36 protein-coding genes and 1 pseudogene are annotated in these 44,385 nt (G+C 65.3%); 13 read left to right on the top strand and 24 right to left on the bottom strand.

Features of this window, described 5'->3' with window-relative positions; translation table 11 throughout:
- Nucleotides 1-134: 134 nt before the first annotated feature.
- Together IRZ77_RS21965 and IRZ77_RS21970 are read right to left on the bottom strand one after the other, a co-directional pair.
- Nucleotides 135-551, bottom strand: a complete 417-nt coding sequence (locus tag IRZ77_RS21965) for a RidA family protein (protein WP_085599032.1) — start codon at nucleotides 549-551, stop codon at nucleotides 135-137.
- Nucleotides 551-1,870 carry a flavin-containing monooxygenase gene (locus IRZ77_RS21970; protein WP_046615415.1) on the bottom strand — a complete coding sequence of 440 codons (1,320 nt, stop codon included), beginning with the start codon at nucleotides 1,868-1,870 and terminating at the stop codon, nucleotides 551-553. The genes IRZ77_RS21965 and IRZ77_RS21970 overlap by 1 nt, the downstream gene beginning before the upstream one ends.
- Before the next feature lie 370 nt (nucleotides 1,871-2,240).
- Between IRZ77_RS21970 and IRZ77_RS21975 the strand changes: the two genes are divergently transcribed.
- Both IRZ77_RS21975 and argE read left to right on the top strand, forming a co-directional pair.
- Complete coding sequence (locus IRZ77_RS21975; RefSeq protein WP_135003072.1) at nucleotides 2,241-2,918, top strand: DUF1028 domain-containing protein; 678 nt, start codon at nucleotides 2,241-2,243, stop codon at nucleotides 2,916-2,918.
- Entirely contained in the window at nucleotides 2,911-4,071 is a 1,161-nt protein-coding gene (gene argE / locus IRZ77_RS21980) for an acetylornithine deacetylase (protein WP_196174424.1), read from the top strand. Before IRZ77_RS21975 ends, argE begins: the two co-directional genes overlap by 8 nt.
- 123 nt (nucleotides 4,072-4,194) lie before the next feature.
- On the opposite strand, the gene IRZ77_RS21985 is transcribed toward argE, so the two are convergent.
- From IRZ77_RS21985 to IRZ77_RS21995, 3 genes are all read right to left on the bottom strand, one after another.
- On the bottom strand, nucleotides 4,195-5,463 hold the full coding sequence (locus IRZ77_RS21985; RefSeq protein WP_196174425.1) for a carbohydrate porin: 1,269 nt from the start codon (nucleotides 5,461-5,463) through the stop codon (nucleotides 4,195-4,197).
- Between the two features lie 128 nt (nucleotides 5,464-5,591).
- Complete coding sequence (locus IRZ77_RS21990; RefSeq protein WP_196174426.1) at nucleotides 5,592-8,009, bottom strand: glucose/quinate/shikimate family membrane-bound PQQ-dependent dehydrogenase; 2,418 nt, start codon at nucleotides 8,007-8,009, stop codon at nucleotides 5,592-5,594.
- A 206-nt stretch (nucleotides 8,010-8,215) separates the two neighbouring features.
- The gene (locus IRZ77_RS21995; protein WP_046615410.1) at nucleotides 8,216-8,566 is read right to left on the bottom strand and encodes a cupin domain-containing protein; all 351 of its coding nucleotides are present in this window, start codon (nucleotides 8,564-8,566) and stop codon (nucleotides 8,216-8,218) included.
- A 117-nt stretch (nucleotides 8,567-8,683) separates the two neighbouring features.
- Between IRZ77_RS21995 and IRZ77_RS22000 the strand changes: the two genes are divergently transcribed.
- Entirely contained in the window at nucleotides 8,684-9,589 is a 906-nt protein-coding gene (locus IRZ77_RS22000) for a LysR family transcriptional regulator (RefSeq protein ID WP_196174427.1), read from the top strand.
- A 105-nt stretch (nucleotides 9,590-9,694) separates the two neighbouring features.
- The gene (locus IRZ77_RS22005; protein WP_108480118.1) at nucleotides 9,695-10,894 is read left to right on the top strand and encodes an MFS transporter; all 1,200 of its coding nucleotides are present in this window, start codon (nucleotides 9,695-9,697) and stop codon (nucleotides 10,892-10,894) included.
- Between the two features lie 164 nt (nucleotides 10,895-11,058).
- Here IRZ77_RS22005 and IRZ77_RS22010 read toward each other — a convergent pair whose 3' ends face one another.
- Nucleotides 11,059-11,670, bottom strand: a complete 612-nt coding sequence (locus IRZ77_RS22010; protein ID WP_085602190.1) for a LysE family translocator — start codon at nucleotides 11,668-11,670, stop codon at nucleotides 11,059-11,061.
- A 104-nt stretch (nucleotides 11,671-11,774) separates the two neighbouring features.
- Here IRZ77_RS22010 and IRZ77_RS22015 point away from each other — a divergent pair, with 104 nt between their 5' ends.
- Nucleotides 11,775-12,746, top strand: a complete 972-nt coding sequence (locus IRZ77_RS22015) for a GlxA family transcriptional regulator (protein ID WP_196174438.1) — start codon at nucleotides 11,775-11,777, stop codon at nucleotides 12,744-12,746.
- 145 nt (nucleotides 12,747-12,891) lie between these two features.
- Here IRZ77_RS22015 and IRZ77_RS22020 read toward each other — a convergent pair whose 3' ends face one another.
- The 8 genes and pseudogenes from IRZ77_RS22020 to IRZ77_RS27400 form a co-directional block, all read right to left on the bottom strand.
- The gene (locus IRZ77_RS22020; protein ID WP_025338862.1) at nucleotides 12,892-13,743 is read right to left on the bottom strand and encodes a CAP domain-containing protein; all 852 of its coding nucleotides are present in this window, start codon (nucleotides 13,741-13,743) and stop codon (nucleotides 12,892-12,894) included.
- Between the two features lie 220 nt (nucleotides 13,744-13,963).
- On the bottom strand, nucleotides 13,964-14,575 hold the full coding sequence (locus tag IRZ77_RS22025; protein WP_046615405.1) for a cell wall hydrolase: 612 nt from the start codon (nucleotides 14,573-14,575) through the stop codon (nucleotides 13,964-13,966).
- A gap of 35 nt (nucleotides 14,576-14,610) precedes the next feature.
- Nucleotides 14,611-15,528 (bottom strand): AEC family transporter, encoded by a 918-nt coding sequence (locus IRZ77_RS22030; RefSeq protein ID WP_153670833.1) that lies wholly within the window; start codon nucleotides 15,526-15,528, stop codon nucleotides 14,611-14,613.
- A 237-nt stretch (nucleotides 15,529-15,765) separates the two neighbouring features.
- The gene (locus IRZ77_RS22035) at nucleotides 15,766-16,629 is read right to left on the bottom strand and encodes a LysR family transcriptional regulator (RefSeq protein WP_196174428.1); all 864 of its coding nucleotides are present in this window, start codon (nucleotides 16,627-16,629) and stop codon (nucleotides 15,766-15,768) included.
- Nucleotides 16,630-16,787: 158 nt separating this feature from the next.
- Entirely contained in the window at nucleotides 16,788-17,636 is an 849-nt protein-coding gene (locus IRZ77_RS22040) for an ABC transporter permease (RefSeq protein WP_046615402.1), read from the bottom strand.
- Entirely contained in the window at nucleotides 17,633-18,649 is a 1,017-nt protein-coding gene (locus tag IRZ77_RS22045) for an ABC transporter substrate-binding protein (protein ID WP_085602186.1), read from the bottom strand. Before IRZ77_RS22045 ends, IRZ77_RS22040 begins: the two co-directional genes overlap by 4 nt.
- Nucleotides 18,650-18,754: 105 nt before the next feature.
- Nucleotides 18,755-19,510, bottom strand: a complete 756-nt coding sequence (locus tag IRZ77_RS27395) for a methyl-accepting chemotaxis protein (RefSeq protein WP_370464244.1) — start codon at nucleotides 19,508-19,510, stop codon at nucleotides 18,755-18,757.
- Between the two features lie 102 nt (nucleotides 19,511-19,612).
- A pseudogene (locus tag IRZ77_RS27400) lies at nucleotides 19,613-20,992 on the bottom strand (PDC sensor domain-containing protein); the annotation flags it as partial.
- Between the two features lie 167 nt (nucleotides 20,993-21,159).
- Here IRZ77_RS27400 and IRZ77_RS22055 point away from each other — a divergent pair.
- A complete protein-coding gene (locus tag IRZ77_RS22055) occupies nucleotides 21,160-22,479 on the top strand; it encodes a Na+/H+ antiporter family protein (protein WP_046615399.1) in 1,320 nt (439 codons plus the stop codon).
- Nucleotides 22,480-22,489: 10 nt separating this feature from the next.
- On the opposite strand, the gene IRZ77_RS22060 is transcribed toward IRZ77_RS22055, so the two are convergent.
- From IRZ77_RS22060 to IRZ77_RS22070, 3 genes are all read right to left on the bottom strand, one after another.
- Nucleotides 22,490-23,497 (bottom strand): FecR family protein, encoded by a 1,008-nt coding sequence (locus IRZ77_RS22060; RefSeq protein WP_046615398.1) that lies wholly within the window; start codon nucleotides 23,495-23,497, stop codon nucleotides 22,490-22,492.
- Between the two features lie 289 nt (nucleotides 23,498-23,786).
- Nucleotides 23,787-25,556, bottom strand: a complete 1,770-nt coding sequence (locus IRZ77_RS22065) for an acyl-CoA dehydrogenase C-terminal domain-containing protein (RefSeq protein ID WP_196174429.1) — start codon at nucleotides 25,554-25,556, stop codon at nucleotides 23,787-23,789.
- Nucleotides 25,557-25,691: 135 nt separating this feature from the next.
- Entirely contained in the window at nucleotides 25,692-27,314 is a 1,623-nt protein-coding gene (locus tag IRZ77_RS22070; protein ID WP_085602181.1) for an acyl-CoA synthetase, read from the bottom strand.
- A 193-nt stretch (nucleotides 27,315-27,507) separates the two neighbouring features.
- Between IRZ77_RS22070 and IRZ77_RS22075 the strand changes: the two genes are divergently transcribed.
- The 5 genes from IRZ77_RS22075 to IRZ77_RS22095 all read left to right on the top strand — a co-directional run bounded on the left by IRZ77_RS22075 (nucleotide 27,508) and on the right by IRZ77_RS22095 (nucleotide 33,015).
- A complete protein-coding gene (locus tag IRZ77_RS22075; protein WP_046615395.1) occupies nucleotides 27,508-28,914 on the top strand; it encodes a sensor histidine kinase in 1,407 nt (468 codons plus the stop codon).
- Between the two features lie 6 nt (nucleotides 28,915-28,920).
- A complete protein-coding gene (locus tag IRZ77_RS22080) occupies nucleotides 28,921-29,559 on the top strand; it encodes a response regulator transcription factor (protein WP_196174430.1) in 639 nt (212 codons plus the stop codon).
- A 226-nt stretch (nucleotides 29,560-29,785) separates the two neighbouring features.
- A complete protein-coding gene (locus tag IRZ77_RS22085) occupies nucleotides 29,786-30,259 on the top strand; it encodes a MarR family winged helix-turn-helix transcriptional regulator (protein ID WP_046615393.1) in 474 nt (157 codons plus the stop codon).
- Between the two features lie 30 nt (nucleotides 30,260-30,289).
- Nucleotides 30,290-31,483, top strand: coding sequence for an HlyD family secretion protein (locus IRZ77_RS22090; RefSeq protein WP_046615392.1), 1,194 nt, complete (start codon nucleotides 30,290-30,292; stop codon nucleotides 31,481-31,483).
- A complete protein-coding gene (locus tag IRZ77_RS22095) occupies nucleotides 31,480-33,015 on the top strand; it encodes a DHA2 family efflux MFS transporter permease subunit (RefSeq protein WP_135002330.1) in 1,536 nt (511 codons plus the stop codon). Before IRZ77_RS22090 ends, IRZ77_RS22095 begins: the two co-directional genes overlap by 4 nt.
- 47 nt (nucleotides 33,016-33,062) lie before the next feature.
- On the opposite strand, the gene IRZ77_RS22100 is transcribed toward IRZ77_RS22095, so the two are convergent.
- Both IRZ77_RS22100 and rsxC read right to left on the bottom strand, forming a co-directional pair.
- Nucleotides 33,063-34,013 (bottom strand): RnfABCDGE type electron transport complex subunit D, encoded by a 951-nt coding sequence (locus tag IRZ77_RS22100; RefSeq protein ID WP_135002329.1) that lies wholly within the window; start codon nucleotides 34,011-34,013, stop codon nucleotides 33,063-33,065.
- Nucleotides 34,010-35,410: an electron transport complex subunit RsxC gene (gene rsxC / locus IRZ77_RS22105; protein WP_196174431.1), complete on the bottom strand. Its 1,401-nt coding sequence runs from the start codon at nucleotides 35,408-35,410 to the stop codon at nucleotides 34,010-34,012. The genes IRZ77_RS22100 and rsxC overlap by 4 nt, the downstream gene beginning before the upstream one ends.
- Before the next feature lie 251 nt (nucleotides 35,411-35,661).
- Between rsxC and IRZ77_RS22110 the strand changes: the two genes are divergently transcribed.
- Nucleotides 35,662-36,678: an FAD:protein FMN transferase gene (locus IRZ77_RS22110; protein ID WP_196174432.1), complete on the top strand. Its 1,017-nt coding sequence runs from the start codon at nucleotides 35,662-35,664 to the stop codon at nucleotides 36,676-36,678.
- A gap of 73 nt (nucleotides 36,679-36,751) precedes the next feature.
- Nucleotides 36,752-37,498, top strand: coding sequence for an SDR family oxidoreductase (locus IRZ77_RS22115; RefSeq protein ID WP_196174433.1), 747 nt, complete (start codon nucleotides 36,752-36,754; stop codon nucleotides 37,496-37,498).
- A gap of 9 nt (nucleotides 37,499-37,507) precedes the next feature.
- Here IRZ77_RS22115 and IRZ77_RS22120 read toward each other — a convergent pair whose 3' ends face one another.
- From IRZ77_RS22120 to IRZ77_RS22140, 5 genes are all read right to left on the bottom strand, one after another.
- A complete protein-coding gene (locus IRZ77_RS22120) occupies nucleotides 37,508-39,202 on the bottom strand; it encodes a response regulator (protein WP_196174434.1) in 1,695 nt (564 codons plus the stop codon).
- 63 nt (nucleotides 39,203-39,265) lie between these two features.
- Nucleotides 39,266-40,921 (bottom strand): PAS domain-containing sensor histidine kinase, encoded by a 1,656-nt coding sequence (locus IRZ77_RS22125; RefSeq protein WP_196174435.1) that lies wholly within the window; start codon nucleotides 40,919-40,921, stop codon nucleotides 39,266-39,268.
- Nucleotides 40,922-40,978: 57 nt separating this feature from the next.
- Nucleotides 40,979-42,388, bottom strand: a complete 1,410-nt coding sequence (mapR, locus tag IRZ77_RS22130) for a GntR family transcriptional regulator MpaR (protein WP_196174436.1) — start codon at nucleotides 42,386-42,388, stop codon at nucleotides 40,979-40,981.
- Nucleotides 42,389-42,438: 50 nt separating this feature from the next.
- Entirely contained in the window at nucleotides 42,439-43,842 is a 1,404-nt protein-coding gene (gene ccoG, locus IRZ77_RS22135) for a cytochrome c oxidase accessory protein CcoG (protein WP_196174437.1), read from the bottom strand.
- 121 nt (nucleotides 43,843-43,963) lie between these two features.
- On the bottom strand, nucleotides 43,964-44,203 hold the full coding sequence (locus IRZ77_RS22140; protein ID WP_046615383.1) for a DUF3203 family protein: 240 nt from the start codon (nucleotides 44,201-44,203) through the stop codon (nucleotides 43,964-43,966).
- Nucleotides 44,204-44,385 lie beyond the last annotated feature (182 nt).

Here is a 44,385-nt window from a genome sequence, read left to right on the forward strand (position 1 = left end):
CCCACAGGGATTTCGCAAACCTTGAGGTCTGGCGCCGTACCTGTGGGAGCCCGGCTTGCCGGCGATGGGCTGCGCAGCAGCCCCAATAACACTGACTGTCAAATATCAGGGCAAGCCCGCTCCTGGTGATCCCGCTAGGCTTGGTCAGGCACCACGGCGATCACGTCGATCTCCATCAGCCACTCGGCCTGGGCCAACCCGGCCACCACCAGCCCGGTGGAAATCGGGAACACCCCCTTGAGCCACTTGCCCACCTCCTTGTACACCGGCTCGCGGAAGCGCGGGTCGGTGATGTAGGTGGTGGTCTTGACGATGTGCGACAGGTCCGACCCGGCCTCTTCGAGCAGCTGCTTGACGTTCTTCATCGCCTGCTCGGCCTGGGCCCTTGGGTCACCCAGGCCCACCAGGTTGCCTTCGAAGTCGGTGCCGACCTGGCCGCGCACATAGATGGTGTTGCCGGCGCGCACCGCCTGGCACAGGTCGTTGTCCAGGGTCTGGTTGGGGTAGGTGGCCTTGGTGTTGAACATGCGGATGCGAGTATGGGTAGGCATCAGTGGGCTCCGAGGGTGCTGACGTTGCTGATCTTGGATTGTTGCTGCTCATCCGCCGCGCGTTGTTCGCGGTCGCGGTAGGCGGTATAGGTGCGTTGCGTGGCGATGTGACCGGCGACGTGCTTGGCGTCGTGCCACACGCCCCAGATGAACGACGAGCCACGGCGCGACAGCCACGGCAGGCCAAGGAAGTACACGCCCGGCTCGCGGGCTACGCCGCGTTGGTGCTGGGGCTTGCCGTTGGCGTCGAAGGTGTCTACCTGCAGCCAGCTGAAGTCGACACCGTAACCGGTAGCCCAGATGATGCTGGTGACGCCGGCCTTGGCCAGGTCCAGCTGCTGCAGCGGGTTGCGCATGCATTCAGGGTCGGCCAGGCGCTTGCGGGCTTCGGGCTCTTCCGGCAGGTCCAGGCCGTTGCGCTCGATGTAGGCATCGGCGGCATCCAGCAGGGCCAGGTAGTTTTCGTCGCCGCGGTTGATGTTCTCGACCAGGTTGTCCTGGAAGCGCGCCACGCCGTTCTCGAACGACTGGGTCAGGCCGACCAGGGTCATGCCCTGGTGGGCGAGGGCGCGGAAGTCAACGGTGTGGCCGCCACGTGCGCCACTGACGGCAATGGTCACGTGCTCGCGGCCAGGCTTGGCGATTTCCGCATCCCACTCACCCAGCACGCCCAGCCACCAGCAGAAGTCGCGGTTGCGGTAAGCACGTGGCGGGCGATCGTGGGCGCCGACCGAGAGGTACACCTGGCGCCCGGCACGCATCAGTTCTTCGGCGATCTGCACGCCGGAGGAACCGGCGCCGACCACCAGCACAGCGCCTTCTGGCAACTGCTCGGGGTTGTAATAGGCCGCGGAATGGATCTGGTGCAGGTTGCCGTCTTTCGGCGCGATGGCCGGGATCACCGGCTTCTGGAACGGGCCGGTGGCGGCGACCACGCGGTTGGCGCGAATCACGCCTTCACTGGTTTCGATGGTAAAACCGGGACGGTCGCTGTTGCGCAGCACTTTCTTCACTTCGATGCCGGTGCGTACGGGCAGGTTGTACTTGCGTACGTACTGCTCGAAGTAGTCGGCCACCTGGTCCTTGCCGGCGAAGGCGTCGGCGTCGAGGTTGAATTCCAGCCCCGGGAAGCGGTCGTGCCAGACCGGGCCGTTGGCCACCAGCGAGTCCCAGCGGCCGGTGCGCCAGGCCTCGGCGATACGCTTGCGCTCCAGCACCAGGTGCGGCACGCCAAGCTTGCTCAGGTGTTCGCTCATGGCCACGCCGGCCTGGCCGGCGCCGACGACGAGGGTGTCGATTTCGAGGTTGTTCAGTGTCATGTCCGAGCCCTTGTTCAGGCGGTTTTTGTCAGGTCGGTTTGGAGGACCGCCGTTGCCTGGGGCCAGACTAGGGATGCCGTGGAATTGGCGAAAATAGTATTTAGCTGGGGTTTGCCGATAAAACGGCGAAGACCCTGGATTCTGTGGCTTGCGAGTTGGACGCAAAGGGGCCGCGCGCTGTGCCGACAGGAATGATTGGCCCGAAACAGATGTAGGAGCAGCCTTGGCTGCGAAGCGCCGCGCGGGCGGCGCTCGATCTCAGCCACAACAAAGCTTTTTCCTGCCTAACCCCTCGGAAAAAGGTCGTTTCGCCGGCCGAAAGGTTCAACCCAGAATGCCGTGTATCGCACAGCACAACAGGAACCATGACATGACTTTTTCCATCATCGGTCGTTGCCAGGAAACCGGCCAGGTCGGTATCGCCATCAGCTCTTCAAGCATCGCAGTGGGCGCCCGCTGCCCGTGGGTGCGTGCCGGTGTGGGTGCGGTCGCCACCCAGAACATCACCTTGCCGGCGCTGGGCCCGCAGATTCTCGATGCCCTGGAACAGGGCCAGTTGCCGCCTGCCGCTGCGCTGGACCGGGTGCTGAGCGCCAATGGCTGGAGCGAGTACCGCCAGCTCACGGTGATCGACAGCCATGGCCAGGTGGCGCTGTTCACTGGCAAGGAAGCCTTGGGCACGCACTACGCCCTCGCCGGTGAGCAATGTGCGGCGGCAGGCAACCTGTTGGCCTCGACCCGGGTGATCGAGGCGATGGTGCAGGCCTTTGAACAGGCTGGCGGGCATCTGGCCGACCGCCTGCTGGCGGCCATGCACGCGGCGATGGCCGCAGGCGGCGAGGCGGGGCCGGTGCACTCGGCGGCGTTGAAGATTGCCGGCGAGCTGACCTGGCCGCTGGTGGACCTGCGCGTGGACTGGGCCGAGGCCGACCCGATCGCTGTACTCGATGGCCTGTGGCAGGCGTACCGGCCGCAGATGCAGGACTACGTCACCCGCGCCCTCAACCCGACTGCCGCGCCAAGCTACGGGGTGCCGGGCGATGAGTGAATTTGCCAGTCGCGCGCTGCTGGCCAGGCTGATCGGCTTTGCCACGGTCAGCCGGGATTCCAACATCGAACTGATCGGCTTCATCCGCGACTACCTGGCCGAGTTGGGGGTGGAAAGCGAACTGTTCCATAACCCGGAAGGCACCAAGGCCAACCTGTTTGCCACCATCGGCCCCCGGGACGTAGGCGGCGTGGTGCTGTCCGGGCATACCGATGTGGTGCCGGTGGACGGCCAGGCCTGGACAGTCGAGCCGTTTGCCCTGAGTGAGCGCGACGGGCGTCTGTATGGCCGGGGCACGGCCGACATGAAGGGCTTCATCGCTTCGGTGCTGGCGGCTGTACCGGCGTTTCTCGCCCAGCCGTTGCGCATGCCGGTGCACCTGGCGTTCTCCTACGACGAGGAAGTCGGCTGCCTGGGGGTGCGCTCGATGCTGGCCGCGCTGGAGCAGCGCCCGCACAAGCCACGGCTGTGCCTGATTGGCGAGCCCACCGAACTCAAGCCGGTGCTGGGGCACAAGGGCAAGCTGGCGATGCGTTGCCAGGTGCATGGCGCGGCCTGCCACTCGGCGTATGCGCCGTATGGGGTGAATGCCATCGAGTATGCGGCGAAGCTGATCGGCAAGCTGGGTGATATCGGTGATGCCCTGGCGTTGCCGGAGCATCACGACAAGCGCTTCGACCCACCGTTCTCCACTGTGCAGACTGGTGTGATCAAAGGGGGCAGGGCGCTGAACATCGTGCCGGCGGAATGCGAATTCGATTTCGAAGTGCGGGCCTTGCCGGGGTTCGAGGCGCAAGCAGTGGCCGACCAGTTGCAAACCTATGCCGAGGCCGAATTGCTGCCGCGCATGCGCAAGGTCAATGCCGCCAGCGCCATTCGCCTGCAGCCGTTGAGTGCGTATCCAGGGCTGGCCACGCCAGCGGATAGCGAGGCGGCTCGCCTGGTGGCGCTGCTCAGTGGTTCGGATGAGTTCGGTACGGTGGCGTTTGGTACCGAAGGTGGGCTGTTCGAACAGGCAGGCATCCCGACTGTGGTGTGTGGGCCTGGGAGCATGGACCAGGGGCACAAGCCGGATGAGTTCGTCAGTGTCGAGCAGTTGCGGGGTTGTGATGCCATGTTGCTGAGGCTGGTGGATTACCTCAGGCAGGGTTGATTGCGCTGGCCTCTTCGCGGGCACGCCCGCTCCCACAGGTACAGCACCGCCAGGACAGCCGGCGATATACCTGTGGGAGCGGGCGTGCCCGCGAAGGGCTGCAGAGCAGCCCCAATCAAGATTTCAGAAGGTAGCCTTGACCTGCAGGCCAACCACCAGCGCGTTGTCGATATCCTTCCCGGAGAACGCACCCGGTTCGATGATGTACTGCACATCCGGGCGCAGGTTCAGCCACGGCGTGGCCTGGTAGCCGTAGCTCAGCTCCACCAACTGCTCGGCGCTGTCGATATCGGGGAACTGCTCCCCGGCATTGAACGCGGCATCTTCCAGCACGTCGCGGCTACGCGGGTTGGGCACGGCACGGCCATAGCCCAGCGCCACGGTATCCTTCGGGCGGCCTGCGAACGGCTTGTACAGCACCACGCCAGCGCCATACCACCTGGTGAACGGCGAGGCGGCCTTGCTCGACGCCGAGTACTGGCCGAAGGCATGCAGGCTGCGGCCCGGCAAGCCCTGGTCGTTCCACACGGCCTGGTCGACCAGCAGGTAGTGGCCGCCGCGGCCGGACACTTCCTCGTCGCTGCCGATGCGCTTCACATCGGAGCTGTCGTAGTAGTAGCCCAGTTTGTACTCGCCGGGCAGCTCGCCCTGCAGCTTGTACACCAGCTCTACCGGTACCACGGTGCCGGTGGTGTGCTTGGGGCCCAGGTGCCAGGCGCGGCTGGAATTGCCGTTGCTTTCCGGGTCGACGTTGAACGCCGCCACACGCAGCTGCCAGGACGGCGACAGGTCGTACTTCACCCGCACGCCCAGGTGGGCATTGGGGTAATTGGTCCAGCCACTGCCGCCAGACATGTTCAGCGGGTGGCCGCAGAAGCCGGCGTTCATGAAGTTGCACAGGATGCCACTGTCCAGGCCGCCGAGGTCGTTGCCCATGGCCATGTAGCCGAGCTTGACGTTGAGTGCCGGGGTGAACAGGGTGCGCTCGTAGCTCAGCTCGGTCAGGCGGGTGTACAGGCCGCCGAAGTTTTCCTGGATCGGCAGCCGGTTGCCCACCAGGTCTTCCGAGGCGCTGTTGCCGCGGCGGTCGTTGATGGTCAGCTGGACCTTGCCACCGTTGTCCAGGCCGTACAGTTTCGACAGGTCGAACTGCACACCCAGTTTCAGGTTTTGCGAGTAGCGCGCCGAGCGGTGCAGGCCACCGTGGGCGTTGTAGGCGGTTTCGCCGCTGTAGTCGCCGGTGAACTTGACGCCGTCTTCTTCCAGCTGGTGACGCAGGCCGCCCCAGTCACCGGTCAGGGTGCTGCGGGTCATCAGGTCGCCGTCGGCCAGGGCGGTGCTGCTGGCCAGGGCCAGCAGCAGGGTGGGGGTGATGCGAATTGCGGATGGCATTGCTGAATCTCGGGTTGTCTTCTAAGGCCTCTTCGCGGGTGAGCCCGCTCCCACAGGATTTTCACTGCCCTTGCAAACGGTGCAGTTCCTGTAGGAGCGGGTTTACCCGCGAAGGGGGCGACGCGGTGTTACGGCAAGGCGTAAGAAATCACGTAGTCGCCACGGTCAGTCGACTGGCGCGCGCCGCCAGCCGTGATCACCACGTACTGCTTGCCGGTCTTCGGCGAGACGTAGGTCATCGGGCCGCCCTGGCTGCCAACTGGCAGGCGGGCCTTCCAGATTTCGTTGCCGTTGCTGCTGTCGTAGGCGCGCAGGTAGAAGTCCTGGGTGCCGGCGATGAACACCAGGCCACCCTGGGTCGACAGGGTGCCGCCAAGGGTCGGCAGGCCGATCTTGATCGGCAGGTGCATGCGGATGCCCAGCGGGCCGGTGTCCTCGACGGTACCCACCGGTACCTGCCACGCCACCTGGCGGGTCTTCATGTCGATGGCGGTCAGGGTGCCGAATGGCGGCGCCTGGCACGGAATGCCGGCCACCGACAGGAAGCGGTTCTTGTTCACCGCATACGGGGTGCCCTTGAGCGGTACTGCGCCCATGCCGGTGTTCAGCGCTTCGCCTCCGGAAGCGGCACTGCCTTTGTTCTGCGACGGGATCATCTGGATCCACAGGCCCAGGCGCATGTCGTTGACGAAGATGAAACCATGTACCGGGTCGGTGGAGATGCTGCCCCAGTTCATGCCACCCAGCGAACCCGGGAAGCTCAGCGACAGGTCGGTGCCCGGCGCGGTGTACAGGCCGTCGTAGCGCATTTTCTTGAAGTCGATGCGGCACAGCAGCTGGTCGTACGGGGTTGCGCCCCACATGTCCGATTCGGTCAGGGTCTGCGCGCCGATCTGCGGCATGCCCACCGACTTCGGCTGGGTTGGCGAGTATGGCTCGTTGGGGATGTTGCCTGGCTTGACCGGTACTTCGTCGACCTGGGTCAGCGGCTTGCCGGTGGCGCGGTCGAGCACGTAGATCTGCCCGGCCTTGGTGCCGATTACCACTGCAGGTACCGACTGGCCGTCGTCCTTGGTGAAATCGATCAGGCTCGGCTGCATCGGCAGGTCGAAGTCCCACAGGTCGTTGTGCACGGTCTGGAACACCCACTTCTGGTTGCCGGTGGTGGCGTCCAGGGCCAGTATCGAAGCGCCATAGGTGTGGTCCAGCTTGCTGCGTTCGACACCGTAGATGTCGGTGGACGACGAGCCCATCGGCAGGAACACGGTATTCATCGCCGGGTCGTAGGACATCGGGGCCCAGCTGTTGGGGGTGCTGCGCACATAGGTGCTGTCACCCTGCGGCGCCTGGCGATCTTCCGGGTTGCCGGGGTCGAAGGCCCAGCGCATTTCACCCGTGATCACGTCGAAACCACGGATCACGCCGCCTGGCATGTCGGTCTGGACGTTGTCGGCGATGCGGCCGCCGACCACCACGGTGGTACCGGCCATCAGAGGTGCCGAGGACAGCTGGTAGTAGGAGTCCGGCACATCCCCCAGGCCGGCCTTGAGGTCGACCTGGCCGTTGTTGCCGAAGCCCTGGCAGAACTCGCCGTTATCGGCGTCGACGGCAATCAGGCGGCCATCGATGGTGTTGGTCAGCAGGCGACGCTGGCAGTTGGCACCGGCCGGTACGCTGACCGCGGTGATTGGCGAGCTGTTCGGCTGGGTCGGCTGGGCGATGGCGGCAGTGGCGTCGAAGTAGGCCATGCCACGGCAACGCTGCCAGACCTTGGACTGGGCGTTGATCGCGTTCTTCCAAAGCTCCTTGCCGGTGTCGGCATCGAGGGCGATCAGGTTGTTGTGCGGGGTGCAGATGAACACCTTGTTGCCGACCTGCAGCGGGGTCAGCTGGTCTTCGGCACCGTTGCCGTCGCTGAGCGCCACGTCACCGGTGTGGTAGGTCCAGGCTACCTTCAGCTTGTTGACGTTGTCGCGGTTGATCTGGTCCAGCGCGGCGAAGCGGCTGCCACCTTCGGTGTTGCCGTAGTGGGCCCAGTCCTTCTGCGCCTTGTCGGCTTCGACCGGAGTCATGCCCGGGCCTTTGCCGGTGGGGGCGACACTTGGGTGGGCGACGAACATGTTGCCGGCGGCGATCACCAGCAGCACGGCCATCACCCCGGCAACGCCATAGGCACCGCGGCCGGCGCTGGCGCCATTGGCACGGGCCAGCAGCGGGTAGACCAGCGCCACCACCATGCCGATTGCGCCGAACATGAACAGGCGCGAGAACAGCGGCCAGAACACCAGGCCAGCATCGATCAGCGCCCAGATGGCAGTGCCGACCAGAAATGCCGCGTACAGCCAGGCGCCAGCCGGTTTGCGGCGAGCGATGAGGACGCCGGCGATGGCCATGGCCAGGCCGCCGATCAGGAAGTACCAGGAACCGCCCAGGCCGGCCAGCTTGACGCCGCCCGCAGCCAGGAGGAGGCCGAGCAGGGCGATGATCACGCCCAGGCCGACCAGGATGATGTTTGTGGCGCCAGAGGCGCGCGGGGTTTCTTTCATGCCAGGGATCTCAGCAGGTGGAATGCGCGCAGTGTAATCTCTTAGCTTGCTAATTAACAAGTTGGTACATAATTTTGTGGGGCGGATTGTCGCAGGGCTGAACTGTGCAATGTGTGGCTAAAAGTCTAGATCATGCGTTTAAAAATGCAGTAAACAGGATGTTCATGTCGGGTGGGTGACCCGCGTTCGATTTTCAATGACCGGATTCATGCCGGCCACGGAGTACCGCTGCTGTAGAACACCGCGAGCCAGATGGTGGCGGTGCCGGGGGCGGTCCATTCCACGCGGTGGCGGTAATGCGGTGGGATGTCCAGGCAATCGCCCGGCGCCAGCAGGCGGGTGTGGCTCTCGTGCTCGAAGCGCAGGCCGGCGGCACCACTGAGCAGCACGATCCATTCGCCTTCGGCCTGGTCGTACCAGAAACCGGGCGGGCTGGCCTGGCCGCTGGAGACGATACGTTCCACGCGCACGCCCGGGCGGCTGAGCAGCTGGTCGACCCATTCGGCGCTGGTGGGGTCGCAAGGGGGCAGGGCAGTCAGCAGGTTGGTCGGGATCATGGAAAACCTCGTTTGGAAGGGGGTGGTTCCACTATGGACGCAATTGCCGTACGCCGCGCTTCTTGACCGGCCCGGCTGTTTGTAAGAACTTTCCGGGATTTGGAAGACGGGCAACAAATGGACAAACTCCTGGCGATGAAGATGTTCGTGGCCACCGTCGATGCCCAGGGCTTTTCTGCTGCCGCACGCCGGCTCGGGCTGGCGACATCGTCGGTGACGCGCCTGGTCGATGCGCTGGAAGCGGCGTTGGGCGCCACCTTGCTCAACCGCTCCACCCGCCAGGTCAGCCTGACCGAGGCCGGCGCCCGGTATTACCAGCGCGCGCGGGGTATTTTCGAGGCCCTGGACGAGGCCGATGCCAGTGTCGCCGACCGGGGCGAGGAGCCTGTCGGTGTGCTGCGGCTGTGCTTGCCGGTGGAGTTCGGCAGGCGGGTCATCGCCCCGCACCTTGGGCCGTTTCTGGCGCAACATCCGGCTCTGGAGCTGGACATCGACCTCAGCGACCGCCTGGATGACCTGCTTGACGGGCGCTATGACCTGTCGATCCGCCTGGGCGACCCCTCGCCCAATGACGAGCTGGTATGCCGCCAGTTGGGGCGCTTCCAGCGCTGGCTGGTGGCCAGCCCGGGCTATCTGGCCGGGCGAGACGCGCTGGAGCATCCGCGGCAGTTGCTCGGGCACGCCTGCCTGCGCTTTCGCTACGGGCAGAAAGGGCGCCCCTGGCGCCTGGCCCGTGGGCAGGACAGTCTGGAACTGGATGTGAGCGGGCCGTTGCGCAGTGCCAATGCCGACATGCTGCGCGAAACCGCACTGGCGGGCAGCGGCATCGCGCTGCTCGCCGACTGGCTGGTGCAAGAGGATGTGGCGGCCGGGCGCCTTCAGCGGCTGTTCCCCGATTGGCAGGTCAGCCCCGGCGCGGCCAATGACAGCATCAACGCCCTGTACCTGCCCAACCATCGTGGTTCGCGGCGGGTGAATGCCTTTATCGACTTTTGCGAAAACCTGTTGCAGCGCGGCACCTAGTGTTGCGCAGTGTGCAAAGCCCTGTTGCGCCAGCGCTGGATTCTCGCCTGAAGAACGTCTGGGTATGGTGGCCAGCATATTCCAGCCATTGCCGAGGACACTCGCATGAACCCTTCCCTTGCCGCGGCGCAGCCTGCAGCCACCGGCCTCAGCCGGGCCTTGGTCGCCCTGCTGGCTTTCTGCTGCGGCGCAATCGTCGCCAATATCTACTACGCCCAGCCCATCGTTGGCCTGATCGCCCCGGACCTGGGGCTGTCCACCGAGCATGCCAGCCTGATCGTTTCACTCACACAGCTGGGCTATGCCTTGGGCCTGCTGTTGCTGGTACCACTGGCCGACCTGTTGGAGAACCGCCGCTTGATGGTGGCTACCGCCGTGCTGGCCTGCGTCAGCCTGCTGCTGGCGGGTACCAGCAGCAGCGGCCAAGGCCAGCTGTTCCTCGGCTACGCGCTGCTGATCGGTTTCAGTTCCGTGGCGGTGCAGATGCTCATCCCGCTGGCGGCGCACCTGGCGCCGGAGCAGCAGCGTGGGCGGGTGGTCGGCAACATCATGGGCGGCCTGCTGCTGGGTATCCTGCTGGCGCGGCCGTTGTCCAGCCTGGTGGCCGACTACTTCGGCTGGCGTGCGGTGTTCATTGGCGCTGCCGGGGTGATGCTGGCGATCATCCTGCTGCTGGCCCTGACCTTGCCGCGGCGGGTGCCCGAGCACAAGGCCAGCTATGCCGGCCTGATGCTGTCGCTGCTCACGTTGCTGCGCCGTTATCCCTTGCTGCGCCAGCGCTCGCTTTACCAGGCGTTGATGTTCGCGGCGTTCAGCCTTTACTGGACGGCGGTGCCGATGGCCCTGGCAACCGAGCATGGCCTGTCGCAGAGCCAGATCGCAGTATTCGCCCTGGTGGGCGCGGTGGGCGCCGTTGCCGCACCCATGGCCGGCCGCCTGGCCGATGCCGGGCATGCCCGGGCCGGTTCACTGCTGGCGTTGTTGCTGGCGCCAGCGGCACTGTTGCTGGGGCTGACGGTGCCAGGCTACAGCGTGATCGGCCTGGGCCTGACCGGCGTGCTGCTGGATTTTGCGGTGCAGATGAACATGGTCATAGGCCAGCGTGAAGTGTACGCGCTGGACCCGGCCAGCCGCGGGCGGCTGAACGCGGTGTACATGACCAGCATCTTCCTGGGTGGGGCGCTGGGTTCGGCGGTGGCCAGTGTGGTGTTCAACCAGTTTGGCTGGCAGGGTGTGGCGCTGGTGGGGGCGGGGTTGCCGGGTGTGGCCTTGCTCATCTTCCTGGCCAAAGCGCGCCGGGGTTGAATGCTAGCGCGGTCACCTGTGGGAGCGGCCTTTTGTCGCTAATGGGCCGCAAAGCGGCCCCGGCAATTCTGAAGTGATGCGTAGATCGTGGGGGGGCGCTTCGCACCCCTTTCGCGACACAAGGCCGCTCCCACAAAAAGACCTGCACACGCCTGTATCAGACGTTACCGCCCAAGCGGCAGCGCCACACCAATCAAGGCAAACAGGCTGCCGCAGCAGCGATTGAAGCCCTTGCCGCCCTTGGCCAGCCATGGCCGGATGCGAAACGCCAGGCGTGCCAACAGGTATTCGACCAGGAACTCGACGCTGGCAAAGGTTGCCGCCATCACCACGAACTGCAGCAGCAACCCTCGCTGCGGGTCGATGAACTGCGGCAGGAAAGCGCCGTAGAACAGCAGCACCTTGGGGTTGGCCATGGCCGACAGCAAGCCCTGGCGGAACAGCCCGGCATTGCCCGCCCGCGCGTTTTGCGCAGTCAGTTCCAGGTGCAGGCCTGGGCTGCGCCACAGTTGGATACCCAGCCAGATCAAATAGGCACCACCCACCCATTTGAGCACGCTCAGCACCGAGGCCGAGGCCTGCAGCAGCGCGCTGAGGCCGAACATGGCAAGGGCGATCAGGGCGCTGAAGCCAAACACTCCGCCGACGATGGTGAACAACGTCCTGCGTGCGCCATACAGGGCACCATGGGTCAGGGCCAGCAAGCTGTTGGGGCCTGGGGTCAGCGACAGGCCGATGCTGGCCAGCAGGTAGATGAGCCAGGTTTCGAGTGCCATGGTGGGAACGCCTTGTTGATCGGGAGGGCGCCAGTCTATGGCGTCGGCTTTGGTCAGAAATAGTATGATCTGGACATCTGATGGTTTTTTCTGGACGCAATGCCATGCTGCCCGATATCCGCTTGCTGATCTTGCCATTACCGGATTTCGCCCTGCTGCCGTTCGGCGCCTTTCTCGACAAGTTGCGTTTCAGCGCCGACGACGAGGACTACAGCCAGCAGCGCTACTGCAGCTGGACCGTGGCAGGGCTGACCCTCGACCCGGTGCCGTCGAGCAGTGGCGCTGTGGTGCAGGTCGAGGCCGTCGCTGGCCAGCTCGAGCTGGCCAGTTTCGACTACCTGGTGGTGTTCGGCGGGCGCAACGCCATGGCCACTGCCGCGCTGGCGCCTCGCTACCGGCCCTTGCTCAGGCAGGCCGGCAAGGCTGGCGTCAAGCTGGTGGGGGTCGACAACGGTGCTTTCCTGTTGGCCGCCTGCGGGTTGCTGCAGGGCCACAAGGTAGTGGTGCACTGGCGCCACGAAGCCGAATTCCGCGCAGCCTTCCCGCATTTGCAGGTGCTGAGTGAGCAGCTGTATTGCATCGACGGTAGCCGCATCACCTGCGCTGGCGGCACCGCGGCCATCGACCTGGCCGTCGCGCTGTTGTCACGTGCCTGCGGGCGGGCCCGGGCGCTCAAGGGCCTGGCCGACATGCTGGTGGATGAAACCCGCGATAGCCGCCATGCCTTGCGCTCGCTGGAGCTGGGGGCCGGGCAGGGGCGGCAGGTGCAGCGCGCCCAGGCGTTGATGCGTCATCACCTGGGTTCGCCATTGACCACGGAGCAGTTGGCGGCGGAGCTGGGCATCAGCCGGCGCCAGCTGGACCGGCAGTTTCACGCCAGCCACGGCATGAGCGCCAAGGCCTGGTGGCTGGAGATGCGCCTGCAACAGGCGCGCTGGCGCTTGCTCAATTCCAGCCACAGCCTGGCGCAGATTGCCGATGAAGTGGGCCTGGGCGATGCCAGTTACCTGGGCAAGTGCGTGCGGCGGCGGTTCGGTTGCACGGCCCTTGAACTGCGCAGTCACGTAGAGAACTGAATTCACAAGCGGTCCAGGTACCCTGTGGTAACGGGTTTACCCGCGAAGACGCCACCGCGGTGCATGGCACCGGCTGCGCCGGTGTTCGCGGCTAAAGCCGCTCCTGCAGGGCCCTGCCAATTCAATGAGTCCTGTGAGAGCCGGCTTACTGCGGCGTCCCGAACAACCCTGTCCAGTAAATCCCCGCATCACTCTTCGGGTCCACCGCATATGCAGCGCCCAGCTCACGGAAGTCCGGGTTCATCAGCGTCGCGCAGTGCCCTGGGCTATCGAGCCAGCCATCGACCACCTTGCGCGCGGTGTCACGCCCGGCGGCGATGTTTTCGCCGATCTGCTGATACAGGTAGCCGGCCAGCTCTGCCCGGTCACCGGGGGTGCGGCCATCCTTGTCGATGTGGTCGAAGAAGTTCTGGTTGGCCATGGCCCGGGTGTGGTTGGCAGCAACCCCGGCCAGCACCGTGCTCCAGCTCAGCGCGGGGGCGGCGGCGAAAGGCTGGCCACCACATTGGCGCGGCACCTTGCGCGCGGCGTTGATCTCCTGCAGCACCTTCTGCCCCTCGGCCTGCCAGTCGCCCAGGCGGCCACTGAGCAGCGGCCGGGCCAGCACGATGCGCCAGTCGCGGCCTTCCTGGCTGACGCCGATATCGACGAACTGTGGGTCGAGCACCACCTGGCAGAAGCTTTCTTCGATGGCATGCATGGCAGCGCGCGCATCGCGCGGCCCCGACAGGCTGATGGCCTGCACATTGACCATCGGGTAGGCGGCGCGCGTCATGGCCTGCTGCAGGTCGCGCGTACCCTCTGGCGACAGCGCCAGGCGGGTATCGCTGTTGAGCGGCGGCAGCTCCAACGACGCTTCTCCACCGCAGGGCTGGGCCTTGCTGCGGTAGACGTTGATCGAATCGATCAGTTGCGCCTCTTCGCCGGTGGCAGCCAGTGCCCCGGCCGAAACGACCAGGCCCAGCGACAAGGCGGCAACGGATGACAGGACGCGCATGTGGATCTCCCTATGACTGGCAGCGTCGTGGTTTGCGCTGCTCATCCTACACAAGCCCGCGGCTTTTGGCCCGGGATCGTGCAAAGCAATGAAAACGCCGGCATTCGATGCTGGCGCCACAAGGGGGAGTAGACCACTGATCATCGGAAAAGTGCGAACAGTTGGTAATCATTCCTATCAAACCGCAGTTGTCAGCCCGTTTGCCAGCGCCCGGTGGGTATCAGCGCGCAACCGCCTGGTTCGGTTTGTAGAACAGAAAATGCCTGGTCTGCGCCGTCCGGCGATAGGCTTTGGCCCAGTCCGGGCGCACATTGCGATCATGGAAGTACAAGGCACCCCCGGTACGGTCTTTCAACTGCTGGTTGAGCGCCTTGCGCGCAATCTCCTTGGCAATGTCGTAGCGTTGCGCTTCTTCGACCTGGTCCGGGCGCCCGTCGCACCACCAGGAGAACTGGCAGGCCTTGCTTTCAACACCCTGCTTGACCACGCCACAGATGGTATCCGGGAAGCCATCGTGGCCCAGGCGGTTGAGCACGACGTTGGCCACGGCGGCCATGTCTTCGGCGTCGGCACCCTTGGCTTCCCAGTAGATGGTGCGGGCCAGGCAGGTGATGCTGTCATCCAGCGGCGCCTGGCCGGCCGGGTCCACTGCCTGCGCTTCGCCCGGCGTGAGGGTCTCGGCCTTTTTCGGGGGTGGTGTGTCATTCACCACTTTTTCCTCGAGCACCTCGGCCTTGTCCTCGGCGACGGCAGCCTTGGCCGGGGCGGCCGCGTGCAAGGGGCCTGCGAGCAGGGCCGAAACCAGGCCGATCACCATCCACGAAAAGCGCATGATGCAAGCTCCCGAACTGTAGGCTGGTTCAAAGTCTAGCCAAGCGCAAGCATCAGCACCAAAGGCAGGGTGGCGGCGGCCAACACGGTCTGCAGGGCGATGATGGTGGCCATCAGCGGTGCGTTACCGCCCATTTGCCGAGCCATCACATAGGAAGACGACGCAGTCGGCAGTGCCTGGAACAGCACCGCCACCACCGCTGCCTGGCCACCCAGGCCAAGCAGGCGACACAAGCCCCAGGTGGTCAGCGGCATGACCAGGAACTTGAATGCCGACGCCGCCATCAGCGGGCGCACCTGCTGGCCCAGGCGGGCCCCACCCAGGGCTGCGCCGACGCACAGCAGGCCCAGCGGCAGGGCGGCCTGGCCCAGGGCCTTGACCGTGGGTTCGATACCCGCTGGCAAGCCCAGCCCGCTGGCGCGCAGCAGCAACCCGCCGGCGCAACCGACGATCAAGGGATTGGCGAAGATGGCCCGCAGCACCGTGGCCGGTGAGCTATGGCGGGCGCTGAAGCGGGCGAACACCAGCACGCAAAGCAGGTTGACCAGTGGCACGATGGCGGCGTTGGCCACTGCCGCCAGGGCGATGCCGGCGCTGCCGTAGATACCCGCTGCAAGGGTGGCGCCGATGTAGTTGTTGAAGCGGATGCCGCCCTGGAACACCGAGGTGAAGTCGGCACCGTCGTGGCTCATTGCGCCCTGGTACAGCATCAGCAGCACAGCCCCGGCCAGGGTCGAGAGCATCAGCACGCCGACCATGCCCAGCACCGGCACGCCATCGAGGTTGGCGGTAGCCAGGCCATGGAGGAACAGCGACGGCAGCAGTACGTAATAGCTCAGGCGCTCGGCGCCGGGCCAGAAGTTATCGGCGAGGAAGCCGCGCAGGCGCAGGAAAGTGCCCAGGGCAATCAGCAGAATGATCGGCAGCAGGGTAGTCAGCAGCAGGTGGAGCATGATCGACGTTCCGTGGTCGGGTACGGGGCACAGACTACTGGTGCGGATCGATCTGTAAAAACGTTGTTTTCTGCACTGACCATTGAGGAAAAATGCATGTTTGCTCTGGGGGCGCTGTGCGCCCCTTTCGCGACGCAAGGCCGCTCCCACAGGTTTGCCCACTGCCTCCAAATGCAACGCGTTCGCTGTGGGAGCGGCCTTGTGTCGCGAAAGGGCCGCGCAGCGGCCCCGGCAATCTCAAGCCTCCAGCGCAGTCTTCAGCACCGCGCTCAAATGCCGCCGCTGGCTCTTCTCGTGCTCCAGCAACACCACCCGCCGGGTCAGCTGTGGGTCGCCAAACGGCAGGCATGTGGCCGGTGGCAAGCGTTGCAGATCGTCATCGGCCATGGGGATGATCGCCACACCCAGGCCCATCACCGCCATGCGCGCCAGCGCTTCCTGGCTGTCCAGCTCCATCTGCTCGCTCACCTGCAAATGCTGCCGACGCAGTTCCTGTTCGATTTGTCGTCCGGCCCAGGCACGCTTGTCGAAACGCAGGAACGGCTGGCTGGCCAGCAACTGCGCCACGCTTTGCCCGGCCAGGTCGGGGCTGGCGATGGCCCAGAAGCGATCTTCGAACAACGGCGTGAAGTCCAGGCTTTGCGGGTAGGGGCTGACCGGCTCGGTGGTGATCGCCGCATCGAGTTCGCCGTCTTCCACCCTCCGTGCCAGTTCTGCCGACATGCCGGAGGCCACGCTGATGTGCAGCTGTGGGTGGTGCGCCTTGATCCACACCAGTGCCTTGGGCAGGCGTCGCGCCAGCACCGTGTGGATCGCCCCCAGGCGCAGGCGGCCGCGCAGGCTCGGGCCGCTGGCCAGGGCGTCGGCCAGTTCGTCATAGCTAGCCAGGATGATCTCGGCGCGGGCCACCGCCAACTGGCCGGCTTCGGTCAGCGACACCTGCCTGCGGCTGCGGTCGAACAAGGTCACCTGCAGTTCGTCTTCGAGGGTCTTGATGTGCAGGCTCACCGCCGAAGGGGTGAGGCTGAGCAGGTCGGCGGCACGGGCGAAGGTGCCGTGGCGGGCGATGGTCACCAGGGTGCGCAGGGCTTTGAGGGACATGCGGTTGAGGTCCGGTTTCAAGCTGACAGGGCTGCATTGTCAGGCTCGGCCCTATCGCCGGCAAGCCAGCTCCTACAGGTACTCCGCCGGCGGTGGCCATTGTGGCAACCTGTGGGAGCTGGCTTGCCGGCGATAGGGCCGGAGCAGGCAGCACTGTTTCAACGTGCACCACGCCCATAGGCCTGGCTGATCCGGTCGATCACCATGGCCAGGGCGACGATCGCCAGCCCGGCCTCGACGCCCTGGCCGACATTCAGGGTCTGGATCCCCGACAGCACATCCTCGCCCAGCCCGCGGGCGCCGATCATCGAAGCCACCACCACCATCGACAGGGCCATCATCACCGACTGGTTGAGCCCGGCCATGATGCTCGGCAGCGCCAGCGGCAGGGCGATGCGCCGCAACCGCTGCCAGCGGCTGGCCCCCAGGCCATGGGCGGCTTGCAGCAGCGAAGGGTCGATCTGGCTCAGGCCCAGTTCGGTCAGCCGTACCAGCGGTGGCAGGGCATAGATCAGCGTGGCGAACACGGCGGGCACCTTGCCCAGGCCGAACAGCATCAGCACCGGGATCAGGTAAACGAAGGCCGGCAAGGTCTGCATCACATCCAGTACCGGCAACAGCAACCGCTTCGCCAGCGGCCGGGCAGCCAGCAGGATGCCCAGCGGCACGCCCACCAGCACGCAGAGGCCGGTACTGACCAACACCAACGCCATGGTCTGCAGCAGTTTGTCCCACAACCCGAGCATGCCGATCAGGGCCAGCAACGCCACCAGTACCGCGCTGCGCAGCACGCTGCGGCTGGCATGCCAGGCCAGCAGGCCGACCAGCAACAGCAGCAGCCACCATGGCAGCAGGCGCAGCAGGGTTTCCAGGCCGACCAGCAGTTGCAGCAACTGGTCCGAGACGCTGCGCAGGTGATCGCCGTAATGCAGCACCAGCCAGTCGACCAGCCGGTTGATGCTGTCGGCAAAGGAAAATTGCAGGGCTTGGGGGAAGCCGCCGCTCACAGGCTGGCCTCGACCTTGGCGGCAATGTCCGCAGGCAACCAGGCTTTCCACACCTTGCGGTTGTCGCGCAGGAAGGTGAGGGCAGCGTCACGGGGCGGCGTGCGCTTTTCGCTCATGTTGGCCAGTGCCTGGTTCAGTCGGTCGATGGGCAGGTCGACCCGCTCGAACGCGCTCACCAGCTCCGGGTAACCCTCGCGAAAGGCCTTGGATACGCCGATCGACAATTTGGCCGGCAGCGAACTGCTGCCCTTGGGGTCGGGGTTGCCGGCATCGGTGAGGGTGGCCCAGGCCTGGGCATCGAACGGTGGCTCTTGCAGGCGTATGAGTTTGTATCGCCCCATCAAAGGGGTCGGGTTCCAGTAGTAGAACAGCACCGGTTGGCCACGGCGGATGGCCGAGCCGATTTCGGCATCCATTGCAGCCCCGGAGCCGCTGCGGAAATTGGTATAGAGATCATTAAGCCCGTAGGCCTTGAGTTTCTGGCTGTTGACGGTTTCGGATGTCCAGCCGCTGGGGCTATTCAGAAAACGCCCTTTGCCGGGTGACTCGGGGTCGCGGAACACCTGCGAATAACGCTGGAGGTCCTCGACGCTGCGCAGTTCCGGCGCCACGGGTTTCAGTTTGCGTGCGGCATCGCCCTCGATCACGTAGGCTGGCACCCACCAGCCTTCTTCGGCGTTCTTGACCGTGTCGCCCAACGCGAACACTTGGCCGGCCTGTTCTGCCTTGACCCAGGCGGGGCTGCGCCCGGCCCACTCCTCGGCGATTACCTGCAGGTCGTTGCGCGCCAGGGCCACTTCCATGCTGACGGTGCTGCCGGGCACGGTATCGGTGGTGTAGCCGTAGCCTCGCTCCACGATCAGCCGCAGGATCTCGGTGGTGAGGGCGCCGCTTTCCCAGCCTATGGCACCAAAGCGGATGGGCTCGCTGCGTTCTGCCGAGGCGGCGCTGTCGGTGCTGGCCAGGCCTACTGCGAGCAGCAGGCCGGCCAGCAACGTCGGGATCTTTTTCATGGGGCCTCTTGGAGTGGCGCTACTGAGTTGCCGCAAGTGTAGACGACCGGCTCCAGGCCCGGCAGGAAGGCCGCTGCACGCGATAGGCAGCGGCCTGCAAGTGACTCAGACGCGGAACTGGTCCATCAGCGCCTGTTGCTGGTTGGCCAGGCTGTTCAGCGACTGGCTGACCCGCGCCGACTCGTTGGCCTGCCCCGACAGCGACTCGGTGACATCCCGGATGGTTGCCACGTTGCTGTTGATTTCCTCCGCCACCGCGCTCTGTTCCTCGGCGGCCGAAGCGATCTGCAGGTTCATGTCGGTGATCACCGTCACTGCCTGGCCGATGCGCTGCAGCGCGGTGACGGCCTGGCCAACCTGCTGCACGCCGCCCTGGGCCTGGCGGTGGCTGTTGTCCATGGCACCGACCACTTCGCGGGTGCCGTTCTGCAAGGCCTCGATAACCTGGCGGGTTTCTTCCACCGATTCCTGGGTCCGCTGGGCCAGGTTGCGCACCTCGTCCGCGACCACGGCAAAGCCGCGGCCGGCTTCACCGGCGCGGGCCGCCTCGATGGCGGCGTTCAGCGCCAGCAGGTTGGTCTGTTCGGCGATCGAGCGGATCACCTCCAGCACCGAACCGATCTTCTCGCTGTTCTGCGCCAGGCCCTGTACCTCGGCCATGGCGTTGCTCATGTCGGCGGCCAGGGCATCGATGCTGTGGGTGGTGCGGTCGATCACCGCCAGGCCTTCGCGGGTGGCCTGGTCGGCGTCGCGGGCGGCCTGCGCGGCCTGGGCGGCGCTGCGGGCGACGTCCTGGGCGGTGGCACTCATCTCGTGCGAGGCAGTGGCCACCTGGTCGACCTGGCGGTACTGCTGCTCCATGCCAGCGCTGGTCTGGGTGGCAATTGCCGAAGACTGGTCGGCGGTGCCACGGGCTGCCTGCACCGAGCGTTTGACCTCGGCGATGGTCGGCTGCAGCTTGTCGAGGAAACGGTTGAACCAGCCGGCCAGTTCGCCCAGTTCGTCCTGCTTCTGATAGGTCAGGCGGCGGGTCAGGTCACCTTCGCCGCTGGCGATGTCCTTGAGCATGCTTGCCACGCCGAGGATCGGCCGGGTAACGCCACGGGCCATCAGCCACACCATCAGCAGGCCGGCAACCGCCGCCGCCAGGCCCAGGCCAAGTTCCAGCAGGGTGCCGCTGGTGTTCAGCGCGTCCAGTTCCTGTTTCAGCGCTTCGGCCGGCCCGGTCAGGGCGTTTTCCGGCACATCCAGCAGCACGCCCCAGGGCTGGGCATCCGGGATCGGCCGGAACGCGGCCAGCACTTTCAGGCGCTGCTGGCCGTGCACGATGGTCATCTTGCCGTCGGCCAGCTTGCGCACCAGTTCGGCACCTTTGGCGGTATCGACCTGGTCGAAGCGCTGGGCCAGCTTGCTGGCATCGGCGCTGTAGCCGGCCAGCAGGCCGACCGGGCTGAGAATGCCGACCGTGGTGCGGCCTTCGTACAGGCTGCGGCTGGCCTCCTGGCTCAGGGCCTGCAGGCTGTTGAGGTTGATGTCGATGGACAGGGTGGCGATCACCTTGCCGTCGACTGCCAGGGGGAAGACGATGCTGGTCATCAGCACCTGCTGGCCATCGATGTCGTAGAAGTAGGGCTCCACCACGCACACCTTGCCGGATGTGCGCGGGCACACCCACCAGGTATTGGCAGGCTGGCCGCTGGGGCCGATCTCGGTGTTGGCCATGTCATGCTCGGGCAGGGCCATGGCCGTCAGCTGGCCGACACGTGGCTGCGACCAGTACAGGGCGAAGCGCCCGGTTTCGTTGCTGCCCAGTTCGGCCTTGCCGACAAACAGGCTGTCCTTGTTGTCCAGGGCGTTGGGCTCGAATACCAGCGACAGGCCGAGCAGTTCGGGGTTGGCCTGCAGGGCGGCGCGCACCTGGCGGGTCATGTCCTCGCGCAGGTCGAAGGCATCGAGAAAGCGCTTTTCCGCCTGCTCGCGCAGGAACAGCACCTGGCGGGCGAAACCGGCGCCGTACTGGTAGGCGTCCATGAACTGGCGGCGGATGTTCAGCGCCTGCACCTCGCCCTGCGACTCGATGCGCGACTGCGCCGACTCGGTCAGCATCTGCATGCTGCTGGCCTTGACCAGGTCCGAGCTGTGGTCCATGCGGTACAGCGACAGGCCGACGAGCAGGGTGACGATGCCGGCCAGGCAGAGACCGGCGAGCAGGGTGATCTTCCACTGGATGGAAAGTTGTCGCAAAGGCATGGGGTGGGTCCCTTTTTTTGGACAGTAAGGGTTATGGCTTTGGAGCTGGGCGGCGCTCGATCTCACAGGCGAAAGAAATCTCCAGCCAGGCATCTCCCAGCCTTCCCACCCTATCGGCCCATCCCATTTTTTCTTTATTCAAACATTCAATTTAAATTTCCGCCCTCTGTGTAATCCGCCGCAACATGGCGCTTTTGACATCTGCCGCCCACTGCTTCACAGTGCGCGCTTTTTTTCTGTCGCAATGAGGTAAGCCAACCATGAATGCAGTGATCGCCGCGGTCGGCATCATGCTGATACTCAGCCTGTCCCGCGTGCACGTGGTCATCGCCCTGATCATCGGGGCCCTGGCCGGTGGGCTGGTGGGCGGCCTGGGTATCGAGGGTACGCTCAAGGCCTTCAACGGCGGCCTCGGTGGCGGGGCCACGGTGGCCCTGTCCTATGCACTGCTGGGCGCCTTTGCCGTGGCCATCGCCAAGTCCGGCCTGGCCCATGCCCTGGCCGACCGCGCCCTGGCCATGATCGACCGCCAGGGTCATGCCAATGGCGGCAAGGTCAAATGGTTGCTGGTCGGCCTGATGCTGGTGGTGGCGGTGTCGTCGCAGAACATCCTGCCTATCCACATTGCCTTCATCCCCTTGCTGGTGCCGCCGCTGCTGTACGTGCTGACCCGCCTGCGCATCGACCGCCGCCTGATCGCCTGCGTGATCACCTTCGGCCTGATCACCCCGTACATGTTCCTGCCGGTGGGCTTTGGCAACATCTTCCTCAACGAAATCCTGCTGGCCAACGTTGCCCGCGCGGGTGTCGACGTGAGTGGCGTGAATGTCACCCACGCCATGGCCATCCCGGCGGCCGGCATGCTGGCCGGCCTGTTGCTGGCGGTATTCATCAGTTACCGCAAGAAGCGTGACTACGACCTGGCGCGCATCGAGCAGGTGGAGCAGGTGAGCGTGCAGTACAACCCGCTGACCCTGCTGGTGGCCGGGTTGGCGATTGCCTCGGCGTTCATCATCCAGTTGTGGCTGGATTCGATGATCATCGGCGCGATGGTCGGCTTCCTGATCTTTTCGCTGTCGGGCATCGTGCGCTGGAAGGACACTGACGACCTGTTCACCGAAGGCATGAAGATGATGGCCATGATCGGCTTCATCATGATTGCCGCCTCGGGCTTTGCCGATGTGATGAAGGCCACCGGTGAGGTGAACAGCCTGGTGGAAACCTCGGCGCAGTGGATCGACCACAGCAAGGGCATCGGTGCCTTGCTGATGCTGCTGGTGGGCCTGTTGGTGACCATGGGCATCGGCTCGTCGTTCTCCACCGTGCCGATCCTGGCCGCGATCTTCGTGCCGCTGTGCGTGCAGCTGGGCTTCGACCCGCTGGCCACCGTGTGCATCGTTGGTACCGCCGGCGCCCTGGGTGACGCCGGCTCGCCTGCCTCGGACTCGACCCTGGGCCCGACCTCGGGGTTGAACGTGGATGGCCAGCACCACCATATCTGGGACACCGTGGTGCCCACCTTCATCCACTACAACCTGCCACTGCTGGCGTTCGGCTGGCTGGCGGCGATGACGCTGTAGGGGGAGGGCGTCAGCCCTTGTCGGGCGGCGGCGAGATGCGGTTGAGCACGGTGCTGCCGTCCTTGCTGCGGGTCAGGTAGACCGGCAGCACCTTGGGCAGGTTGTTGACCAGGCGCCCCACCTCGCGGGTGTTGTAGATGCCGCTGATGCGGATGCGGCCGGTACTGGCGTCGGCCAGCAGCAGCGGCGCATCGAGGTATCGGTTGATTATCGGCAGGGCCTGTTCCAGGCTCAGGTTGTCGAGCACCAGCTTGCCGTCGCGCCAGGCCAGGCTGTTGCCGTAGTCGTCGCTCTGCTCCAGTTGCGGCTCGAAGTCGCCCTTGTGATAACTGGCCTGCATCCCCGGGCCCAGGCGGTAGCCACCGGCGCTGCCGTCGCTGGATACCAGCACCGAACCTTCCACCAGGGTGACCTTGACCTGGTCCTGGTACTTCCACACGTTGAACTGGGTGCCGGTAACGCGGGTCTGGCCACGACCGGCATGCACGATGAACGGGTGGCTGCTGTCGTGTTGCACCTTGAAGAACGCCTCGCCACGCTTGAGCGTGACCTGGCGCTGGTCCTTGTAGTTGAGGTAGGTGAGCTCGGTGTTGAGGTTGAGCTGCACCGTGCTGCCGTCGCTCAGCTGCACGGTCTGCATGTGCGCACCGGCTTCGAAGTGCTGATAGTGATTGGGTAGCCAGCCTTGTTCCCAGCCCACCCAGCCGGCCAGCGGCAGCACCGCCAGGGCGATCGCGGCAGCGGATGCCAGCGGCCGCCAGTTGCGCGGGCGTGCGGCCTTTTGCACGGGCGGGTTGAAGTCGATGACGGTTGCATTGCGCGGCAGCAGGTCGGCGGTTTGCCAGATTTCCAGCATCGCCTGGTATTCCTCGGCATGCCGGGGGTCGGCCGCCAGCCAGCGGGCGAACGCCTCGCGCTCTGTCACCGTGCAATCTTCGGCGTGCAGGCGCATGCACCAGTGCGCGGCGGCGTCGGTGATGGCATCGTCTGGGCTGGGATTGAGGCGGTCGTGGTTCATTGCGGCTCCGGGTTTTGCGCATTCTACCCTTGCTGGAGGGCTCCCGAGAACCGAGGTAATGGCGAATGACTATCAGTTGTGCCGGTTTTCGTCGGATTGGTGATGGTTTTCCAGCGTTTGAGAACCCTTCGCGCAGGTTCATTCAGGCTGAAATCGTTGGGGCTGCTGCGCAGCCCTTTCGCGACACAAGGCCGCTCCCACAGGTACAGCGCTGCCCGATGGGTTTGTGCGATACCAGTGGGAGCGGCCTTGTGTCGCGAAAGGGGCGCATAGCGCCCCCAGCGGCTCATCAGAACTGCGTCGCCTCCAAACCATAAAGGCTGCCACTTCCCGCCCGAATACTCGCCTCCAGCCCCAACCCCCGCGGCAGAACACGCTGGAAGAAGAACTCCGCGCACGCAAGCTTGGCCCCATGAAATGCGGCATCTTCGTCACGCCTGGCCAACGCCACCGCGGCCATCCGCGCCCACATGTAGGCATACGCCGTCAGCCCGAACAGCTGCAGGTATTCCACCGCCACTGCGCTGACCAGGTTGGCATCCTCGCTGGCCCGCGCCCGCAGCCAGGCGCTGGTGGCCTCCAGCCGCGCCAGGCTCGCTTGCAGGGCATCACGGTGCAATGGCGCATCCACGCTGAAGGCCCGCACCTCGGCGGCAAAGCTGGCCAGCGCCCGGCCACCGTCAGCCAGCACCTTGCGCCCGAGCAGGTCGAGGGCCTGGATGCCATTGGTGCCTTCATAGATCTGCGCAATGCGTACGTCGCGCACCCGCTGCTCCTGGCCCCATTCGCGGATGTAGCCATGGCCGCCGTACACCTGCTGGCCGAGTACGCAGCTTTCCAGGCCGTTGTCGGTGAAGAACGCCTTGGCCACCGGCGTCAGCAGCGCCACCAGGCGCTGCGCATGTTCGCGCTCGCCAGCGTCTTCAGCGTAGCGCGCCAGGTCCAGTTGCTGGCCGACGTAGGCGGCAAACGCCCGCCCACCTTCGGTGAGGGTGCGCATGGTCAGCAGCATGCGCCGCACATCGCCGTGGTGAATGATCGGGTCGGCAGCCTTGTCCTGTGCCTGCGGGCCGCTGGCGGCGCGGCTTTGCAGGCGTTCGTTGGCGTAGCGGGCGGCGCTCTGGTAGGACGCCTCGGCACAGCCGATGCCCTGGATGCCGATGGACAGGCGCTCGTAGTTCATCATGGTGAACATCGCCGCCAGGCCCTTGTTCGGCTCGCCCACCAGGTAACCGACGGCACTGTCGAAGTTCATCACGCAGGTGGCCGAGGCCTTGATGCCCATCTTGTGTTCGATCGAGCCGCAATGGGCGGCGTTGCGCGCCCCCAGGCGGCCATCGGCCTCGACCAGGTACTTGGGCACCAGGAACAGCGAGATGCCCTTGGCACCGGTCGGTGCATCCGGCAGCTTGGCCAGCACCAGGTGGACGATGTTCTCGGTCAGGTCCTGTTCGCCGCCGGTAATGAAGATCTTGCTGCCGCTGATGCGATAGCTGCCGTCTGCCTGGGGTTCGGCGCGGCTGCGGATCAGCCCCAGGTCGGTACCAGCATGGGGTTCGGTGAGGCACATGGTGCCGGCCCAGCGGCCCTCGTACAGGGGCGGCAGGTAGGTGGCCTTGAGCGTTTCGCTGGCGTGGGCGTCGATCGCCAGGCAACTGCCGGCGCTCAACGCCGAATACAGGCTGAAGCTGCAGTCGGCGGCATAGAGCATTTCCTCGAACAGCACCCCGAGCATTTTCGGCATGCCCATGCCGCCATGTTCGGGGTTGCCGCCCAGGCCGACCCAACCGCCTTCGCGGTAGGTGTGCCAGGCCTCGCGGAAGCCGTCAGGGGTGGTGACTTCGCCTGCGGCGAAGCGCACGCCTTGCTCGTCACCGTTGCGGCTGAGCGGGGCAATCAGCTGGCCGGTGACTTTGGCTGCTTCCTCGAGGATGGCATCGGCGGTATCGGCGTCGATGCGCTCGGCCAGGGCTGGCAGGCGGGCCCACAGGGCCGGGGCGTTGAACACATCATGCAGGACGAAGCGCATGTCGCGCAGGGGGGCTGTGTAGGTGGTCATCGGGAGCTCTTGGAATAAGGGAAACATGGGCTGGCCTCTTCGCGGGCACGCCCGCTCCCACAGGTCAAGCACAGGGTTCGAGGCCGGTGCGGTCCCTGTGGGAGCGGGCATGCCCGCGAAGAGGCCACCACTGGATCAGAGGGCTTTGGCCCGGTCGCGCAGCACGTACTTCTGGATCTTGCCGGTGGAGGTCTTGGGCAGTTCGCCAAACACCACGGTCTTTGGCACCTTGAACCCGGCCAGGTGCTCGCGGCACCAGCTGGTGATGTCGGCTTCGCGGGTGTCTTCGCGGCCCGGCTTGAGGGCAATGAAGGCGCACGGGGTTTCCCCCCATTTTTCATCCGGACGCGCCACCACCGCGGCTTCCAGTACCGCCGGATGCTTGTACAGGGCATCCTCGACCTCGATGGTGGAGATGTTCTCACCACCGGAAATGATGATGTCCTTGAGCCGGTCCTTGATCTCGACATAGCCGTCGGCGTGCCACACGGCCAGGTCACCTGTGTGGAACCAGCCGCCACGGAAGGCTTCGACGGTGGCTTCGGGGTTCTTCAGGTAGCCCTTCATCACCGTATTGCCGCGCATGAAGATCTCGCCAAGGGTATTGCCGTCGCGCGGCACGGGCTCGAGGGTTTGCGGGTCGGCGACCATCAGGCCGTCGAGGGTCGGGTAGCGCACGCCCTGGCGGGACTTGATCCGCGCGCGCTCTTCCAGCGCCAGTTCATCCCATTCGTCATGCCAGGCACACACGGTCACCGGGCCGTAGACCTCGGTCAGGCCGTAGGTGTGGGTGACCCGGATGCCCATCTCTTCCACGGCGCCGATGACCTTGGCGGGGGGCGCGGCGCCGGCGACCATGGCCTGCACCGGGTGCTCGATGGCCGCCTTGGCCGCCTCGGGCATGTTGACCAGGGCGTTGAGTACGATCGGCGCGCCGCACAGGTGGCTGACCCGGTGCTCGCGGATCAGGGTCAGGATCTTCTGCGGGTCGACCCGGCGCAGGAACACATGGGTGCCGGCCAGCGCGGTGATAGTCCATGGGTAGCACCAGCCGTTGCAGTGGAACATCGGCAGGGTCCACAGGTACACCGGGCGATGGCCCATGCCCCAGACCATCTGGTTGCCCAGGGCGTTCAGGTAAGCGCCACGGTGGTGGTAGACCACGCCCTTGGGGTTGCCGGTGGTGCCGGAGGTGTAGTTGAGCGAGATCGCCTGCCACTCGTCATCGGGCCACTCCCAGGCAAAGTCCGGGTCGCCCTCGGCGAGGAACGCCTCATAATCCAGTTCGCTGACCGCACGGCCTTCGCCATACTCCGGGTCATCCACATCCACCACCAATGGCGGGTGCTCGAGCAAGGCCAGGGCCGCCTCGATGACCGTGTGGAACTCGCGGTCGGTGATCAGCACCTTGGCCTCGCCATGCTGCAGCATGAAGGCGATGGCTTCGGCATCCAGGCGGACGTTCAGGGTGTTGAGCACGGCGCCGGTCATGGGCACGCCAAAATGGGCTTCGAGCATGGCCGGAATGTTGGGCAGCATCACCGCCACGGTGTCGCCACGACCGATACCCCGGCCCACCAGGGCGCTGGCCAGGCGCCGGCAGCGTTGGTAGGTCTGCTGCCAGTTGCGGCGGATGGCACCATGCACTACCGCCGGATAGTCGCCGTATACGGCAGCGGTGCGTTCGATGAAACTCAGCGGAGTGAGCGCGACATGGTTGACGGCAGCGGGCATCAGGCCCTGGGCATAGATCGACATGCGGTAATCCTGTAGGGGAGGCAGGCACAACCTGTGCGCTTGACCCCCGGTGGCTGATTGTTAGCTCTGTTCAGGGTGCAGGGACGCGGACGGTGGGCCGCTCCCTTGTCGCAGTTTTACGCGAGTCGCTATGGTATTAGGAATATCGACTATAGCAATATAGTAAAACTACTATAACAACGAGCCGCCTACCGTGGACAACACTGCCTATCCCTTGCTCGCCAAGGACCCACAACCCAGCCTGATGCTGGCTGGCGACGCCAGGCCGTTGGCACTCAACCCGGCACTGCAGGCCTGGGTCGATGAAGGCCCGGCACTGGCCAGCTGGCTGCCGGGCAACTGCACCGCCCTGGTGCGCGCCTGCCTGCGCCAGCGCCGGGCGATCGCCGATGTCGAGGTGCAAGTCGGCGAACGCATCGTGCTGTGGAGCTTCATCCCTGACGACCAGGGCCAGCAGGTGCTGGCGCGTTGCCGCGACGCCAGCGACGAGCGCCATGGCGCACGCGAGGCCAGCCGCGCCCGGCGTCTGTACCGGCTGATCATCGAGAACACCACCGATCTGATCTCCCGGCACAGCCCTGACGGCCGTTTCCTCGATGCCTCGCCGGCGGCATTCCGCCTGCTTGGCCTGTGGCCCGAGCAACTGCGCGGCATGGCCGTGCATACCTTGCTGCACCCACGCGAGCGTCGCCAGGTGCTGCGCCAGGCCGCCGCCGCCCTGGACCAGGACGGCTACCACACCATGACCTGCCGCGTGCGCCAGGCCGCAGGCGGCTACCGCTGGTTCGAAATCGCCAGCCGGGCCATCCGCGAAACCTACACCGGCGCGGTGGTCGAGGTGGTCAGCGTGTCTCGCGACATCACCCTGCGCATCGAAGCCCAGGAAAGCCTGGCGCACAGTGCCCGGTTGGCCACCTTGGGCGAGCTGGCTTCGGGCATTGCCCACGAGATCAACCAGCCGTTGGCTGCAGTGGTCAACTACGCCAATGCCAGCCAGCGCTACCTGCAGGGCCTGGAGCGTGACCCGCAGGCCCGCGAGCGGGTGGGGCAGGGCCTGCAGCGCATCTGCGAACAGGCCACCCATGCCGCCGAAGTGATCCGCCGCCTGCGCGCCTTCCTGCGCAAGGGGCCACGCCGCCTGCAGGCGCTGGACGTGGCCGAGGTGGCCGGCGAAGCCATGCGCCTGTGCGCCTGGGAGGCCGCACGTGACCAGGTGGTGGTCGAGCTGCGCATGAGCGCGCAGCTGCCCTTGGTGTATGCCGACCGGGTACTGCTGGAGCAGGTGCTGTTGAACCTGCTGCGCAACGCCATCGATGCCAACCGCGAGCAGCATGGCGAGCGGCCGTCACGTATCCTGCTTGGCGCCGCGCGCGATGGCGATGGCGTGCTGGTCGAGGTGGCCGACCAGGGCCCGGGCGTGGCGCCCGAGCGCCTGGATGAAATCTTCACGCCGTTCACCACCAGCAAGGCCGACGGCCTGGGTCTTGGCCTGAGCATGAGCCGCAGCCTGATCGAGGGCTTTGGCGGCAACCTGTGGGCGCGAGCCGGTGACAATGGTGGTCTGGTACTGTGCTGCCGCCTGGCGGTCAGCAGGGGATAAGGGGAGATGGCGGTGCAAGCGAAAGTGTATGTGGTGGATGACGACCAGGGTATGCGGGACTCCACGGTGTGGCTGCTGCAGTCGGTGGGCTTGCAGGCCTTGCCGTTCGCCGGTGGGCAGGCGTTTCTCGACGCCTGCGTCGACGATGGGCCGGCTTGCGTGCTGCTGGATGTGCGCATGCCCGGGCTGGGCGGGTTGGCGGTGCAGCAGGCGATGCGCGAGCGTGGCCTGGGGTTGCCGGTGATCTTCGTCAGCGGCCATGCCGATGTGCCGATCGTGGTGCGGGCATTCAAGGCCGGCGCCTGCGACTTCATCGAAAAGCCCTACAACGACCAGTTGCTGCTCGACAGCGTACAGGCCGCGCTGGAGAACGCCGGGCGGGCACGCCAGGACGACCAGGCGCTGGCCCGGGTGCAGGCGCGCATCGACGGCCTGACCCCGCGCGAGCGCGATGTGTTCGAGCCGTTGGCCCAAGGGTTGAGCAACCGCGAGATTGCCGAGCGGCTGGGCGTGAGCGTGAAGACGGTGGACCTGTACCGGGGGCGAGTGATGAAGCGGTTGCAGGCCGATAGCCTGGCGGAGTTGGTGGGCATGGCCATAGCCTGCGGGGCGGTGGAGGCATTGGGCCTGCGATTGCGGCAGTGACAGCAGTCACAGTTCCCTGTGGGAGCGGGCGTGCCCGCGAAGCAGGCACCGCGGAGGATGGCACGGGCTTCGCCCGTGTTCGCGGGCATGCCTGCTCCCACAAGGGCGCGCAGGTTTTCAGGTGTGCTTAAGCAATTCATGAAATTTTCCATAGCAACCTAATCAAAGCTTTGACATTCACTGCCTAGGCAGTAATATTTTTACACAATTAATCGAGCAGTCTCCGATGGCCCATTTCTCCCCCGAAAACTTCCAGACCTGCGCCATCGGCATGCTGCTTGGCCGTGCGGCGATCCTCAAGGACCGCATTCTCGACTGGCACCTCGAATCGGAAGGCGTCACCGCCGCGCAGTTCAAGGTGCTGATCATCGTCACCCAGTACCAGGTGGACACCCCGGCCGAACTGTGCCGTTACCTGGGCCTGGACAGCGGCTCGATGACCCGCATGCTCGACCGCCTCGAGCAGAAGGAGCTGATCGTGCGCAACCGCTGCGCCGACGACCGCCGCCAGGTGCGTCTGGCCCTTACCGCCGATGGCCAGCGCCTGGCTGACCGCCTGCCGGAAATCGGCGCGGCGGCCATGAACGAGTTGTGCGGCGCGCTGGCAGCCGAAGAGCTCCAGACCCTGGAAGGCCTGCTGGCCAAGGTCCTGCTCGCTGCCGGCGACCCGTTGACGATCCGCCGCTTCGGCGATCGTTGATCCCTGTCACGAATTATCCAAGGTATTGTCATGGCCACTCCCGCAGACACCCCGACTCCCTCCGCCGCGCCCGAACCGTCGCGCAAGCGCAAGGCCTGGCTGCTTGGCCTGCTATTGCTGCTGATCCTTGCCGGCGCCGGTGCCTGGGCCTGGTACAGCCTGGTCGGGCGCTGGCACGAAAGCACCGACGATGCCTACGTCAACGGCAACGTGGTGGAGATCACCCCGCTGGTCACCGGCACCGTCACCAGCATCGGTGCCGATGACGGCGACCTGGTCCACGCCGGCCAGGTACTGCTGCAATTCGACCCGGCCGACAGCCAGGTGGCTTTGCAGTCTGCCGAAGCCAGGCTGGCGCGCAGCGTGCGCCAGGTGCGCGGGTTGTACAGCAACGTCGACGCGCTCAAGGCCCAGCTGGAAACCCGCCAGGCCGAGCTGCGCAAGGCCCGGCAGGACTTCAATCGGCGCAAGGTGCTGGCCGACAGCGGTGCGATTGCTGCCGAAGAGTTGTCCCATGCCCGCGATGACCTGAGCGTGGCCGAGGCCGCCGTCAACAGTGCGCGCCAGCAGCTCAGCACCAGCACCGCGCTGGTCGACGACACCGTGGTGTCCTCGCACCCCGAGGTGATGGCCGCCGCCGCCGACCTGCGCCAGGCCTACCTCGACCACGCCCGCACCACCCTTGTGGCACCGGTCACCGGCTATGTTGCCAAGCGTACCGTGCAGCTGGGCCAGCGCCTGCAACCGGGCACCGCGACCATGGCAGTGATCCCGCTGGACCAGGTGTGGATCGACGCCAACTTCAAGGAAACCCAGCTGCGCGACATGCGTATCGGCCAGCCGGTGCAGATCAGCGCCGACCTGTACGGCAGCGAAGTCAGGTACAGCGGCACGGTCGACAGCCTAGGCGCCGGCACCGGCAGCGCCTTTGCCCTGTTGCCTGCGCAGAATGCCACCGGTAACTGGATCAAGATCGTCCAGCGCGTGCCGGTGCGCATCCACCTCAGCCCCGACCAGCTCAAGGACCACCCACTGCGTATCGGCCTGTCCACCGTGGTCGAGGTCGACCTGCACGACCAGAGCGGCCCGGCCTTGGCCCAGCAGCCACCACAGCAGGCCAGCTACACCACCCAGGTGTATGACCGCCAGCTGGTCGAAGCCGACAACCTGATTGCCCGGTTGATCCACGAAAACAGCGCAACCGGCAAGACGGCCCAGCGATGAGCAACAACGCTGCTGCCCAGTTCACGCCGCCGAGCCTGCTGCTGACCACCATCGGCCTGTCGCTGGCGACGTTCATGCAGGTGCTCGACACCACCATCGCCAACGTGGCCTTGCCAACCATTTCCGGCAACCTGGGGGTGAGCTACGAGCAGGGCACCTGGGTCATCACCTCGTTCGCGGTGAGCAACGCCATCGCCTTGCCGCTGACCGGCTGGCTCAGCCGGCGGTTTGGCGAGGTGAAGCTGTTCATCTGGGCCACGCTGCTGTTCGTGCTGGCCTCGTTCCTGTGCGGTATTGCCCAGTCGATGCCGGAGCTGGTCGGTTTTCGCGTGCTGCAGGGCGTGGTGGCCGGGCCGTTGTACCCGATGACCCAGACCTTGCTGATCGCGGTCTACCCGCCGGCCAAGCGCGGCATGGCCCTGGCGCTGCTGGCGATGGTCACGGTGGTGGCGCCGATTGCCGGGCCGATTCTCGGGGGCTGGATCACCGACAGCTACAGCTGGCCGTGGATCTTCTTCATCAACGTGCCCATCGGCCTGTTCGCCGCCGCCGTGGTGCGCCAGCAGATGCGCACCCGGCCGGTGGTCACCAGCCGCCAGCCGATGGACTACATCGGCCTGCTGACGCTGGTCATCGGCGTTGGTGCGTTGCAGGTGGTGCTGGACAAAGGCAATGACCTGGACTGGTTCGAGTCGTCGTTCATCATTGTCGGCAGCCTGATCTCGCTGGTGTTCCTGGCGGTGTTCGTGATCTGGGAACTGACCGACCGTCACCCGGTGGTCAACCTGCGCCTGTTCGCGCACCGCAACTTCCGCGTCGGCACCATCGTGCTGGTGGGGGGCTATGCCGGGTTCTTCGGCATCAACCTGATCCTGCCGCAGTGGCTGCAGACGCAGATGGGCTACACCGCTACCTGGGCCGGCCTGGCGGTGGCGCCGATCGGCCTGTTGCCGGTGCTGATGTCGCCGTTCGTGGGCAAGTACGCGCACCGCTTCGACCTGCGTGTGCTGGCCGGGCTGGCGTTCCTGGCGATCGGCAGCAGCTGCTACATGCGTGCCGGGTTCACCAGCGAGGTGGACTTCCAGCATGTGGCGCTGGTGCAGCTGTTCATGGGCATTGGCGTGGCGCTGTTCTTCATGCCGACCTTGAGCATCCTGCTGTCCGACCTGCCACCGCAGCAGATTGCCGATGGCTCGGGCCTGGCAACTTTCCTGCGTACCTTGGGCGGCAGTTTCGCAGCGTCGCTGACCACCTGGATCTGGATTCGCCGGGCGGACCAGCACCATGCCTACCTGAGCGAGCACATCAGCCAGTTCGACCCGGCCACGCGGCATACCCTCGAGCAGCTGGGTGGGGCCAGCCCGCAGAGCTATGCGCAGCTGGAGCAGATACTCAACGGGCAGGCGTACATGATGTCGACGGTGGACTACTTCACCCTGATGACCTGGGTGTTTGCCGGGTTGATCCTGCTGGTGGGGTTTGCCAAACCGCCCTTTACCGCCAAGGCCGGGCCGGCGTCGGCAGGGCATTGAGCCGGGCCAGAACAAGGCCCGGGCTCTAGCCCTTGCCAAATGCCATGTCAGGCACTCGCTGCTGTGTACCAGGGCCGCTGCATGCGCAGCACCAACCGGTCTATTTGCGGCACCAGAAGGTTGCCGGCCAGCACGGCGAAGCAGAGGCCATCGGCATACAGCCCGAATTCGCGAATCAGCTCGGTCAGCGTGCCGACGGTGACGCCGAAGAGAATGCGACCGGCGCGGGTATCTGGGCTGGTTACCGGATCGGTGGCGATGAAGAAGGCGGTGAAGAGATAGCCGCCTAGGCTGAGGTTGTACACGGCTTCCTGAAAGCTGTGGCCGGCAGCCATGCACAGCAATACCGTGCTCGCTATCATCGCCAGCGGAATCTCGATCCGAATCACCCGCAGCGAAGCCAGCAGCAAACCGCCGGCAATGTAGCCGAACCCCGACAGGTTGTGGGTGACATGGGTGAACTCGTTCTGCGCCAGCTGAGTGGCGCCGGCGAACGCATCGAGATCCAGGCGCGGCACCAACTGTAGCTGTTGCAGCAGAACCGCCTTGACATCCAGGGCTGCGGTCCAGGGGGCATGGTTCGATGGCGCGGGGTACAACTGCTGGTAAAAGCAGATGGCAACGATCCCCAGGCCAACCATGGCAGGGTTGAGGCGGTTGCGACCAAGGCCTCCACTGGCGTGCTTGCACAGTGCGAGCGCGGCAAAGCTGGCCAGGGCGATCATCCATAACGGCACCATCAGCGGCAATGCCCGCGCCAGTATCAGGCCCAGCACCAGCCAGCTGAGGTCGCTCAAACCCTCGCGTACGGCATGCCCGCGCAGGCGCAGCAGGGCGGCTTCGAAGCCCAGGGCGAACAGTACGCACCAGAAGGCCTGCACCCAGACCACGACACCGAATTGCCAGGCATACAGGCCGGTGCCCGGCAGCAGGCACAGGACGACCAGCAGCATCACCGTGCGCAGCCGTTGCGGGATGGGGTGGCGTACCAGGCTCATGCGCGGACCTCCGTCTTGCTCTGGCGGAAGCGTTCGCGCAACGGGATATTGCTTGGGCAGATGCTGCTGCAGCTGCCGCATTCGATGCAGGCGTCCAGGCGCAGTTCCTGCAGGCTGGCCTTGTCCTGGCGTTCGGCGGCAGCATAGAGGTCCAGCGGCCTGAGCGACATCGGGCAGACATCCACGCAGCGCGTGCAGCGAATGCAACTGCTGGCGGGGCGAGCCGCTGGCAGGTAGCGCTCGGCGCCGAATATCAGGCAGCTGCTGGTCTTGCTGACGAAGGCGTTGGCGTCTGGTAGTGGCTGGCCCATCATCGGGCCGCCGACCTGGGTCAGCTGCCCAGTGGGGGACGCGCCAGCAATCGCGCGCAGTTCACTGACCGGGTAACCCACTGGCACCCGCACATTGCCTGGGCGCTCGCAGTCACCGGTCAGCGTCAGCACGCGGCTGGTCAGTGGTTCGCCATGGAAGACGGCCCGGCCCAGTGCGTAGAGCGTTGCGACATTCAGCGCCAGCACGCCGATATCGGCAGGCCGGCTCCCCGGGGCCAGATTGCGGCCACTGAGGCTCTTGATCATCAGTGGTTGCCCACCTGCCGGGTAACGCTCCGGAAGTGGACAAATCTCGACCCGGGTACGCGCCTGGCGAGCGGCGGCACGTAGCGTGGCCATCGCTTCCGGCTTGTTGGTTTCTATGCCGAAACGGGTTGCCGTTATCCCAAGCAGTGCGGCGACATAGTCGGCGGCCTCGATCAACGCTTCGGCATTCTCGCGCATGAGGCGGTCATCGCAGGTAAGGAACGGCTCGCACTCGGCACCGTTGATCAGCAGCAGGTCGGGCTGCCGGGCGCCGGCCAGCTTGAGGGCTGTCGGGAAACCCGCACCACCCAGGCCGACTATGCCCATCTGCAATGCACGCTCGACCAGCGCATCTGGCGTTTGCGGCAGGCCCGGTGCCGGGCGTTCGATGCACTCATCCAGGCCATCTGCGTTCAGGATGACGGCCATGACCGGCTCGGCCGAGTCGGCCGCGAAGACGTGGTCGATCCGTTCCACGGTGCCGGAGGTACTGGCATGCACCCAAGCGGTGGTGTTGTCGCCAATACCGATCACTTCGCCCTTGCGCACATGCTGCCCCGGCTGCACGCAAGGCTGGACAAACCGCCGACCCCGCCCGAGCGGGATCGCCAGCTGGATCTTTCCGAGTGCGACCGGGGCAACTGGCGTGGCGTTGGACAGTTCCTTGTATCCCCTGAGCTCGATCCCTCCGTGCCAACTACGCTGAGAAGACGAGGCGATTGCCAGCAGACGGCGCCAGAAAGGCTTCTGTTGCGGCTGACGCTGGGCGCGGATGCGGCTCTGCAGGCGTTCGACGCTCTGCAACGAATGGCTAGACATTGACTGTCCTCCAATTTTTGGGCAAAGGACGCCCCTATGCGCTTATGCACATGATGGTTTTGTAAATTCCGGGACGTTAAGCGGAAAGGGAGGGGGGATGATTGATCACCCGCGCAGATAAGAGTGCTCGAGGAGGATTTTGTTCGGTTTTTGACCAGGTTTGCTGATGAACGGTAGGCCAATTGCCATCTCGCAATTCTGGTGAAATAACCTGCGCCGCGAACGGGCGGCCAGAGTCGGCGAGGTGTCGAATGATGCGCGCGAGTCTGCTGGTCATGCTGGTGACGCTGCTGTGTGGCTGCGGCGAAAGGATCGAACGCTTTGGCGGGCCGACCATGGGCAGCACTTATTCGGTCCAGTACGTACCCACCGCGCAGGCGCCCACCGCGCAGCAGGTAAAGAGTGAAGTCGAGATGATTCTCGAGGCGCTCGACAAGCAGTTTTCCAACTGGCGCGGCGACTCCGTGGTTTCCCGCTTCAACGCTCTGCCGGCCGGCGCCTGTCAGGCAGTGCCGGAAGAGATGCAGCACTTGCTGGCGTACGGTGTTTCTCTGTTCCGCGAAAGCGGCGGGGCCTTTGACCTGACGGTTTTGCCATTGATGAACCTCTGGGGCTTTGGCCCGCAGTCACGAGGCAGGCAAGTGCCAGATGCCAGCACGCTGGCGCGTGAGCAGGCACGGGTAGGCCTGCAGCATTTGCACCTGGATGGAGAAAAGCTGTGCAAGGATGTGGCGGCGCAGTTGGATTTCGACAGCATGCTCGCCGGTTATGCAGTGGACCGGGTAGGTGACAGGCTTGCGGCGTTGGGCATCCAGGCCTATCTGGTCGAGATCACCGGCGAACTCAAGGGGGTCGGCCGCAAGCCGGATGGCGCGCCCTGGCGTATTGCCCTCGAAGTACCAAGTGGCGAGGGCGAGCAGCAAGTGGAGCGCGCCATCGCCCTGGATGGCTACGGTGTTGCCACCGCCGGCGATTACCGCAACTATTTCGAGGAAGGTGGCCAGCGCTATTCGCATACCTTCGATCCACGTGTCGGCAAGCCGGTCAAGCACGCGCTGGCGGCAGTGTCGGTGGTCGACCCTTCCGTGCTGCGTGCCGATGCCCTGGATACGCTGTTGATGGTGCTCGGCCCGGAGGAAGGCTATGCCTTCGCCGAGCGGCATGAAATAGCTGCCTATTTCATCATGCACCAGGGGCTGGGTTTCGTTGCGCGGGCGACACCGCGATTCGAGACGTTGTTTCCCCGGCAGGGCAAGCCCAGGCAGTAAAAGGAAAGGTCATTCCCACGCGCAGCCTTTTCCCCTATTGTCGAAGCTCCCTTTCCAAACGATTGGCAGATCCATGGAGAAAGTCCTCGTCATCACCGGTGCCAGCCGCGGCATCGGCGCCGCCACGGCACTGCTGGCCGCCCGCCAGGGCTATCGCATCTGCATCAACTATCACACCGACGATCAAGCCGCCGATGACATCCTTGAACAGGTCCGCGCCTTGGGCGCCGAGGCTATCGCCGTACGCGCCGACGCCAGTGTCGAGGATGAGGTCATCCGGCTGTTCCAGCGCGTGGACGAAGAACTCGGCCCGGTCACCGCACTGGTCAACAACGCAGGTACCATCGGCCAGCAAAGCCGGGTCGAGGACATGTCCGAATTCCGTCTGCTCAAGGTCATGAAGACCAATGTCGTCGGCCCCATGCTCTGTACCAAGCACGCACTGCTGCGCATGGCGCGCCGGCACGGCGGGCAGGGCGGGGCCATCGTCAACGTGTCGTCGGTGGCCGCACGCCTGGGCTCGCCCAACGAATACGTGGACTATGCCGCTTCCAAGGGCGCCCTCGACACCTTCACCATTGGCCTGGCAAAGGAAGTGGCAGGCGAGGGTGTGCGGGTAAATGGTGTGCGGCCAGGCTACATCCATACCGGGTTCCACGCGCTGTCGGGCGACCCCGACCGGGTAAGCAAGCTGGAGCCCAGCTTGCCCATGGGCCGCGGCGGGCGCCCCGAGGAAGTGGCCGAGGCCATCCTCTGGCTGCTCTCGGACAAAGCCTCGTACTCCACCGGCAGCTTCATCGACCTGGGCGGCGGGCGCTGAGCGCGCCGCTCAATCCTCCAGCAGCGCGCGTATTCGGTCGGCCAGCACTGCCAGCTCGAACGGTTTGGTCAGTACCTGAGTACCTTGCAGCAACTGGCCGTCACTGAGCGCCGCACTTTCGTCGTAGCCGGTGATGAACAGCACCCTGAGGCCGGGGTGGCGCTCGCGGCAACGTTCAGCCAACTGGCGGCCATTCAGGCCGCCGGGCAGGCCGATATCGCTCAACAGCAGGTCTGGCCGCTCGCCATCTTGCAGGTAAGCGAGGGCGGCCGGGCCGTTCTCGAATGCATCGACCCGATAACCCAGTTCTTCCAGCACCTCGCAGACGACCACGCGCAAGGCGGCGTGGTCTTCGACCAGCAGGATACGCTGCGTGGCGCTGCTGCTTTTTTCCAGCAATGTGCGCGCTGGCCTGGTGGCGGGGGCTGCGGGGGGCTGGTGGTGGCGGGGAAGCAGCAGCTCGATGCGGGTGCCTTCGCCAAGTGTCGACAACACCCGTAGCTGCCCGCCCGACTGGCGTACGAAACCGTAGGCCATCGACAAGCCCAGGCCGGTGCCCTGGCCCATCGGCTTGGTGGTAAAGAACGGGTCGACGGCGCGTTCGGCCACCTCCGCCGACATGCCGTTGCCGTTGTCGCTGATGCACAGCCGTACGTATTCACCAGCTGGCAGTTCCAGTGCACGGGCTTGCTGGTCGTCGAGCTGCAGGTTGTCACCGAGGATATCGATCACGCCGCCGGCGGGCATGGCATCGCGGGCATTGATGCACACGTTGAGCAGGGCGCATTCCAGTTGCGGCGGGTCGATGAAGGTCGGCCACAGCTGGCAGGGGAAATGGCTGGTCAGGGTGATGGAGGGGCCGATGGTGCGGCGCAGCAGCTCTTCCATGCCGCTCACCAGCGTGGCCACCTGCGTGGAGCAGGGCTGCAGGGTCTGCTGACGGGAAAATGCCAGCAGCCGGTGTACCAGCGAAGAGGCCCGCTGCGCCGAGTCGCTGGACAGCTTCAGCAACGGCTCCAGGGCGTCGAAACGGGATTGCTCCAGGCGTTGGCGCATCAGCTCCTGGGCACTGAGGATGCCGCCCAGCAGGTTGTTGAAGTCGTGGGCGATGCCGCCACTGAGCTGGCCGATCGCTTCCATCTTCTGTGCCTGGCGCAGGGCCTCCTCGGCCTTGGCCTGTTCTGCCAGTGCCGTGTTGACTCGTTGTTCCAGCTCCTCGTTCAGGCGCCGCAGGGCCTCCTCTGCCCGTCGGCGTGCGGTGACGTCCTTGAACAGTACCGCCACCTGGCGCTTTTCGGCAGGCTCTACGCGGAAGGTGGTCACCGACAACACATGGCCGGTGGCGACCAGCTCCTGCTCGAAATGCAGCGGCTCGCCCGTGCGCAGCACCGCGCCATAACGAGCGACCCAATCGTCGGCCTCATCGGGCACCATCTCGCGCAGTTTCTGCCCGACCACGTTGGGGATGCCGGCGTGCTTGGCATAGGCCGCATTGGCCAGCACATGCACATAGTCGCTCAGCGGGCCGTGCGGGCCATCGAAGAACTCGATGATGCAGAAGCCTTCGTCCATGGTGTCGAACAGCGAGCGGTAGAAGTTATGGTCGTGTTGCTGATGGCTTGCCAGGCGGGCTTCCAGCAGCGCGTTCTGTTGCTGCAGGGCTTCGACTTGTTGGCGCAGTGAAAGCAGGTCGCGGGAGGGCATGCCGACGTCCGACAGTGGATGAAGCCCAGACTTTAGCGTGTTCGGCAACAGGCGAATAGCCAGTCAACGCGGGTGTGGCGCAATGCCCAGCAGCCGCTCGATCCGTTCGCCAAGGGTGCTCAGGTCGAAGGGTTTGTGCAGCAGTTCGGTGCGCCTGTCGGGCCGGGCAAAGTGCATCGTATCGGCAGCGTCGTAGCCGGTAATCAGCAATACCGGGGCATGCTCCACAAGGTTTTGGTAGGCCTCTGCGAGCTGATAACCGTCAACCCGCCCAGGCAGGCCGACATCGGTAATCAGCAAGTCCGGTGGCGGCCCTTCCTTCAACGATTCAAGCGCCGGGTGGCCGCCCTCGAAAGCCTGCACCTGGTGGCCCAGCTCCGTCAGCACTTCGACCAGCACCAGGCGCAAGGCCGGTTGGTCTTCCACCAGCATGATCCGGCACCCGCGCGCCTGCAGGGGCGCGGTGGCGGATGTTGCTGGCTCGTCGTGGCAGGTTGCGGGAGCGCTCCGGTCCCGGGGCAGGTACAGGTGAATGCAAGTGCCTTGCCCGATGACGCTGTCGATCAGCAGCTGGCCCCCGGACTGGCGAACAAAGCCATAGACCATGGACAATCCCAGGCCAGTGCCCTGGCCCAGTGGCTTGGTGGTGAAGAAGGGTTCGAGGGCGCGTTGCAGCACCTCACTGGACATGCCCACGCCAGTGTCCTCGACTCGAATGCGCAGGTAGTGGCCTGGCGGCAGGTCCAGGCGCTTGGCGTCGGCCGCTTCGAGATCGGCGTTTACGCAGCCGATCCGCAAGGTGCCGCCCAGCGGCATGGCGTCACGTGCGTTGATGCACAGGTTGAGCAGGGCGTTCTCCAGCTGTTGCGGGTCGATGCGGATCGACCATTGTGCAGCCAGCGTGCGGTCCTGGAAGTCGATGTGACGGCCGGTCGAGCTGCGGATCAGGTCATGCATGTCGGCAACCAGTCGCTGCACGTCCACCGCCTGTGGCATCAGCGTCTGCTGGCGCGAAAAGGCCAGTAACCGCTGCACCAGGGCTGAGGCGCGCAGTGCGTTGCTACGGCCGAGCCCAAGCATGCGGGCGGTGTCGGCAAGGCGTTGTTGGCTCAGGCGTTGCTCTGCCAGTTCCAGTGCGCCAAGCAGGCTGCCCAGCAAGTTGTTGAAGTCGTGGGCGATGCCACCGGTCAACTGGCCGACCGCCTCCATTTTCTGCGACTGGCGCAGGGCTTCTTCGGCCTGGCGCAGGCGCTCCTGCTCGGCCGTGCGCTCGGTGATGTCATAGGCAAACAGATACCCGCCCTGGACTTGCTGTTGCGCATCGTGCAACGGGTGGTAGCGAATCTCGTAGTGGCGGGGGGCGTCGGGCGGGCCGAGGGTGATGGTGTCGATGAAGGCTTCGCCGGCCAGCACGCGTGGCCACACCGGTGCCAGGCGGCCCATGATGTCAGGCTGGTTGATCAGGAACTGTGGCACGTAATCGCCGATCTGCGGCACGAAGCCACGGTAACGCTCGAAGGTTTCCCGGGCCGTGCGGTTGATCGCTATCAGGCGCATGCTGCGGTCGGCAGCAAACACGTTGGCCAGGCTGTTGTCGAGCAGCTCGCCCAGCAGCTGGATATGGGCCTGTACCGTGTCGTCGCGCTTGGCCAGGCGCGCTTCCAGTTCTGCGACACGCGCTTGCAGCTGTGCCAATGACGGGAGCGAATCTGCTTGCATGGCGAGGGCCCGGTGAGCGTATCGGGCAACTATAGTCGCCCACCGGGGCACCAGCCATCAGAACGAGCGGATGATCCGCCCCAGGGTTTCCATGGCCCGTTCGGCATCCTCGTGCCAGGGGCTGCCGTAGTTCAGGCGGATGCAGTTGCCGAAGCGCCGGGTGGGCGAGAAGATCGGCCCGGGGGCGATGCTGATGCCTTGGGCCAGGGCCATGTGGAACAGCTTGAGGGCGTCCATCTGTTCGGGCAGCTCCAGCCACAGGAAGTAGCCGCCGGACGGTTGGCTGACCCGCGTCTGCGCCGGGAAATGCCGGGCAATGGCCGCCAGCATGTTGGCCTGCTGGCCTTCCAGGGCATAGCGCAGTTTGCGCAGGTGGCGGTCGTAGCCACCGTGCTGCAGGTAGTCGGCGATGGCCGCCTGGGCCGGCATCGAGGCGCACAGCGAGGTCATCAGCTTGAGCCGTTCGATCTTCTGCGCAAAGCGCCCGGCTGCCACCCAGCCGATGCGGTAGCCGGGTGCCAGGCTCTTGGCGAACGAGCCGCAGTGCATCACCAGGCCCTGGGTGTCGAAGGCCTTGGCCGGTTTGGGTGCCTGTTGCGAGTAGTACAGTTCGGCGTACACGTCGTCTTCGATCAATGGCACCTGATGACGCGCCAGCAGCTCTACCAGTGCCTGCTTTTTCGCTTCCGGCATGCTGGCACCCACCGGGTTCTGGAAGTTGGTCATGCACCACACGGCCTTGACCGGGTGCTTCTCCAGCGTTTGCGCCAGCACACCCAGGTCCATGCCTTCACGCGGGTGCACAGGGATTTCCACGGCCTTGAGCTTGAGCCGCTCCAGTACCTGCAGGCAGGCATAGAAGGCGGGGGCTTCGATGGCCACCAGGTCGCCGGGCTGGGTGACGGCCTGCAGGCACAGGTTCAAGGCTTCCAGCGCGCCGTTGGTGATCAGCAGCTCCTCCATCGGCAGCATCAGCCCGCCGACCATGTAGCGCAGGGCAATCTGCCTGCGCAGCTGCGGGTTGCCGGGTGACAGGTCGGTCACCACCATGCGCGGGTCCATGCTGCGGCTGGCGCTGGCCAGCGAGCGCGCCAGGCGTTGCAGCGGAAACAGCTCGGGGCTGGGGAAGGCCGAGCCGAACGGCACGGTGTTTGGGTCCTTGATCGAGTCGAGGATCGAGAACACCAGCGCGCTGACGTCGACGTCGGTGGATTCGCTGACCGGCTGCAAGGCCTGCGGCTCGCTGAACTGGCGCGGGGCGTGGGCGTTGACGAAATAGCCCGAGCGCGGCCGGGCACGGATCAACCCGCGCCGCTCCAGCAGGTAGTAGGCCTGGAACACCGTGGACGGGCTGACCCCGTGGGTCTGGCTGGCATAGCGCACCGAGGGTACGCGCTGGCCGGGGCCCAGCACCCCGGAGCGGATCAGTTCGGCGATGTCGTCGGCAAAGCGTTCGTAGCGTTTCATTCTGGCCTTCTGTCGAAGCCTGGCAGGCAAGGTGGAATCAGTGTAAGGGATCAACGGTTCATCGGTGCGACGAAGCGGCTGTGGGCCACGCTGCGGATGCTGGGGTCGTCGCGCTCGCTGATTTCAAAGCTCAGCGTCTGCGAGCTGCTGGCCGGGCGCTCGGCGAGCATCGCCACCGACACCGGCAGTTCACTCATTTCACCGGCCGGGATCATGAATGAGGTCTTGCCTTGCAGGCTGAAGCCGTCGGCGTCCAGCAGGCGCAGCGCGTAGTGCCGGGTGCTTTCGGTCTTGTTGATGACCTTGAGCAGGTAGATGTTCTCGATCTGGCCCTGGGCATTCTCGCGGAACAGGCCGCGGTCCTTGATCACGTCCAGCGACACCATCGGGCGCAGCTGCAAGGCCACCACCAGCGCCGCGATCATCACCCCCAGCGCGGCAGCGTAGCCCAGCAGGCGCGGGCGCAGCCAATGGGTGGTGCCACCTTGCAGGCTGCGTTCGGACTTGTAGCCGATCAGGCCACGGGCGTAGCCCATCTTGTCCATTACCCCGTCACAGGCATCGATGCATGCCGCGCAACCGATGCACGCCATTTGCAGGCCATCGCGGATATCGATGCCGGTGGGGCATACCTGCACGCACAAGGTGCAGTCGATGCAGTCGCCCAGGCCCTGGGCGCGGAGGTCACTGCCTTTCTTGCGCGGGCCACGGGCTTCGCCGCGACGCGGGTCATAGGCGACCGCCAGGGTGTCCTTGTCGAACATCACGCTCTGGAAGCGCGCATAGGGGCACATGTGCAGGCACACCGCTTCGCGCAGCAGGCCGGCATTGACGTAGGTGGCGGCGGTGAAGAACAGCACCCAGAACAGCGCCACGCCGCCCAGTTGCAAGGTGAACAGTTCTGCCGCCAGGGGGCGGATCGGGGTGAAGTAGCCGACGAAGGTCAGCCCGGTGAGCACGCCAATGCCCAACCACAGGCTGTGCTTCAGCGTGCGACGAGCCAGTTTGTTCAGGCTCCAGGGCGCGGCGGCCAGCTTGATGCGCTGGTTGCGGTCGCCCTCGGTGACCTTTTCGCACCACATGAACAGCCAGGTCCAGGTGCTTTGCGGGCAACTGTAGCCGCACCACACGCGGCCGGCATACACGGTGATGGCGAACAGGCCGAAGGCGCAGATGATCAGCAGCGCCGACAGCAGGATGAAGTCCTGCGGCCAGAAGGTGGCGCCGAAGATGTGGAACTTGCTGTTGCCAAGGTCCCACAGCACGGCCTGGCGGCCGTTCCAGTTCAGCCAGGCGGTGCCGAAGAACAGTACGAACAGGGCGCCGGCGAAGCCGATGCGCAGGTTGCGGTACAGCCCGGTGAAGCTGCGGGTATGGATACCATTGTCGGCGCGTCGCGGCAGGGGGCTGGCTGGGGCGGTGGCGATCTCTGTGAAAGGGATTCTATCGTTCATGGCTCGGTGCTCATCAGGCCTCGATCAGGCATGAGCACTATGGCCCTGAGGCTGTTATCAGCACAGGCTCAGATTTTGCGATAAAAACCGTATCAGATTTCCGGGCGGGCCCCGCCAGGCCTCAGATTACCGAGCCTGGAGTGCTGGCCTTCAGATGCCTGCGGCTATCCACCGCACCCGCCACTGTCAGTGCATCGGCCTCGGCTTCAGTGATGGGCACACGCTGGCCGGCGAGCAAGGCCACGGACATGCGCAGCTGTTCGTCGGTGACGATTTCGATGGACGGGCCATCACCCTCGATGCGCAGGTCTTCGCTGATGAGGGTGCAGCGGCGGGTGGTTTCATCGATTTCAACGGGCATGGGGTGGTCCTCCTGGGGGTGGTTACAGGGTGGACCACAGGGGGACGGCGGTTTCTGCATCAGGAAGCTGAGCGGCACTTTGCGCTGTGTTCATAGGTCAGTCTTTGTAGATGGCAGGCCGGCCTCTTCGCGGGTAAACCCGCCCCCACAGGTGTTCCGATCCCTGTGGGAGCGGGTTTACC

This window comes from Pseudomonas pudica (assembly GCF_015680405.1).
In the GTDB taxonomy this organism is placed as follows: Bacteria; Pseudomonadota; Gammaproteobacteria; order Pseudomonadales; family Pseudomonadaceae; genus Aquipseudomonas; species Aquipseudomonas pudica.

Bases quoted from the DNA above. Each gene is read 5' to 3' on its own strand.
- IRZ77_RS22025 (WP_046615405.1), bottom strand. From the start codon at position 14,575: ATGCGCTTTTCGTGGATGGTGATCGGCCTGGTTTCGGCCCTGCTCGCA.
- rsxC (WP_196174431.1), bottom strand. From the start codon at position 35,410: ATGTCTAGCCATTCGTTGCAGAGCGTCGAACGCCTGCAGAGCCGCATC.
- IRZ77_RS22000 (WP_196174427.1), top strand. From the start codon at position 8,684: ATGGACAAACTCCTGGCGATGAAGATGTTCGTGGCCACCGTCGATGCC.
- IRZ77_RS22100 (WP_135002329.1), bottom strand. From the start codon at position 34,013: ATGAGCCTGGTACGCCACCCCATCCCGCAACGGCTGCGCACGGTGATG.
- IRZ77_RS22005 (WP_108480118.1), top strand. From the start codon at position 9,695: ATGAACCCTTCCCTTGCCGCGGCGCAGCCTGCAGCCACCGGCCTCAGC.
- IRZ77_RS22090 (WP_046615392.1), top strand. From the start codon at position 30,290: ATGGCCACTCCCGCAGACACCCCGACTCCCTCCGCCGCGCCCGAACCG.
- IRZ77_RS22065 (WP_196174429.1), bottom strand. From the start codon at position 25,556: ATGACCACCTACACAGCCCCCCTGCGCGACATGCGCTTCGTCCTGCAT.
- mapR (WP_196174436.1), bottom strand. From the start codon at position 42,388: ATGAAACGCTACGAACGCTTTGCCGACGACATCGCCGAACTGATCCGC.
- IRZ77_RS21995 (WP_046615410.1), bottom strand. From the start codon at position 8,566: ATGATCCCGACCAACCTGCTGACTGCCCTGCCCCCTTGCGACCCCACC.
- IRZ77_RS21990 (WP_196174426.1), bottom strand. From the start codon at position 8,009: ATGAAAGAAACCCCGCGCGCCTCTGGCGCCACAAACATCATCCTGGTC.
- IRZ77_RS27395 (WP_370464244.1), bottom strand. From the start codon at position 19,510: ATGGAGCAGCAGTACCGCCAGGTCGACCAGGTGGCCACTGCCTCGCAC.
- argE (WP_196174424.1), top strand. From the start codon at position 2,911: ATGAGTGAATTTGCCAGTCGCGCGCTGCTGGCCAGGCTGATCGGCTTT.
- IRZ77_RS22110 (WP_196174432.1), top strand. From the start codon at position 35,662: ATGATGCGCGCGAGTCTGCTGGTCATGCTGGTGACGCTGCTGTGTGGC.
- IRZ77_RS22120 (WP_196174434.1), bottom strand. From the start codon at position 39,202: ATGCCCTCCCGCGACCTGCTTTCACTGCGCCAACAAGTCGAAGCCCTG.
- IRZ77_RS22080 (WP_196174430.1), top strand. From the start codon at position 28,921: ATGGCGGTGCAAGCGAAAGTGTATGTGGTGGATGACGACCAGGGTATG.
- IRZ77_RS22010 (WP_085602190.1), bottom strand. From the start codon at position 11,670: ATGGCACTCGAAACCTGGCTCATCTACCTGCTGGCCAGCATCGGCCTG.
- IRZ77_RS21975 (WP_135003072.1), top strand. From the start codon at position 2,241: ATGACTTTTTCCATCATCGGTCGTTGCCAGGAAACCGGCCAGGTCGGT.
- IRZ77_RS22070 (WP_085602181.1), bottom strand. From the start codon at position 27,314: ATGTCGATCTATGCCCAGGGCCTGATGCCCGCTGCCGTCAACCATGTC.
- IRZ77_RS22140 (WP_046615383.1), bottom strand. From the start codon at position 44,203: ATGCCCGTTGAAATCGATGAAACCACCCGCCGCTGCACCCTCATCAGC.
- IRZ77_RS22125 (WP_196174435.1), bottom strand. From the start codon at position 40,921: ATGCAAGCAGATTCGCTCCCGTCATTGGCACAGCTGCAAGCGCGTGTC.
- ccoG (WP_196174437.1), bottom strand. From the start codon at position 43,842: ATGAACGATAGAATCCCTTTCACAGAGATCGCCACCGCCCCAGCCAGC.
- IRZ77_RS22060 (WP_046615398.1), bottom strand. From the start codon at position 23,497: ATGAACCACGACCGCCTCAATCCCAGCCCAGACGATGCCATCACCGAC.
- IRZ77_RS22095 (WP_135002330.1), top strand. From the start codon at position 31,480: ATGAGCAACAACGCTGCTGCCCAGTTCACGCCGCCGAGCCTGCTGCTG.
- IRZ77_RS22115 (WP_196174433.1), top strand. From the start codon at position 36,752: ATGGAGAAAGTCCTCGTCATCACCGGTGCCAGCCGCGGCATCGGCGCC.
- IRZ77_RS22035 (WP_196174428.1), bottom strand. From the start codon at position 16,629: ATGTCCCTCAAAGCCCTGCGCACCCTGGTGACCATCGCCCGCCACGGC.
- IRZ77_RS22030 (WP_153670833.1), bottom strand. From the start codon at position 15,528: ATGCTCCACCTGCTGCTGACTACCCTGCTGCCGATCATTCTGCTGATT.
- IRZ77_RS22015 (WP_196174438.1), top strand. From the start codon at position 11,775: ATGCTGCCCGATATCCGCTTGCTGATCTTGCCATTACCGGATTTCGCC.
- IRZ77_RS22085 (WP_046615393.1), top strand. From the start codon at position 29,786: ATGGCCCATTTCTCCCCCGAAAACTTCCAGACCTGCGCCATCGGCATG.
- IRZ77_RS21965 (WP_085599032.1), bottom strand. From the start codon at position 551: ATGCCTACCCATACTCGCATCCGCATGTTCAACACCAAGGCCACCTAC.
- IRZ77_RS22045 (WP_085602186.1), bottom strand. From the start codon at position 18,649: ATGAAAAAGATCCCGACGTTGCTGGCCGGCCTGCTGCTCGCAGTAGGC.
- IRZ77_RS22055 (WP_046615399.1), top strand. From the start codon at position 21,160: ATGAATGCAGTGATCGCCGCGGTCGGCATCATGCTGATACTCAGCCTG.
- IRZ77_RS22020 (WP_025338862.1), bottom strand. From the start codon at position 13,743: ATGCGCGTCCTGTCATCCGTTGCCGCCTTGTCGCTGGGCCTGGTCGTT.
- IRZ77_RS21985 (WP_196174425.1), bottom strand. From the start codon at position 5,463: ATGCCATCCGCAATTCGCATCACCCCCACCCTGCTGCTGGCCCTGGCC.
- IRZ77_RS21970 (WP_046615415.1), bottom strand. From the start codon at position 1,870: ATGACACTGAACAACCTCGAAATCGACACCCTCGTCGTCGGCGCCGGC.